The following is a 57,671-nucleotide window of genomic DNA, read 5'->3' as shown; positions in this document are numbered from 1 at the left end:
AGCGGACTTCTTGCTTCAATAGTACGAGAATCAAAAAATAAGCGATGAGTAGGTAAATATTCGTCAATAGTACCACGCGGTAATGCTATAGGACCCGGTGAATCGCCGCAATTGATTAAAGATGAAAGGAATTCTAAAATTTCACAATAACTACCTGACTGCGTTTGACGAACTCCAAGCAATCTTGCTCCGTAACTTCTGAATGTATTAATCACTCTAGTTGACATTTCTTGAAGATTTTCTTTCATCTCTTTCATGTCGTTTTCCCAAGCGGTTTTATTAGATTTTTGTCTCAGCTTCTTTAGAAAATACTCAACTATAGCAACACCGCCAGTATCAGGCTTATATAAAATACTAACATATAATTCATTAAAAAACGACCTAGCCCCAGCATGTTTCTTACGCCATTCTGCACCTAAATAAGTAATAAAATCACTAGGGACTTTTACAGTAGGATCATAAGTAAATTCCGTATCGTCAAATATTACTGCTTTACGTCTTCTAATAGTATGGAAATACATAACGATATTTCCCGAAGCCATATTTTTAAGTAAGGCATTTCTGATATTCTTTTTAATGTCTAGATCTTCATCATCAGCAGTTTCAAAAGAAAATCCATTTATTTTAATAACTTGTAATAAAGAATTATCTTTTGTTAAAATAGTATTACTATCCCAATGACATTTATAAGGAATAAAATGCGAAGTGGGTCTTTCTTGTTTAGACCTTAATTCTTTAGCGGCTCTAGTTCTAAATAATTTCATTACCTCACCTGATTTAACTATTTTGATTTATTTTGTCAGTTATACCTCTTTTTATGTCATTCCCGCGTAGGCAGGAATCCAGATTTTTTGTTGTCATCCCGTGGCTACGACCACGGGATCTTGTATCACAGACTGTGTCCTAAGATACCGCGATCTCAAGGCGCGGTATGACATTAAATGTTACTGGATTCCCGCCTACGCGGGAATGACATAAAACTCAAATATTATATGAATTTGCTCCGTAGTAAAATTTATTAGGACATTGGCTAGTTCTTGACATTTTATTTAAATATAGCTCTATGAATCTCGGTTCTTTAAAACATATAATATAAGCTACCAAATGCAAAGCAGCTGCAATGAATAAAATCATAATGCCGTTATTCCAAATAAATACTATCATCGTCATTATCATATTTAATGCAGCAAACTTAATACTTACTCCAAATATCATCGGCGGTCTAGTTAACCCTACAAATAAAAGATCGGATGCTAATGCTCCTGCCATAAAAAACCTCTATTAATTTATATTAATATCAAACATAGTTGACAATATTGAATGCGGTGCTTCACTATTCACAAAATGTACGTAACCATTATTATTTTCAAGGGCATTAACTGCTATCTTAATTAATGCTTCTTCGATGAAATTATTACTATCATCTAACATTGATTTCAACAAGTTAATATCTCGTATTTTTATATTATACCGAAACGTCTCGGATACCTGTAATATCTCATATGGCAATATTAAATGTTCTGCACTTAATGCAGAAGCAATTGTTGCTAACGTTAAGTTAACATTTAATAAATGCGTTTTCTCCTGATCGTCGCTCGCAAATGGTGCTATCACGGGTATAATATTATTATCTGCAAAATTTAATAAAATTTCTGGATTAATCATAATAGGCTCGCTTAAAAAACCAATATTTATAACATCATGATTGACAATTTTTCGGTAAGATAGTTTTGATTTTTTTGCTTGCAGTAAATTAGCATCCTTACCTGAAATACCAACTGCATAACAACCTATACTACTTAACTTTGTTACTATAAGCTTGTTAACGTAACTGGATAAAATTTCCATAATAATAGGATTATTTAGAGAACTATAGTCGCTTATTTTACTAATTTTTTGACTAAAATTTTCATCCATTTGTGATATTAAAGACGAACTTCGTAAATCAATATGATCATGTACTATATATATTTTAGCACCGCACATCTCAAGCAATCTAACAGATTCAATAAAAGCCGTAAATAATTTATCGTCAATAATAATAGTAGCAGGTAATTTTAGAACTATTGCTTGATTCTTCAACTCACTACTACACTTTATTATATTCTTAATTATAGCAATGTTATTTAATGAAGAAATACTATCTACCTCTTTATTTTTGAGGTTTGATGCATTTTGCCAAACTAGCTTTAAGTTCTCTTGCACCTTCTTTACTCCTATTGCTTACATACATAACATTACATGAGTAGTTTAAAGTTGCAAGAAAATTCTGTGCTTCATCGTGAAGGTTTTTATGATCCGTAACTTTATCGGATTTTGTGAAAATAATTTGAAATTCTTTTTTATTTGCAAGTAATAGATCAGCTACTTTCTTATCATTTTCTTTTATACCCCTTCTTGAATCAATCAATAAGTTAACTAACCTTAAATTATAACTATTTCGTAAATAATAACTAATTAACACTCCCCACTGCTCTTTGACTGATATAGGAACATTAGCAAAACCATAACCGGGAAGATCAACTATAATAAGTTTATCTGCAAGGTTAAAGAAATTGATTTGCCTAGTACGCCCTGGAGTATTAGAAACTTTAGCAAGATTTTTATTATTACATATCGTGTTTATTAGGCTTGATTTGCCGACATTTGATTTACCGACAAAAGCAATTTCCGGTAATGAAAAATTGGGGATTTGATTTATATTCATAGCACCGGCTACAAATTTAGCTTGATGACGAAAAAGCTTACTGCCATCAGTTGATTTTGTAGGTACTATTTTCTGAGTAGTCATAATTTGCTTTCGTATTGAATGTAAGGCATTGCCTGCATGAATGCCTTATCGCAATGACAGGAAAACCAAACCATACAACAACACTGAGTTAGGAATGGCATCAGCAGGCTTCAATAACGCTATAAGTGAGCTAGCATGACATTAAAAAATATGGTAGCGGGGGCTGGATTTGAACCAACGACCTTCAGGTTATGAGCCTGACGAGCTACCGAGCTGCTCCACCCCGCAATAATTGAGAATTGACGATTTATCTGTGTTATATTTTGTTGTTAGTGTCATTCTTGCGTAAATACCGAATAGTCGTAGACTGCACGGCAACCCAGAAAAAATAATAAAAAAATTCTATAAATCAAAATTGTTTACTGGATTGCTTCGTCAATTGCTATGCAATTTCCTCGCAATGACGATTTGTTATCCACAAACAAAGCCTAGCTAGCTTCTTTCTTACTACCGAAAGAAAGACCTGAGAATCTTTTATTGAAATCACTAACACTTTTGTTCGATTGATTTACTACATTTCCGGAATCTTTATTCCATGCCGGATGCTTTCTAAAATCAACATCCATTAAAATTTCACCTGTAGGATGAGTAGACATTGTTTCAAAAACATCACTTCCTACTTTAATCAAAAACTTTTTATATTCTGGATGTATACCGCTTTTCATAATGATTTTGCTGTTTTAGTCTGAATTATTTTTTTCTTAATAGCTCTAGCGTTACTTGATAAAACATTATCATCGGCTTTTAGAATATATGCATCAAAACCCCCGGCTTTTTCCACTGAACTAATACATCTAGCATTAACCGATAATCTATATTCCCCGGCTGTTATATCACTTGTAAACTTAACCGATCTTAGGTTAGGTTCAAAACGTCTTCTAGTTTTACGCTGAGAATGTGATACATTGTTGCCGTATAAAACACCCACACCTGTGAGTTCGCACTTACGAGACATAAGCTAAATACCTTAAAACTTATAAAATATACTTCAAGTAAATGAAGAGTCATATACGAAGATCAACTTCAAAAAGAGCTAAGAGTTCACACGCCGAGGAGCGGAGCGTATACCTTAATACCTGAGCACTGCAGATCTTGTAGAACGACGTAGCCAATTTTGAAATTCATCCAGTATATACAATAGATTAAAGAATATAAAGCAATACTCCCCTAGTGTCAAGAGTAATTATTTTGTAGCTAAGTATTAGCTAATGCTTGATTTTTATTAAATAACAGAGTTTTATATAAAAATATAAATTAATTAAACTATTATAAATCTATGCTTATTAGTGGGAAGCCAGTTCAAGGTAATATCACCGGACTAATTAAAAAATTAGGCGAGTTGCCTTCAAGTTTTCCTGAATATATTAGTAATCTTACTCCAAAACCATTAAGTACAAAGGAGCAAATTGATCATAATCAAGCAGCTTTTTGTATAATGAAGGATTAAAATTATATAGCAAAGATAATCATCTTGTTGCTCTTAAACAACTACAACAAGCTGAACAAATTGCTATAGGTCAAACTGACAGTAATTTTCTTTCCTACTTTCCTATATTAATACTATGATAGGACGTAGCTATCAACAGCTGGGACTGTTTGATAATGCTATTCAACAATTTCAAGATAGCATAGAGAATTCTTTTGAAGCAAAGCAATATTATAATGTCGAAAATTCATACAAAGAATTAGTCACTGCACATCAACCACAAGGAACATTAGCCAAGCTAAAGAATTAATGGCAAGATTAGCTTTAGGAGCTGCTTATAAAACTCAAAACCGTAAAGAAAATTCAATAGCGCAGTATGCATATGCTTACTCATTACAGCAAGGTATAGTTGATTATGAAGCTGTTCGTGTGGAACAGCATAAAGTTGGTTTTTCTGATAAAGAAAAGATAGACACTGATAACATTCAATAATGCGTTGCTGTAATTTTACATGATCCATTAACTAAAAAAACTGCATTAGCCCATGTTGACAGGTTTACTAATGCTGGTTCTTTAACACATGATGTAATAAGCAACTTTCCTCCTAATACTCAATTAGAAGCTTATTTAGTAGGAGGACGTGATAGATCTGCAGTATCAATTGCGGTATCAGATGGTAATATTCGTAAAGTAACACAAGAATTAACTAACCACTTTAACGTAAATATAAAATCTGCAGATATAGAAGACAAGGGAGCCCCATTAGGAATTATATTTGATCCAATAACAGGTAACTGTTCCGGATAGAGAGGATAAAACAACCGCTGCTAGACAAGTACATTTAAGTATAGGAAGTAATACTCCTGTACTTTATAAAGCTTTTGATTTCACTAAAAATAAAAATATACCTAATCGCTCTTTAAATGAAATCCAACAAAAACATATTATTCAGCAATATTTATTAGGATCTAATCAAAATCCTAATTCTATTGACACATGGCAATCTCATCAAATATCAAGACCACTTACTAAAGTAGCAGATGAAATTCAAAAAACTAATCCAAAATTAGTAAAAAATGTAGTAACTAAAAATATTAGTAATCGAGTTCACGAATTGAATCTAAAGGATCAAGAACAAACAAAAATTGTAAATAATTTAATAGCTAAAACTGATTATTTATTATCTAACAATTTAAATCCGTTGGAAAGTGTACGTTCAGAAATTAATAAAACATTAGCACTTACTCATTCTACCTACCAACAAGATAGTAATATTAAAAAATCCTGGATACAAAAAAGTGTACAAAAAATAAAAGATTTGTTCATAAATATTTTTAGTAGTAATAAAACAAAAAATGAACCAAAATTAAACTTAACAAGTGATAAGATATTGAAAAAATATAAGTACTAAGACAAAAATAGCTGCACCTAGCTATACTCTTCCCAATAAAAATATTGCTTTACACAAAAATAATCAACAAAGTAAATAAACTATGCAAATTGAAATTAACTCACAAGAATATAAAATTTTTGATATAAATAATGATTTAGTAATTTATACTAAAGATTTAAATGAAGAGATTGCCTGTAGTTTCTTTTCCGTAAAATTAAATAGCATTAGCTAGAAATATTAATTCACAACAGTTAGAGCAATTAATTACTGACTTTAATCAGAATGAATTGATAGAACAAGATTTAATAAAAGTACGAATAATTGGAGGTAATGATTCGCCTGAATCATCTAAATACTTGGAAGATATTCGTACTACTTATAAATGGTATTGATAATAATACTAATATGATTAATATAATAGGTTTAGATGTATGTAAAAATATACATCCCAATTCTTTTGAATTAGATGGCTATCACGGGGGAGTTAGAGCTTTAGATTAATTGTAGAATATTAAATTGATACTATTAGAAGAGAAAATAGCTGAGATGTGGGGCGTCACTAATAGCAATATTTATCTTTATGGTCCATTTAGTAAAGAAATAAAGATAGGTACGATGTATTTATACGTGAAATAGGCACAAGACAAGCCTAACATAGTACCGATAACGATTATACGGAATTTTGCAGGACTAAAAATTAAAATAACTATTCCAAGAATAATTACTATTTTTATTATATCATCTGTCGTATAAGAGCTAGAATTTATAGCATAAACATTTAGATTTATACCTAGAAATATTATTATACATAATAAGTTCTTAAACATTTTATACCTCTATAGGCCCAGTAGTTAATCCATTTATAAATTGTTTTAAATAAGGATTATCACTATTACGCATTTCATCTTTACTACCGTACCATTTAATTTTTCCTTGATAAATCATAGCTACTTCTTTAGCTATTTTTGCGGCACTAATCATATCATGAGTTATAGTAATCGTAGTTGCCTCTAACTCTTCTTGTATTTTTATAATTAATTCGTTGATAACATTTGCCATGATAGGATCAAGCCCTGTGGTCGGTTCATCAAGCAATAAAATCGACGGTGTACTACAAATAGCCCTAGCAAGGGCTACTCTTTTTTGCATTCCTCCCGATAATTCGGCAGGGTAAAGCTCGAGTATTCTAGGAGATAAACCAACGGCATTAAGCTTTGCACCGGCAAGGTCGTTTTTTTCTTTCTTAGATAATTTTTTAATCTCGAAAGTAATATTATCACGTATATTTAAGGAGTCAAATAATGCTCCGCCTTGGAATAAAAAACCTATACCATCCATAATCTCAAATTTTTGTTTACTTGAGATATCTTGGATTTCTACATTATCAATAAAAATTTTACCTTTATCAGGTTTAATCAATCCTACTATATTTTTAATTAGAACTGATTTGCCACTACCGGAACCACCTAAAATAACTAATGAACTGCCCTTTTTTACATCCAAATCTATTCCGTCTAACACCTTATGATTAGCAAATGATTTATATAATGACCGAATTTTAATTTTAAATTCTTCTACACTCATGCATACTCCAAATAAACAAAAAAACTGTATACTCGTTTAATTTGGAAAAGAGCTAGGCGTTTTATATTTTTTGACCGCAGCGTACATAAACGTACGTGAGGATCAAAAAATATAAAACAACAAAACCAATTTTTCAAATTAAACGAGTATACCTATACTTTAAAAAATAATTCGGTTATTAAATAATTACTGATTAAGATAAGGATAGAAGAATTCACTACTGCCGAGGTAGTTGCTCTTCCAACGCCCTTAGCCCCTTTACCTGAATAATAGCCGCTATAGCAACTTATTATAGAAATAATAAACCCAAAAACTCCCGCTTTAACAAGACCGGAAATTACGTCAATCGGTTCTAAATACTGAAAAGTACTGGTTAAATAAGCTGCACTATTAAAATCAAGTTTATATACCCCTACCAAATAACCGCCCATAACACCAATTATATCCCCGATTAAAACAAGACAAGGCATTGTAATAATAGCTGTTATTACTCTTGGAAAAACTAAATATTTAATAGGATCGGTAGATAAAGTATATAAAGCATCTACCTGCTCCGTTACTCTCATTGTGGCTATTTCGGCGGCGATTGATGCCCCAACTCTTCCCGCTACCATTAGTCCAGCTAAGACAGGTCCAAGCTCTCTAGTCAGCGACAATACTACTACCGTTGCAATAGAGCTTTCAGCTGAGAAACGGGAAAAACCGATATAGCTCTGTAATGCAAGTACCGCCCCTGAGAAAAAAGTCGTCATTGCAACAACCGGAAGCGAGTGAAACCCGATAAATAATAATTGTCTGATGATTACACTCAAATATAAAGGCGGTCTTATGATACTGCTAACGGCAGCAAAGCTAAATAGAGAAAAACTACCTACACTTTGTGCAAACTTTACAGTACGTTTACCGACCGAATTAGCTATATTGAATAACATTTGTATTTTTTCTATTTAATTTAAGTACGCTATGTCATTTCTGCGCAAGCAGGAATCCAGTAACATCTAATGTCATCCCGCGACTTGATCGCGGGATCCAGTCTTTTTTAATTTTTTCTGGATACCGTGGTCAAGCCATGGTATGACACAGATATCTACCCGATATACTTTCTTTTGTATCTACTACCAAGGGTAGTTAATACCTCATACCCGATAGTACCTATAATACTCGCTATTTTATCGGGCGTGCAATAATTTCCGATAATTTCCGCTTCCTGCCCTAGAAAAATCTCGGATGGTGGTAGATCGGTAACATCGATATTTATTAAATCCATCGATACTCGCCCTACTATAGGAACGCTGCGACTGTTAATAAATACTTCGCCTTGATTGCTAAAATTACGACTAAACCCATCGGCATAACCAAGCGGTAACGTTGCAATGACACTATCACGCTTAGTTGTAAAAGTCATATTATAACCGATATGGCTATCTAGTGTCAAATTCTGTAAGTGAATTATAGGAGCTTTTAAGGTTACGGGATTCTTTGTTAAGGGATTAAGACCATATAAGGCTGCCCCTGGTCTTGCTAAATCAAAATGGTAATCCTGTCCTAAAAATATGCCGCCGGAATTAGCAAGACTTGCTTTGACGTTTGGGAAATATTGTAAATAAGCTTTAAATCTGTTTAATTGTTCTAGATTATAAGGATTATCTATTTCCTCGGATATAGCTAGATGGCTTATAATATATTGTAAATCTAGCCCTTTTAACAAATCACGATCATTAATGAGCTGCTCTATCTCATCAGAGCTTAAGCCAAGACGATTAATCCCCGTATTGAAATGTAAATAACAAGGCAATAATCGGTTTTTCAAATTACTAAATTTTTGCCAAATTTCTATTTGTTTTAAGTTATTTAGGACAGGTGTTAAATTATATTCTATCAGCTCTAAAGCATCATGTTCAAAAACACCGTTAAGAACTAAAATATTAACATCTAATCCTAAAGCGTTGCGTAAATTCACTCCTTCTTCACTTGAGGCCACAAAAAAATGCCTACAATTTTCTTCTATTAAAGCTTTAGAAATTTGTACTGCTCCAAGACCGTAACCGTTAGCTTTAACGGCAGCACCGACTAATGAGGTTTTGCAAATATCTTGTAATAAAAGGTAATTATTTTTTATTGTAGATAGATTTATTTCTACAGTACACAAGCTCATAGTATATTTATTAACTCTTTTACGATGATAGACAATACGGGTATTATATGAAATTTTGTAGATGAGTCACTTGTTTCTAGTATCCGTGATAAAAATATTGTCTATTAGACCTCTTGCATAACTTGCTTCTAAAGGTAATTTGTACGTCAATCCAGTACTCGCATCCTCACATACTAAAGTGTACGCTGCGGTGCTGCGTTCCGTGTTTCCTACAAATTCCTCTTTATTAGCTTCGTTCTCCAAGAGGTCTATTATCGAATTTTTAGAACCGGCAGAAAGCACTACATGAGTTATAAAAGCACTAACCGATAAAGCCGAATGTTCTTTTAAAAATCTCGCTGCTTTTACGATTGTTTCTCCACTATCTATAATATCATCAATTAATATGCAATTTTTGCCCTCTACACTACTTGTTATTGATATCATCTCGCAATTATTATTTATATCCCTTTCTTTGTTTATATAAGCTGAATCTATATTTAGTAAATTACTAATTTTTTGAACTCGATTGATACTTCCTTTATCAGGTGTAACTATAACGAAATTGCTATAAGTGCTTAAAAACGGGATATATAAATTTATAGGTTCAAGATTAGAAACAGGAATATTAAAAAATTTCTCTATTGTATCTGAGTGTAAATCAATAGTAATTACATGGTTTACTCCGAGCTTCTCTAAAAAATCTGCTATTAACTTAGCAGGAATTATATTTTGAGAATTTATATTATCTTGCCTTGCATAACCAAAATAAGGCATTACTAAAATTATTCGATTTGTGCTCCCGCTTTTTTTGCTGCATCTACTAGCAAAAACAACTCAATTAAGCGATCATTAAAGGGTTTTGATGTGGATTGTACTATGATTATATCTTCATTATGAACCGATTTTTGAATTTCTACTTTTATTTCGGAATCATTGAAATAGGTAATTTTCGGCGCAATATATTTAATATTTAATGCTATAGCTAAACGCGTTGCAAGTAACCTATTACTAACTGCCTGCTAAGATTTTCATGTGAGTGATTTATGTTGTTTAACGCTATTAGCGAGCGGGCTTTGTTGCGTGGATATCTAATCGTCATTGCGAACAGTCGTAGACTGCGTGGCAATCTCATGCAATAATAACAAACTCCTGAGATTGCTTCGTCAATTGCTACGCAATTTCCTCGCAATGACGACGAGGTGTCTACGCAACAACACCTCCTCACAATGACGATTTAAGATGACAGTGAAATACGACTTTCTAATTTTTGTATTAGTGCCTTAAAGCCTTGATTTTTTAAAGTATCGGTAAACTCGTCTTGTTGAGCTCCAATAAGACTTACACCTTCCGTAATTATATCAGAAACTTTAAAAACGTCTTTTCCGTTTCCTTTCATTTCACGTACAAGATATTCTACTTTAATAGGGTCTTGCTCTTTATTACTAATGATATTCATAGCAACCATAAAATCGGTTGAGCTTAAAGGACGAACTCCTACTATTTTAGGCTGTTTGCCTTTATAATCTTTTATTAAATCAGTATAAGATTTAGTAACATATTTAGAGTAAACTTTGATGAATTCCTGAACCTGCCCACCTGATAAAGTTTTTATCCCATTTCTGCCTAATGTATATTTAGCCATCCAATCAAAATCTAGGTTCTGAGACATTAACTCACGTGCTTTAGCAATTTTTACTCGCTCAGATAACTTACTATCGTTTAATATACTAGAAGCTTCATTTACTAAATTAGTAACGTAACTGTTCAAACCGGCAGGCACTTTTTCATTAGAATAAGCGGAAAACGTCATAACTAATAAAAATAAACCTGTAATAATTTTTTGCATATAATCCTCTTTAATTTCATTAATTCTTGGGTTTAGGACATTTAAAATTTTCAGGATATTGAACCGATGCTTCACGAACACGATGTAATGCTGATCTAATAGCCACATAAGGATCGGTAGAATTCTTCATCACATAATCACTAAACGGTAATACAACATATCGATCGTTTATTTTACTAACTGCTAGTACTCCTAAATCAAAATCATTATGAGTGTAGTACATTAATGGATTAAGAGCATAATTAGTAATTACCGAATCCATCATATCTCTTGCGTTAGTACTACCGATTATCGGCAATACTAAATAAGGACCTGGGGCAACTCCATAATGTGCGAGGGTACTACCGAAAGTTTGACGATCAGACGGCAAACCTACTTTACCTGCCACGTCAAATAAACCGCCTATGCCAAGCGTCGTGTTAATGAGAAACCGCCAAACGCTTTTCATAGTTTTATCGTAATTTAACTGAAGCCCGTAATTTACCGCCGTAAGCGGCGTATCGACATTACTGACGAAACTATTAACGCGTGCTTTTACGTAATCATTCGTGATGTTCTTATAACCTATCGCTAAAGGACGCAATATTATATAATCTAACACAGAATTAAATACAAACACTTTACGGTTAAATTTTTCATATGGATCATAAACTTCCACGCAACCGTTTTCATTGCTTCCACCATTATAGTTATATATTTCATTATCAACATATTCAAGATCAGCTCTTATCGATAATGAACATAAAATAATGGATAATATAATTAATATTCTCATTGATTTATGCTGTTTTCTTACAAACAATAATACTATATTTATTGTTTTCCGCTAGTATTATTTCTTCCGAAGTTAATATAGTAAAATTATTTTTTTGTAAAAAATTATTTATTTCATTCAAGTTAAAAATAAATTCTTTGCGTTTTACTGAAAATTGTGTCTTCGTCGCATTCGGTAAACAAAGGGCAAAATACCCTTGTTTATTAAGAGATGAGTATATTAAATTAAAATATTCTATTAAATTGTTAGTAAACGATAATCCGCAAAAACTAAAAATAATATCAAATTTATTAGAGTTTTGTTTTAAAAATTCATCGATAGCAATATTATATATTTGATCGTAAATTTTAGTGTTCGGGTAATATGTTGCTTGTAACTTATTCATTAAAGCAGAAACTTCTACACCGGTTAAAGTAAAACGTTCCGGAAAACGTTTTTGTATTTCATAACCTACAAGCCCTATATTACTTCCAAGTTCCAAAATAGAGTAATTATCCGGTAAATCAGATATCTGCTTAAGTGCTTCATTAACAAACCTATACGGAAGATGGATATTTTTATCGTTATTAAAAATAGTAGGATAATATTGTGCAGTTAAATCACGATATTTTCCACAAATTTCTTGAGGTATTTCAGTAATATCCTTATAATTTGTCAAAAAATTTATAAATATAGGTTTATATTTTTCATTAGATTTTTCTAAATATTCTATAGCTTGCCTGTAATTATTTTTTAAAAAATAAACCCATCCGAGTTGAGAATATACTTTAGAATCATTAGGATTAAAAAATTTATCGACTAGTTTAAACCTAAGTAATGCATCATTTAAATTACCTCTATATAAATGATCGAGTCCAAGTTGATAATTAGTTTCGGTTAAATGAGAGAATTTATATTTACAATCACTTATATAATTTTTAAATTCTAAAATTTTATTCTTAATAAAATTCGGTACATTTATTATAGTTAAGCAATAATGTTTGATTTTGTCTTTTATTTTACCGAGCATAGTTTAATTACTAAATTAATATTACTTACTATAATAAAGCATATCTTGATAAATTTTTAAATAAAATAATAATTTTACTTGTGAATTAATGGTATTGAAGCTAGGATGTACATGTTATATGTACATCAGTAGGTAGCTCATGAACTCAATTAGCGGCACTTCATTTAGAAAAAACTTAAGCTCTGTACTAAATACCGTAGAAAACGATCATGTCCCTTATCTTATTAAAAGTTAAAAGAAAGAATCATAAGAATATTATTCTTTTAACCGAAGAAGAATATGAATCTACAAAAGAAACATTATATTTATTATCTAATCTGGCTAATGCGAATCGAATAAAAAAATCTATCGAACAAGCAAAAAGCGGAGAGTTTGCTAAAGTTAATTTAGATGATTGAGATTGAGTGTACACTAGAAGCAGCGGAGGATTTAGCGCATTGGAAAAAATACGATATTAAAAAATATGAACGTATTAAACTTCTAATAAAAAATATCCAAGAAGCACCGGTTACAGGTATAGGTAAGCCCGAACCTTTAAAACATATATTATCAGGTTTATGGTCACGTAGAATTAACCACGAACATAGACTAATATATTCGTTAATACTAAACAAATTATAATATATAATTGTAGATTTCATTATAAGAATTAATATTTATTTCTTGAAATTACCGATTTTACTATAGCTTTCATTTAATACGGACTCAAATTATGTCAATTATTTCTACGAGGCTAAGTTCTATAAAACCGTCGCCGACCCTTGCAGTCGTTAAAAAAACTCTTGAACTTAAAAAAGCGGGAGTTGATATTATCACACTCGGTGCCGGTGAGCCTGATTTTGATACGCCTGACAATATTAAGGAAGCGGCGATTAAAGCGATTAAAGACGGCTTTACTAAATATACTAACGTTGAGGGTATGCCTCTTTTAAAGCAAGCAATAAAAGACAAATTCAAACGTGAAAATAATATAGATTACGAACTTGATGAAATAATAGTAAGCACCGGCGGTAAGCAAGTTATATATAATTTGTTTATGGCATCTTTAGACCAAGGGGATGAAGTAATTATTCCAGCACCCTATTGGGTTTCATATCCTGATATGGTTGCACTTAGCACAGGAACACCTGTTTTTGTAAATTGCGGAATTGAAAATAACTTTAAATTAAGTGCAGAAGCTTTAGAACGTTCAATTACGGATAAAACTAAGTGGCTTATTATTAACTCACCTAGTAATCCAACAGGTGCAAGCTATAATTTTGAAGAACTAGAAAATATTGCTAAAGTTTTAAGAAAATATTCACATGTAAACGTAATGTCCGATGATATTTACGAGCATATTACTTTTGATGATTTTAAATTTTATACATTAGCCCAAATAGCACCTGATTTAAAAAAGAGAATATTTACCATAAACGGAGTATCTAAAGCTTATTCTATGACGGGTTGGCGTATAGGCTACGGTGCAGGCTCTAAAGCTTTGATTAAAGCAATGACTATTATTCAGTCGCAAAGTACTTCAAACCCTTGTTCAATAAGTCAAATGGCTGCTATTGAAGCATTAAACGGTCCTCAAGATTATATAAAGCCTAATGCTTTAAATTGTCAAAAAAAGCGTGATCTTGCTTTATCAATTTTGAAAAGAGTAAAATATTTTGAATGCTATAAGCCGGAAGGGGCGTTTTACTTATTTGTTAAATGCGATAAAATATTTGGGCATAAAACTAAATCAGGAACAATTATTGCAAATAGTAATGATTTTGCCGAATATTTACTTGAAGAAGCAAAAGTTGCCGTAGTACCTGGTATCGCTTTCGGCTTAGAGGGATATTTTAGAATCTCTTATGCTACTTCTATGGAAGAGCTAGAAAAAGCTTGTATTAGAATTGAGAGAACAATCGATATCATTCCTGCTTAAGGCTTTGCATGGATACCAAATCGTCATTGCGAGCAGCCATAGGCTGCGTGACAATCTCATCAAATATCCTGAGATTGCTTCGTCACTTACTTTGTAATTTCCTCGTAATGACGGAAAAGTTAAAAAGCCACCTAAACCAACAAAAAAATAATGCGGAAAGTTTTTAAAAAATTTTTAAAAAATAATAAATACGTACTTAGTATAATTACTATTTTACTATATTGGTATTTGCGTTTTGTTTACTTTACTTCAAAGCAGAAATTTATATTTTACGATAACGGCAATAAGGAAAAATTCCTAAACGAACAAGGGGTAATCTTTGCATTTTGGCATAATATGCTTGCCTTAAGTCCGTCTATGTTTATAGGACATAGAAATATCTATGCTTTAATATCACCGCATTTAGACGGAAAAATTTTAAAAGATCTAGTAGGAAAATTCGGTTGCAGAGTGATAGTAGGTTCTACTAATAAAAATCCAATTGGAGCTTTACGTAATATTATAGGTAAGTTATCTCAAGGTGCAAATATAATAGTCACACCGGACGGTCCTAAAGGACCGGTATATAAAGTAAATAGCGGTATTACCGAAATTGCCTATAGATATAACACAAAACTTATTACTATAGTCAGCTCCACTTCTAGATGTTTCAGATTAAAAAGTTGGGATAAATTAATAATACCTCTACCGTTTGGTACCATTAAAATCATAGTTGGCTCGCCTTTAGAACTCACAAATGATAAAATACAAAACCATATAAGCCTTGAAAAACAATTAGCAAGCTTAACAGAAAGTTTAAAGAAATGATGTTATTATATTATGCTTTAAGCTTTATATTATTACCTGTTTATTTTATCATAATTCTTATACGTTTATTAATAGGTAAAGAAGATATAAGACGCATCCAAGAGCGTTTTGCTATTGGCAAACACAGACAAGACGATTCATTAGACTTCGTGCAAACGTCCACTAATAAAGAGGAGTTTAAAGGAGACACTTCACTGCGAACCACAGCGTATACACTAATACGTGAGGATGAAGGATCGACGTATAAATTACCTTTAGAAGCAAGTTATGCACGAAGGCTGATATGGATTAATGCAGCAAGCATTGGCGAGTCTATGGTAGCTTTAACATTAATACATAATATAAGTAAACGCTACCCTGACGTTCGTTTTCTAGTAACTTCTTGGACTAACAGCTCCGCTAAAATATTAACTGCCAAATTACCTAAAATAGCAGTTCACCAATTTTTACCGATAGATAATATTATTTTTACTCGAAAATTTTTAAGAAATTGGCAACCTGATTTAGGCATTTTGATAGAATCGGAATTATGGCCGTGTACTATTAATGAGGGAGCAAAGCAGTGTAAATTACTACTAGTTAATGCTCGTATTTCCGATAAATCGTTTAAAGCTTGGCTAAAAAGAAAAAGCTTTTTTCAGCTTATTCTCAAAAATTGCAGTAAAATTATCGTGCAAAGCGAACGTGACTTACAAAAATTCAATGAACTTGGTGTATCAGATGCAGTGAATTTAGGCAATATTAAATTTGCCAACGCAAAACTTCCGGTTAATCAAGAAGAGTTATCAAAATTAAGCTTACATTTAGACAATAAGCGAGTCGTGCTATTTGCCAGCACTCACCCCGAAGATGAAGAGGTGATTTTGCCTATAATCAAAAACCTAAAAGAGCAGTTTTTAGACTGCTATATTATCTTAATTCCAAGACATCCTGAGCGAGTTAAATCAATTATCGATAATTGTAAGTCACATAATTTATCCGCTACCGCTAAGTCGCAAAATGATTTACCTGTTTTAAGCGATGATCTTTATATAGTTGATAGGTTCGGCGAAATGGGACTATTTTTTTCTGTAGCTACAATTTCTTTTATCGGCGGTTCTTTTAAACAAGGCGGGCATAATATTTTAGAAGCAGCATATTTTTCTAATTGTATTATATTCGGTCCCGATATGAGCAAAAACACTGATATCGCTAAAGGCGTACTGCAAAATAAAGCAGCTATCCAAATCAAAAACGGTGAAGATTTACTAACTAAACTAACATATCTACTCAGGTCTAATAATGCTCTAGAACTTACAGCTTACCGCAAAAATGCTTTAAAATTTGTTAAGGACAACCAAAAAATCCTAGATGAATATTTAAAAGTAATTACGAAGTTTCTTTGATAAAATTTAACTAAAAACTCTTATTCTCCTAAAAGCTCTATAGTAAATTCAGGGTCTACGTGACTGATTTCTATACTTCCGTTATTTTCTAGTATTTTCTTATTCAAATACCTATAATACCTACTACTTATAGGCAAAGAACATAATTCACCTTTACAAACGGTTAAGGCCGGATACCATTGGTTATGAAAAATTATAGGTGGGTTTGGCAACGATAACTTATTTAATTTTCCGTCTCTACCGTAATGTATCTTTAAAAAAGCAGGATCTACTTTAGGCATGTTTGCCCCATCAGAATATTTTAAAATTAGCGAAATATCAAAAGTTTCTCCTGTATCTTCATCAGGGACAATCATGCTTCTAAATTCTTTAATCTTAACTATACGCTTGTTATTTAATCTTAAGGAAGCTTCAATTGTCTCTTCCAACACAATACCGCACTTATAACCGTTTTCGGTTTTAAATTCTTTTTGAACAACTTTACGCTTAGTAGGTTCAGAAAATATAAATCCTTACCGGTGCTGTTAAAAATCACTTCCTGGACCGACGACTTCTATTGTACCGATTGTCACTTTATAAACGTTTGAAAGGGTTTTAGCTCCAATCTTTGCACTATCTACCAGTTTTTTTCCGTATATTTTAGCCTTTTCTCTTTTAGAGGTAGGAGTATTAGGGGGAGTTTTCTCTAAAGGATCTACACGATTAGTTGTCATCGACTGAGTGGGAGTACTCGTATTACCCGAGACGAAGGATGCTTTGTTATATAAGTTATTTTACTTTCGGCATCAGTACCGAGTACTGCTATTTGTCCACTTCCTATCTTATAGGCGTTTTCTATAATTTTACTTCCTGTGACGGTAACTTTTACTGCCCCTTCTACTGCTTTATAACATGCATAACCGGCACATACTATAATAACTTCAAGCAATTCGGCATCATTATCACTATAATTAGCTTGTCTCCTACAATGCTCTTCGGCAGCATAAATTTGTGCAGCATTCCTCTTTTGTCCTTGACATAAAATGCTCTTCATTTAAACTAATAATAACAATTAATGTAAGATTTTCTAAGTAAAAAACCGAAAATTATTTATTAATAGATAGTTGATTGTAGTTAGAGAGATATTATAAATACGAGTTTAGAATAAGCACTTATCCTAAATTCGCCTTTGTTTGCTTTGAAAAGGTGTGAGTGAGTATTCACGAGTTTTTTACTGTCACCTAATTCAATTGACCACGGTATTCATAAAAATAACTAGTATTAGGTGTTTTTATATTTTTACTGGATCCCGTGATCAAGTCGCGGGATGACAACAGGATAGAATTATGTCTGCACAACAACGTATGCTCGCAATGACGATTTGGTATCCACGCGGGAATGACATTGAAGCTATGAAACACGCCCATTAACCTTGCGTAATGGCAGCTACTTCATCGGCAAAGTTTTTTTCTTCGTATTCTATACCTTCACCAAGTTCGTATCTAATAAATTTGGCAATTTTAATTTCTGCACCGAGTTCTTTTTCAGCATTTTTAATTACTTCCGCAACGGTAAGTTTAGGTTCAAATAAGAAATTTTGCTGAAGTAATACAACTTCCGAGAAGAATTTACGTATTCTACCTTCTACCATTTTTGCTATAATATTATCAGGCTTTCCTTCTTCTTTAGATTTTTCAAAAAATACTTTTCTCTCACGCTCTACGAGTGCTTGATCCAAGCTTGAATCATCTATACTTTGCGGGTTATTTCCTGCTACATGAACAGCAATTTGTTTAGCTAAAGCTTCTAGTTTTGCTTTATCTTTTGCGTTAGACGCAAGACCTACTAATACGGCAATTTTTCCTAAATTCGGTATAACTTCATTATGCACGTACGAACCGATTGCTCCTTCAGATATCTCTAATATATCCATACGACGTAATGTTAAATTTTCACCGATTGTAGCGATATTTTCTATAATTTCTTCTTCAACTGATTTACCGCTTTGCATTTTAAATGTTTTTAGCGTGTCTATAGTTTTTGCAATTACTGCAAGATTTGCAATATCCTTAACTAGATCCTGAAACTGCTCATTTCTAGCAACAAAATCCGTTTCGGAATTTACTTCAATTACCACTCCGGTAAGCCCATCAACTTTTGCAGCCGTTAAACCTTCAGAAGCAATGCGTCCGGCTTTCTTTGCAGCAGCAGCTAAACCTTTCTTACGAAGAAAATCAATAGCTTCTTCAAAATTACCGCTGGTTTCTATTAATGCTTTTTTGCAATCCATCATACCTGCACCAGTTTTTTCTCTTAATTCTTTAACTGCTGCAGCACTTATATTTATTTCACTCATACCTTACTTTCTCCTTAATTATTATATTTGGCTTGGGTTGTAGCTCGAAGAACGACCCCGGTGTCACCCCGTGGCTTGCTCCTGGGGTCCATAAAAACAATTTAAAATACTAATATATTATTAGTATTTTAAGCTGGATCCCGCGATCAAGTCGCGGGATGACAATGGGAAATCCGATCCATGCAACAACCATTATGCATTATCAGAATTTTTATTTTCATCGGCATCATTTAATGCTTGCTCAAATTCTGTATTTGTCTCTTCATCAATCTTTTTCGTTTTAGAGAATTTTTTAGCTTGTTTTAATTTAGAAACATTTTTAGAAGTTAACCCCTTATCTGTATGCTCTTGCATAGCACCCATATCAACTCCTGAAGCTTTCATTGATTCTTCAAGTCCTTGTAATGCCGCATCTGCAAATAAACTACAATAAAGTCTTATTGATCTTATAGAATCATCATTACCCGGAATCGGATAATCTACATTATCAGGATTAGAATTAGTATCAACTACTGCAACTATAGGAACATTAAGCTTTACCGCTTCATTAATTGCGATATGCTCTTTATTAGTGTCAATAACTACTAGAAGATCAGGTTTAGAATTAAGATTTCTAATACCGGCAAGAGATAGAAGTAATTTATCTTTCTTACGGCTCATATCGAGTATCTCTTTCTTAGTATAACCCATAAGTGCTTCTTCGTTTTCTAAGGTTTTGTCTAACTTATTTAGCTTTTCTATTGAACCCGCAATAGTTTTCCAGTTAGTTAGCATACCACCAAGCCATCTATGATTTACGTAATACTGCCCGCATTTTTCGGCATATTCCGCTATAATATCGCTTGCCTGTATTTTAGTACTTACAAATAATACTTTACCGTCTTTTTTTACGGTTTCATATATTGCATTCAAAGCAACGCTCATTAAAGCGACACTTTGTCTTAAATCGATTATATGAACATCATCACGTTCACCATATATATAAGATGCCATTTTAGGATTCCAGCGTGAGGTCTTGTGACCGAAATGCACGCCCGCATCTAATAATGCTTTAATGTTAACAGATGGTATTTTTGACATTTTTAAATTCTCCTAATTGTTAGTTTATACCTCCGTAAGATGTCCATTCTAATGAACTAACATATATCTTACGTGTGAATTTTTTGCTTAAGTTTTGGATAATCGTCATTGCAAGCAGCCGTAGACTGCGTGACAATCTCATCAAATATCCTGTGAGATTGCTTCGTCAATTATTACATAATTTCCTCGCAATGACGACTTACAAGCCCATAAATTATATACGCATATTGCGTAATTTACAAGCTTTTATTCTTTTCGCCAAATAGTAGTACCATCAGGTTGATCTTCTAGAATTATTTTTTCCTCTAATAACTGGTTACGAATTTGATCGGCTAATAACCAATTTTTTTGTTTTTTTGCTTCCAAACGCTTATTTACAAGCTCATTTATATAGAGTTCATCCACACCGCTATTAAACCACTCGTGTGGAGTCTTATTCATTAAACCAATAAAATTAGCACAAGTAATAATAGCAGAGGCGTTAAGCTGCCTTTCTTCTTCAGTTTTAGAAATAAAAACACCTTTAGCGTAGTCATTAATGATTTTAACGGCAAGCGGCGTATTCATATCATCAAGTAAGCTTTGCATGAAATCATGAGGTAAATCTATTTTCTGCACATTAATATTTTCTATAGCTCTATACCAATAATCTAAAGTTTTCTTAGCATCTTCTATAGCTTTATCATTATAATCAAGAGGACGCCTATAGTGACTACTTAATAAAAATAACCTTACTACTTCTCCTTGAATTTGTTTATCCATTAAATCCCTTACAGTAATAAAATTACCAAGAGATTTACTCATTTTCTCACCGTTAACCGTTAGAAACCCATTATGTACCCAATATTTAGCATAGGTAGAACTTGGAAAAGCACATCTACTTTGAGCAATCTCATTGGTATGATGCGGAAAGATTAAATCTGCTCCGCCGCCGTGAATATCAAAATTCTCACCTAAATATTTGTAGCTCATGGCTGAACATTCAATATGCCATCCAGGGCGACCAAGTCCCCATGGGCTTTCAAAATTCATATTTGCCGATTCATTTTGCTTTGCCGGTTTCCATAATACAAAATCTTGTGGATTTTTTTTGTTTTACTATTTTCTACATGCACTCCCTCAAACATTTCTTCTAAATTTCGGTTAGATAATTCCGTATAATTTGGCGCTGATAAAACATCAAAATAAACATGATTATCAGCAATATATGCGTGATCTTTTGCTATTAAACGTTCTATTATTGCGATCATTACATCAATATGCTTTGTAGCTTTCGGCTCAATACTAGGTAGCATACAACCTAAATATGCCATATTTTTATGAAACTCTTTCGTAACTTTATCAGTCAACTCATCAATAGTAACACCAAGTAGTGCAGCTCTATCGATAATTTTATCGTCAACATCCGTAATGTTACGTACATATTTTACTGCCTTCTCACCGAATATTTTTATAACTATACGATAAAGTAAATCATATACTACTCCCGACCTACTATTGCCTATATGAGGATTATAATAAACAGTCGGTCCACATACATACATTTTTACGTTAGCTTGATCTTGAGGATTAAAAACCTCTTTAGTACGACTAAGAGTGTTATATAAGTGAAATTGAATTTGCATATTTTATATTTACCAAAAACTGAAGTACATTTCTTTCAAAAGTAGTATTACATACTCTTTTTGAAAAAAGTTTAAAATTCGGAGTATAAATTAGCTTGTGATATATTAAACACATTTTGGCTAAAAAATTCATTGGTTAACAAAAATTAGTAATTAATAGTTCACATAAGTTAACAAAAATTATATAACTCGCCTCGTTTGTATTTAAAAAATAATAACTAATCGAGGTTTGAATGAATTTACAAAATTCCCACTCAAAAAAATATGTTTTAACTTTTTTCATGTCAACATGTTTGTTGACTAGTAGCTTTTTAAGTACAAGTGCTAGAGCGGCAAGCTTTAAAGATTTAGTTAGTAAAACCCCAGCATGGGAAAAGCACAATTCAACACAGCAACAAAATATTTGGAAAGATTTGACTCCAAATGAAAAAATCAAAAAATGGCAAGAAGCAGCTTTAGTTCCTAGTTTTACTCAAGCACAACATGATCTAGGAATAAAGTATAAGGAAACAGATTTATCAAGTTTTTTAGATAATACTAGACATAAAGCAAGACGAGCAAGAGCTGAAATTTTATTATACATCGAAAGAGTAAAACAACAGGATTTTGATACAAAAAAACAAGAATATATTAATCAAGGTGTAGTTCCTACAGATATAGAAGCAGCAACAAATCTTGGAATAAGTTATGACCCTAGCAAAATAGACAATAATGTAGAACACGATCAAAAGGTACGTCGTGCAGAAAAAGACAAACAAGCAGTAATCGAACTATATATCAGCTCAATAAACAGAGATATTAAATACAAACATTATGTTGATAATGATATTATCCCTGAAATGCAAGAAGTAAGGACTGCTCTTAACATGAATAAAGATGATGCACAATCTTTTGTTGCTTCAATAAGAACTGAAATTATGGAAAACGCAAAGGGACAATATATAGCCGATAGCCATATTCCTACAGAAAAAGAGTTAAAAAAGAAGTTTGGTATATCTCGTGATGATAATAGAGACGGCTATATTAAGTCAATAAGACTTAAAGTTATGGAAAACGCAAAGGGACAATATATAGCCGATAGCCATATTCCTACAGAAAAAGAGCTAGAGCAGAAATTTGGTGCTGATAAAGGTGCGGCAACAAACTATATCGCATCAATAGCAACTCAGATGATGCTTGGTAAAAAATCGTACTATATAGATAATAATATTATCCCTAACGCTGACGAATTAATGAATGAATTTAAGATAGGGCCAGTAAAAGCAACTGTTTATATAAACCAAATAAGAGCCGGAATAGAAGCAAACCAGTTGCTAAACAACAATGATACTACTAAACCATCTACCGGACGCTCTCAAAAAAAGAGCGGAAACAAAAACGACCATTGGTATATGTCAAATCAAGGTATAAATAATACAGGAACATCTTCACGGATTTTCACGGGTAGAGAAAAGAAACAACGATATTTTTTTGATCCTATAAGTACTTTTAAAACTTACTTTAATACTAAAGCAAGTAAGGGTAATTTAACGCAGTCTCAACACAATATAAATAGAATAATACAACAAGAAGAAAATATTGAAGAATTTAAAAATCTTATTAAAACAGATCCTATAGCAGCATTAACTCTTCAAGTAGATAGTAGTTATAAACAAGAAGCAGTAACGACTATCTTAAGTGATTTTAATGATGATACTATTCAAAGGGTATTATTTAGCAATGATAAGGGACAATTAGATTTCAGTACCAATATTGACGTTAAAAATAGACCTATTTTACAAGAATTATTAGAAAATAGTTATTCTGAAGAAAAAACTAAATTTGCTGAAAGAATTCAAGACTATGCAACACGAAATATATCTAATAGTAAATTTGAAGAAAAGGCACGATTAGATCTTATCAAACTAGCAGCAAGTAAAGATAAGAGTTCAGTAGAAAACTTTTTAACTCTGCAATTAGAGTTAAAAAACAGAATGCAACCCTATATTGTAAATAGCGTCTATATTTTAACGCCAGAAATAGTAGAAGAAATAAATATAGAACTAAAAAATAAAGGGCTAATAAGAGATAGTTTAACTAAAGACTATATGATTAAACTAGCCAAAGAAGTAAATAACCACACATTAAATTCAGTAATTAAAGTAATATTATCTGATAGTAACATACTCAGCAATGAAACCAATAAAATTTTAGGGTTAGCAGTAGGTAATAATGCAAATAATTTAGAACAAACACAAAGCGGCATTCCTAATCCACCACCTCTACCGCTAAATGGGGGTATTCCAAATCCGCCTCCTCTACCGCTAAACGGAAGCATGCCACCACCACCGCCCTTAAATTCTCAAGGCTTTAGTAGCAACTCTAAACATTTTGATTTAAATCAGTTACAAGCAGAATACCCTCACATACATTCATTATATATTCAGTTTACTCACAATACTACTGTTCAATCAAAAGCACCACTTCAACCTACAGCTTCTAGTGCAACCAGCACAGGCAGAAGCACGCCAGAGACAGCTTATGCCAAACTATATGCAGAATATAGAACTGAGACAGGAGGTACAAAAGCTAATGATTTACAAGATCAGCTTATAAAACGACAAGCTGATCTTACAAATGTTATACGTCAAATATTAACAGAATCATACGCCAACCAAGGAGCTGACGAGAAAACTCTTGTAAATTTATTTAGCATTTCAACCCCTGAAATCGCAGAAAAAGCTAAAGAAGCTTTTAACACCCTTGTTCAAGACCAGTATATAAAAGATATAACCGTAAATGGTAAGAAAACAATAACAAGCGAAGAGATAATTAAAAATCTTTTCAATGAAGACACTGATGATGCAGTAAAACGTATTTTATTATCGTCATGTAAAATATCTGAAGAATTAAAGAGACCTATTAAACTTGAATTCAATAAATCAGAATTGATTAGAGAGTTACAGGGCAAACAAAATCCGTTTGAACAATTAGAATTTGCCTATATTAATGCAAAAAACTTCGATCAAGATATATTTGGCAATAGAGTCGAAGAGTTAATTAACAACCCTAATATATTAACTATAGTACAACAAGCTACTTTTTTAATAACAGAAGATACAAACTTAAGAAAAACAATTAATTCTGATCAAGCACAGGCTAAACTTGATGATTTAAGAACAGCTATTTTAAGCACAATAAAATTTGAAGAATTAATTACAGCAAATTTACCTCAACATGATTTTATTGCTATAGTAAAGGAAAAAGACCCCGAATTATTAAAAGAGTTTTTAAAAGCTACTACTATCAAACTAACAGATAATAATAATTTAGATCAATTAAGATTAGCTTTGCCTTCATTTACAGGCATGAGCAATGAACAAATAAGAATTCTTACTAGTAAATTAAAGATGCCTATAATATTAAAAGCTCTTAAAGAGTGCTCGCAAGAAAAAGCTAAAAAACACATCCATACCGGAAACATGCCACCACCACCACCGCCACTGCCTGATTCACAAGATTTGGAATTAGCTTATCTAACAAGTTTAGGGATTACTAAATTCAATGCAAATACATCTACTTTTAAAACAACTCCAAAAACTTATCACTTTAGCTCCGATATAGCTTTAAGATATAAAGAATTTACTTTATCAGGACAAAAATCAGCAGGATATAAAGCAAAATACTCCGATGCCGATTTATTGAAAAAAGCTATAGTGGAATCAGTAGCATTTGAGCATTCAAAAAATTTATCTAAAGCTCATCAAAATAATAAGTATTTTGAACAAATCCAAGAAGCAGTCGACACTATGCAATCTAGCTTTATAGGTCCTAGAACTGAAATAGGACAAAAAATACATAATATTTATACTTCTAAACTTTTGGAATTAACAAAAGATAAAGAATTTATTAAATATGTTGAAGATAATATTATACTTAACAAAAAATTAACGGAGGCGTTTACTTCCGCTGACTCTGATTTTATAGATTCTAGAACTGAACTAGGACAAAAAATACATAATATTTATATACAGCAATTGACAAAATATCCAGAGGAAGCGGTAAAAGAGGCATTTAATACTGCTCACCCTGATTTTATAGGTCCTAGAACTGAAATAGGACAAAAAATACATAATATTTATAAATCTCAACTTTTAGAGTTAGCAAAAGATAAAGAATTGTTTCTATTTGTTCAACAAGTACTAGTAGAGTCTACTGAACTAGAACAAAAATATGGTAGTGATATTCAATCAGAAAATAGTAAAAATGAAAAGAAAGTAGGGCGTTTAGATAAGAAAAAATTACGATTATTCCCACAAGAAAACAAAGCTACAAATGACGAATCCTCAACAAAGGATGATACACAACCTGAAGATAGCAATAAAAAGTCAGAGCAATCTGATTCAAAAACCGCTTTATCACCGAGATTATTGAGTTCTAACGATAGCAAAAATGATAAATCATCAGATGACAAAAAATCACTTCTAGCATTAAGATCTAGTGATGAAGACGATAAAGGGTATGCAACTGATGAAGAAGAATTAGAAGAAAGCAATAGCACCACTGACGAAGAATTAAAAAAAGATATAGTTTTAGAAAGCGAAGATGAAGCTATTGATGTGTCATTCAAAACTGAAGCAATTACAGAACAAGATGAGGTGACACAGAGACAACAGGTATCTGATGATACTAGTGGAAAAGTAGCAATATTAGTTCAGGCGACTTCAACTCTTCACAAACCTGTTCACTATAATATAAATGATAGATTAACGGTTGCTGCAATAGGGGCCGGTGATGAAGAAACTAGTATAAACAGAGGGGTATGGATTAGCGGCTTATACGGCATCAACAAACAAAGAATTTGGAAAAATATTCCAAAATATCAAAATCGTACAACCGGCATAACCATCGGGACTGATGCTGAATTCATCAATAGTCATGATGTTATAGGAATAGCTTATAGCCGTTTGGAATCCCAAATTAAATATAATAAAAAACTAGGGAAAACAACAGTTAACGGTCATCTTTTAAGCATTTACAGTCTAAAAGAACTAATTAAAGGTTTCTCATTGCAGACTATAACATCTTACGGTCATAATTATATTAAGAATAGATCTAAAAATATTAATAATATAATTGGAAAATATCAAAACAATAATTTAAGTTTTCAAACTGTATTAAATTATAAATATCGTACAAAATACGATTTACATTTTATTCCTAATATCGGTTTTCAATATGATTATTCAAGAGCTAGCAACTATAAAGAGTATAATGTAGATATAGAAAATCTCATGATTCAAAAGAAATCAAATCAATTATTTGAAAGTAGCCTTGGCGGTAAAATAGTGTTTAAGCCTATAGTGACCACAAACAATATAGTATTAACACCAAGTTTGTATGGTAATATTGAGCATCACTTCAATAATAAAAATACAAAAGTTAATGCAAAAGCGACTTTTAAAGGACAAACATTACAAGAAACAATTATTACACTAAAACAACCTAAGCTTGGATATAATATCGGTAGTAATATACTTATGAGTAGAAAAAATATCAATGTTCTACTTGAGTATAATTATTATACGCATAGAAAGTATCAAAGCCATCAAGGACTTATTAAACTAAAAGTCAATTTGTAAATCACCAATAGAAAATTTAAATAAGGATAAGCTTTTCCTAAGAGCTTATCCTTTCTTAATGAATAAACTTACCAAACTCCTGCATAGAATACTGGAGTACTAAATATAGTAAAAAATAGTTTAAATGAATAGCTATTAAGTACAAGATGACCTAATTGGTCAAAAGGAAAAATATTAAATAAGCTCATAATCCCAATTACAATAAAAGTATCGATAAATAAAGAAATTGCCGTGCTAAAATTATTTCTTATCCATAAATAGATATTAATATCAACAAGTTGAGCTATATAACAGGCAAAAGTTGATACTAAAAAAGATATTAGTAGCTTCCAATTTATCCATGAGACTTATTATTAAACTACTATTATATTAAAAATAATAGCAAGCTTTACACAAAAATTGGCTCTTTCTTTACCGTAAAACTCAGCTATTAAATCCGTTAATAAAAAAGTTAACGGATAAAAAATTGCTCCTATAGATAATTCAAGAATATAAAAATTAAAAATATTAAGGTAAACAAATTTTTGCTATATTAAGTTTCCTACTATAATAAGGACTGTAAAAAACGTACATAAAATGATATAAATTTTTTCTTTTATATTAAATTCTATAGACATTTCTAAAATTATTTTAGGTGCAAAAATATTGCTGTACTCTAAATAATATATATTGGGAGTTCTGAAAACTATACTAAATTCTCTGATGTCATGCCATTGATCCATAGGTGTTGTTACATGACTCCTGTTATGTCATTCCCGCAAAAGCAGGAATCCAGTACTTTTATCTGTCACCCCGTGGCTTGACCACGGGGTGACACAGTGGATTTTACCGATCCACGCAACAATACCAAAGGTAGACAATGACAAGTATGAGAGATATTACTAAGATAAAGCTGTAACTATTTAGCTATAGGTAAACTATTTTCTGCTTGATTTTCTTCAATTTCATTAATCTTAGAAACTAAATCAGATTTCTTTTTTGAGGAAAGGTTAGCAAGTACTATTGCATTTATTAAAAATAATGTTGTAAGTATTATAGTGCTTTTAGTAAGAAAATTACCGACTGTTTTAGCACTGACTACTCCCATATTATTACCGCCGCTTATACTACTAATTCCATCCGATCCGCTACGCTGCATCAGAATAACTATAATTAGCAATATTGCAATAGTAATATGTACAAAAAGAAGAATGTCTATCATATAATAAAATAATCGTTACCGTATTTTAAATGTAAATCATACATTAGTTTTATATTATTTGCAACTTAGCTTTATAAAATAAACATAATACTATAATAGTATCTGACAGAAACTAGACTAAAATCAGCATATGAGTTTTTCAAGAAAGGTTAAAAACTCACAAAGCTTAGGATGTGTGGTGGTGCTACTAGGGGGAATCGAACCCCCGACCTCTTCATTACCAATGAAGTGCTCTACCCCTGAGCTATAGTAGCAAGATTATTTCAAACCCTTTTTGCCACATATTTGTCATTAAATCAAGAAAAATTTTAAATTCGTTTACTCTTTACAAAAAAGCTCTTATTCGATCTCTTCATTCGCTCCACTTATATGTACCCCATCATAAGATGCTACTGTAGTTTCATTAGCATACATCCCAAATTCTTTCTGTAAATAATCACTTAAAATCTTTAGTGTTTTTTCTTTGGTTTGGCATGCTAATATCATTTTATTATCTTGTACTAACTTGTGTAATTTGGGTATCTCTTCTGCAGTAACAAGCCTCATTGCCAAACAACCATTTTCTTCTGATTGTAGAAGGTCAGCCGTTACACTCGTAGTAACTCTATGACATGTACCGAATAAGTCTAGATCTATCCTTGAAATTGTTTCGTCACTAGTTACTTCTTTAAAAGTTCTGGAATGATTGATGTATCCTCAGAGATACTGGCAAAGACTAATCCCTTTTCAGTTATTTTATGTTCACAAGCATCGCCATAGTAATAACTCTTAGGTTTAAAGACTACAATTTTGTTATTAAATTCAACTAGGTTTGCAGGTTTTGTAATTTTTTTCATATTTTATCTAAACTTCTATTTTTGTAAAAAGATAAGGCAATCAATGCAAAAATACAGCTTAATATGACATAATAAACTGCTGAGGTTACATGCCCTGTTTTGTGTACTAAATATTCAAAGACAAGAGGCGTAGTACCACCAAAAATACTTGTAGCAGTGTTATATGAAATAGAGAGAGCAGTGTTACGTATATTTGTAGGATACAATTCTGCTTGTAATGCCGGTTCAGGACCGATATAGCTAGCAGCAAGTATAGCAAGTATTAATTGTGAGATAATTACACTTGTGAAGGCCCCATTCTCAAAATTATTAAGTAAAAATGGCGTTGTTACAATAATTATTATCAGATTAATTACAAAAATTTTCCTGCGACCTATAATATCGGATAGATAACCGCTTAATAAAGTTACGGCTATCATAATCACGTAACACACGCTAGCAAGGCTATTTACCTCATTTTCAGTAAAGTTGCGGCTGATTTTTAAAAACGATACCAAGTAAATTGTAGTTAGATAGAATATTATCGAACCGGGAGCGTTGATAAAAATCGAGATTAATATATCAAACCAATAATTGGTAATGACTTTTTTTAACGGTGATTGTAAAATCTTTTTCTGCTCTCTTAGATTTTTAAAATTCGGTGTTTCGTGTGTATTTTTTTTAATATAAAATGCTGCAAAAAGAATAAAAAAACCAAGTAAAAAAGGTATTCTCCAGCCAAAACTATCAAATTGTGAAGCTGTTAGGATATTCTTAACGATATAAGAAACAAAAGAACCAAGCAATAAACCGGAGCATATACTAGACATTGAAATACTACCGGTGAAACCTTGGTGTTTATGGCTAGTATGCTCAATAACAAAAGAAATAGAGCCGGTCAAAACTCCCCCCATTGATAGGCCTTGTAGAATTCGTACACAAATCATTAATATAGTCGCAGTTATACCGATAGTATGGTAAGTTGGTAATATTCCTATTAATACTGTTGGGGCAGACATGCAAAATAACGCACTAGTTAAGGCTACTTTGCGTCCAAATCTATCACCGATAACACCAAAAAATATGCCGCCCAACGGTCTTGCCAAATAACCTATAGCAAATACTAAAAAAACTTGCAGTAAAGAAGTATTAGCATCATCATTTGGAAAAAATTTTGTTCCTATTATGGGTGCAAAATAACCGAATAATACATAATCATACCATTCAAAAGTGTTAGCGATACCGCTTGAAAATACTAGTTTACTGCGATTCATGTTTTCTATTCATAGCTTTTTTTTCGGAATATATTATAAACAAGGTGGTAGGAATTATTATTACTGCTCCATGAAGTGTGCTTTTATCAGGAAATTCGTTAAATATGAAATATGCCGCTATTACCGAAATCACCAGCTCTAAATATCTATAAGGAGCGGTAGCGGTTGCATCTACCATGGAAAAAGCTTTAAGCAGGAAGAATAATATTAAGCTTCCGCTACTACCGAGTACAAACAATAAAGCTAATTCAAAACTACTAGGAGTTAACCAATACTGCGATGCTACAGGTAACGACACTATAGCAGTTACTATTGCCGAATAAAATAGCATGCTAATCATCGATTCTTTTATTACGAATTTTTTATTAATAATATCAAGCATAGCAAATGAAATAGCTGCTAATACAAAATACAAAATTTCTGGGTTAAAATCCTCGGCATGCGGTTTAAGCGTAACAACAAGTCCTATAAATCCTACTACGGTAACTACCCATCTTGGCCAAATAATATTTTCGTTCAGAAAAAATACGGCAAGTATTAAAGTAAATAAAGGAATAGAAAAACTTACGACTGTTGCAGTAGTAACGGGAGCTATGGTAAGACCGTAAGTCCAAGAAGTCATACCGAAAAATAATAATAACCCTCTTAATATATGTACAAAAGGACGACTTGTTTTTAAAGTATTTTTACCATAATAAACAACAAAAGGTAGTAAAACTATGCTACTAAAAAAGAAGCGGAAAAAAGCTACTTCAAAGCTATGTAAACGAGTCCCAAGATATTTAGATATTACATCATTGGCACTACTACTTACTAAACTAAGTAAAAACCAACCTATACCGGTTAAATATGTTTTTAATGCATCATTCATTAATATGCTCCAATAATTTCTATAATTTTACTTAAATGTCTTGACTTTTATCATAAAAGAATTCTATCTTTTATGATAAAATGGTATAAATATATAAACAAAAATTTTATATAATAATACGGTAATCAATTTTAAGCAAGTAAAGGTTATAATTATATGTTAAGAATAGTGAAAAAATTAGGGATAATTTTGTTTGTATCCACCATAAGTATTAATAGTTTTGCTAAAAGCATGTATGATGATGTAGACTCTGCTGCTGACTATGATAGTACACCGTATTACGAAAACGAAGGCAGTTTAGTTTTCAAGATGCGTCTAGGAGGTGTTGTTTCAAGTGCTAAGCAAAAAGGATTACCTACTCCTACCTCTCCTCAACCTGTTTCAGTAGGAGAAGTGGCAAAAAACGGTTATGGAGGTGATGCGTCCACTACTATATTCTTTAATAATTATTTAGCTACTGAATTATCACTTGGCTTTAATGTTTTACGCACTAAATATACATCCCTTGCAGCCGTTGCTCATAATTATGGCGTTGATAATGTTAAACTAGGAAAAAACAAACCTATTTATATGATCCCTGCGACAGTTACCGGACAATTTCATATAGCTCCTTACGGTGGAATAAGACCATATATAGGTATAGGTTATCACGGTTCTTATATGCTTACTCAAGCTACCGGTCTTAAAATTAGAAACGGACACGGTGCCGTAGGACAAATAGGTGTAGATTTTTATGCTAAAGACGATACTTTAATCAATATTGACGTAAGACAATTTTTCTTAAATCCTAAACTTGAGTATAAACCGAATTTAGTAGGTAATAAAACCATAACCTCTAAAGTTAAACTTAATCCTTTAATAGTTTCTATAGGTATAGGATTTACTTTTTAGCCTTGTTGCATGGTTCTTGAAGCGTATTTGTCATCCCGCGACTTGATCGCGGGATCCAGTTTTTTTATTTTTTTTGGATACCGTGGTCAAGCCGCGGTATGACACTAAATAGCTAATAATATAAACATACATTCACCTATGTCCCTACAAATTATCCAGTTATTATACTTAGTTACGGCTGTTTGCTTTATTCTATCACTCAAATTCTTATCCTCACAAAAACAAGCACGTTTAGGCAGTACCATAGGTATTTTGGGGATGGCGATAGCAGTCATCGTTACTTTTTTCCTACCGGATTTTACTCATAAATTACCCATTATAGCAACCATATTATTAGGTGCTGTAATCGGCGGGATTATCGCACTTAAAATCTCCATGACGGCAATGCCTCAATTAGTAGCGGGATTTCACTCTTTTGTCGGTCTTGCTGCGGTATTTGTAGCTTATGCTACAGTACTTGCTCCTGAAAATTTTTCTATAGGAATAGCAGGAAGTTTACCGATTAATGCATTAATAGAAATATCAGTAGGCGTCTCTATCGGTGCTTTAACTTTTAGCGGTTCGATTATAGCTTTTCTAAAACTACAAGGCTTAATGAAAAGTAGCCCGTTAAAATTCTACGGTCAGCAATATATATGCTTATTAACGGCAATAATATTGGTTATTCTAGTAATATCGTTTATTCGTTCAGAGAATATATTTTTATTTAATCTAATAGTCTTTTTATCACTGTTAATCGGAGTATTCCTAATAATACCGGTAGGCGGTGCAGATATGCCTGTTATAGTCTCAATGCTAAATTCTTATTCAGGTTTTGCGGCAGCAGGTATAGGCTTTACGCTTAGCAATAGCCTACTTATTATTACTGGAGCATTAGTCGGTAGTAGCGGCGCTATACTTAGCTATATAATGTGCAAAGCGATGAATCGCTCATTAATTAAGGTTATTTTTGGGGCGCTTTTGCCTGCACCTACTGGAATTAACAAGGATATAGACGACGATAAAATAGCAAAAACAAGCTGCCCTGAAGATGCAGCACATTTACTACTTAATACATCATCAGTGATAATTGTTCCCGGTTACGGTATGGCAGTAGCCCAATCTCAGCATATCATAAAAGAGATGGTTGATATATTAGAACGTTCAGATATTAATGTACGTTTTGCCATACATCCGGTAGCAGGTAGAATGCCGGGGCATATGAATGTTTTACTTGCAGAAGCTAATATAGATTATGAGAAAGTACTTGAGCTTGAAGACATTAATAGAGATTTCGCTACCACTGACGTAGTGCTTGTGATTGGTGCAAATGACGTAACTAATCCTGCTGCTAAAAATGATCCGAACAGTCCAATTTACGGTATGCCGGTACTCGATGTCGAAAAAGCACGCACGATTTTGTTTATTAAACGTTCTATGGCATCAGGATATGCAGGTATAAAAAATACGCTATTTTATCACGATAATACTTTTATGTTATTCGGCGATGCTAAGAAAGTAGTTGAGGAGATAGTTAAGTTTCTAAATGAAGATTGACTTAAATAACTCTATTTGTTATAATTTCTTAAATTAAGCCAAAAAACAATTATCATGAATTCGCAAAAAACATTACCGCTTCTGCCAAAAGCCACGGCTATATGGTTAATTGAAAATACTTCTTTAACTTTTAAACAAATTGCCGATTTTTGCGGTATTCATGAATTTGAAATAAAAGGTATGGCTGACGGTGAAGTAGCACAATCTATAAAAGGTTTAAATCCAATTGCAAACGGTCAGTTAACTTTAGAGGAAATTGAGCGTTGCAGTAAAGATCCTAATGTTAATTTACAAATTTCATATAGCCCTGCTGATGAATTGATGAACAATCAGAAAAAACAACGTGCTAAATACACTCCTATAGCAAGACGTCAAGATAAACCGGATGCTATATATTGGTTATTGTCTAATTATCCAAACATCCAAGACCATCAAATAATTAAATTAATAGGTACTACTAAAATTACTATAGATGCTATTAGAACCCGTAGCCATTGGAATATGAATTCTATTCGTCCTCGTGATCCCGTATTACTGGGGATCTGTAGTCAAATAGACCTGAATAAAATAGTAGAAAGCCTAAAGCCTCCACAAAATCCTACAAAAGAATCATAAAATTATACTAACTGCTATCCTGCGAAAAGCTTGCTTACGTGAATTATTTTTGATTGTTACCCCACCTTGATCAGCGTTATTGCGTGGCTCGTTTATGTCATTCCTGTATAGTCAGAACATTGCTGGATGGACCGGTAAAATCCACTGTGTCACCCCGTGGCTTGACCCACGGGGTCCATAAAAAAATCTAAAATACTATTAATAGTATTTTAAGCTAGATTCCGTGATCAAGCCACGGAATGACAACGGATGCGTTTTTCAATCCACACTGACAATACTTTTCTCACAAACGGATTTTTTTATGGATTAGAAAAGTGATTATTGCCTAATAAATCGTTTATCGCTAGGTAAAGTATAACTTTTATCGGTAGAACGATAGGGACAAATATCAATTCCTCCACGCCTAGCATATACTATATAAATAGAAAGAAAATCAGGACTTATAGCGTTTTTAATATCTGTAAAAATACGCTCAGCACACTGCTCTGCAAATTCATTACAATTTCTAAAAGATATTAAATATTTCAGAAAAGAATCATATTTTAACTTTTTTCCTTTATATTTTATAACGATTGTACCCCAATCCGGTTGACCGGTTACTAGGCAATTTGATTTGAGTAAATTAGAATTAATCTCTTCTTCTACCAAAACATCTTCATACTCAATTAAACTATTATCGGGTGCACCGTAATTATTGCATACTATATCTAAATCATCGATATTTTTACCGCTTGGAACACCAAATTCTACTTTTGTATCTATAGGAAATATACGTCCTGTTACTTTAGCGTGTGTAACATTACTTAGATCCTGCAAGATAATTCTTTCTAGTTCTTTTACTGATTCAACAACAAAGTTATTAAAAGAATTTAGATATAATTTAAATGATTTTGATTCTACTATATTTTCAGAATCCGTCGGTATATAAAAAGTACCTACTCCAACCCATGGCTTACCGTTCTTATTAAGACAAGATAGTTCATATGTATTCCAAACATCTACACCATAAAACGGAAGATTATTACTATTTATTCCAAGTTCGTTTCGATTATTTATACGTGGAATTTTAAATAATAAAGTCACATCATAACTATCTTTATAAGTACTTTTTTTACCAAGTAAAGAAGTAGATAAAGGCATTAATTATGCTCCTTGTGCTAAAATTTCTTTTTGTTGTAACTCATCATATTCTTTTAGCATATAACCACGTCCCCATACTGTGTCGATATAATCTCTACCGCCGGCAGCATCACTTAACTTTTTACGAAGTTTACAAATAAAGACGTCAATAATTTTCATTTCCGGTTCATCAACACTACTATATAAGTGATTTAAGAACATTTCTTTAGTTAAGATAGTTCCTCTTCGGAGTATTAATAGCTCTAAAATAGCATATTCTTTGTTCGTCAAATGTACTTTTTTGCCGTCAACTTCTACACTTCTAGTATCTAGGTTTATGCTAACCTTATCAAACCTAAATACTGATGCTGCATGACCTTTAGAACGTCTAACTATAGCTTTAATTCTAGCAATTAATTCCTCTCTTACAAACGGCTTGGTTAGATAATCATCGGCTCCGGAAGAGAAACCAGTAATCTTTTTATACGTATCCGTTAAGCTAGATAAAATTAAGATTGGGGTTTTTATTTTTGCAGCACGCAATCTTAGTAATATCTCAAAACCATTAATATCCGGTAACATAAGGTCTAAGATTACTAGATCATAACCACCAACTTTACCAAGTCTTAAACCTTCTACACCAACTGAAGCTTTATCGCAAACTATCCCTTCTGAAGCTAAAGTTAGTTCAATTAAGTTAGCCATTTCCGGCTCGCCTTCAATTAACAAAACTCTCATTATTTTTCTCCATAAAATTCAATTTTTATATTGTGCTATAATTTAATTACAGTTAATTATTGTTAACTAAATTATAATTTTTTATCTAGTGCTTTATACATTACATTAATAACATAAGTAAAGAATATTTAATCAAATTGATAAAATTTTTACTATTAAGCTCTATCTGTAGTTTAAAAACCATGGCGTTTAAAATGAAATTTATTAAATAATTAAATGATTTTCTTAGTTTTGATGCTCTGACATTTTCTTATGATATAAGGCACCAAAATCTATAGGATCAATCATTAAAGGCTGGAATCCTGCATCTTGAGTACAGCTAGCTATAATTTTTCTGGCAAATGGAAATATCATTGCCGGACAATGAACGGATAATAAAACCGGATGTTGTTCAGAATCAATATTAATTAAATTAAATACTCCAGCATATTTTAATTCTATCTGAAATAATTTATATTTCTCATTTCTTGCAATTGCCTCAATATTTAACTCTACTTCATAGAAATTTTCTTCCGATAAATTAGTAATATTTATATCTAGAGATAAATCAATTTGAGGGCGTTGATCCAAAGCCGCAAGAGAAGACGGGGCAGAAGGGTTCTCAAGAGATAAATCTTTTATATATTGTGCATTAACGGAAATATGCGGCATTGTCTCATTAGTATCGGTGTTTATTGTACTCATAAAAATCCTTATTAAAAATTTAATATAATTTTCTACATAAAAAAGTTATGTTAGCGGTAAAGTTACGCCTACTTGTTTCATATATTTTCCTTGACGATCGGCATATGAAGTATCACAAATTTGATCACTCTTTAAAAATAAAAACTGACAAGCTCCTTCATTTGCATATATTTTAGCAGGTAATGGAGTAGTATTAGAAAACTCTAAAGTTACATGTCCTTCCCACTCCGGTTCTAACGGAGTCACATTTACTATTATACCGCATCTTGCATAAGTGGACTTGCCGACACAAATAACTAATACATCACGCGGTATTTTAAAATATTCTATAGTTCTGCCAAGGGCAAAGCTATTAGGTGGGATAATACACACATCTACTTCTCTATCAACTAAATTATATTCACTGAAGTTTTTTGGATCAACCGTAGTAGAATTTATATTGGTGAATATTTTAAATTCATTAGATACTCTAGCATCATAGCCGTAAGAAGATAAGCCGTAAGAAATAATCTTTTCTTTATTATGCACTCTTACCTGCTTTTCCGCAAAGGGCCTTATTATACTGTGATTTATAACAGCTTCTTTTATCCACTTATCTGACATTATAGCCATAATCAAAACTTGATTTAATTAATAAACTAATGATTATAACTCATAATTATTTACAATACAAAATTTTTCTTTAAAACTATAAGTCTGAGACTATTGAATAATGATAGTGATAATAATACAACATTATATACTTAAAATTAAATTATTACAAATTAAAATAGTTTTTTATTGTCAATTCTGAAAAGTATTATTATATTATAGTAGTTGATTTATATTTATTAATAACTAAAAATTTATTTTGTATAGTAAATTTTATTTAAGTTTATAGGAGCTTTATTAAAGTGAAAAAATTATTATTAGCTGCAAGTATTATTTGCCTTGCATCGGCTGGTCTTGCTGAAGAAAATCCAACACCTGTTATTTCTAATTCTGATACTGAAATAAAATTAGAAGGATTCTATTTATTTGAAAACGGTTATATAAAACAGGATCATTTAATTTTATTTGATAAAAATGTAACTGATAACAGAAAAAAGCTAGGGTTTTACACGGAAGCAGCGTTTGCGGCCACTATTGCTAAAACTATCAATGATGTAATAGCAGGTGCTAAAATAGTGCTTCAGCCTACTACAAGAGCAAAAACCTCTACAAGTTATAATGGATCACATATATTTATTGAAACTAGTTACGGTAAAGTAGAACTAGGCTCTCCTGCTGATGCAAGCGCTAAGTTACGTATTACCGGTAGTCAAGTAACTGCAGGTACCGGAGGATGGTCTAGATATGCTCTACTTGACGGTCAATATATGCGATATAATGGTTTAAAATCAGATTTTGATACTAATGCTAGCTTTTATCTTGAGTCATACTCTAATTCTTTTGATCAAATCAATGATAAAGCTGAGAGAGCTAGAAGATTGAATTTTTTCACGCCTAAAATGAAAGGCTTCCAAGCCGGAGTTTCTTATACTCCCGATACTGCTAATACAGGCGGTAATAGAGATATAAATAATTTAACGCTTGAAAGCTCAGGCAGAAACGGAGTTAGTGTTTCTAAAACCGGAATAAAGACGGTTAAATTAGAGAATAACGAAACCATGACTATTAATCAGAATATTAGGGATGCTTTTTCTGCCGGCTTAACTTATGAACATGAAATTAGCGAAGATGCAGACTTAAAACTATCTGTCACCGGAGAATACGGTAAACCTGCTCGTCGTCTTATTCATGCTAAAATGGACGGAACTACAATTCAAGTGCTTAATACCTATAAACTTTCTAATTTAAAAGCATATAATCTTGGAGCTGTATTTACTTACGGTAATTTCTCTTGTGGTGCTTCTTACGGTAATTTAGGTAAAAGCTTAACCTCTAAGGAATATTATAAAGTCGGTCGTGATACCTATTATTACAATGGAGCAGTTGCTTATGGACAAGGACCTATAAAAACAAGTCTTGAGTATCTTAAAACTTCAAGATATAAAAACACCGTTGATGCTGTAAGCCTCGCTACTGAATATAAGATCATGCCTGGTTTATTACCATATGCTGAAATTTCTCATTTCCAAGCTAAAGGTAAACCTGTATATTACCCTGAAGCACCTAGTAAAACAACACGAGGTACTGTTGGTCTTATAGGTACAAAACTTAAGTTTTAATTATTTACAAATTAATTGCCATCACTATTATAATTAAGGCTTAGAGTAATCTTATGCCTTGATTATTACATTTTTTTTAATTGAACTATCAATAAACTGTATAGTTCCGTCGTTGTAATAATCTTGTTTTCTCTTCTGTTAAATCTTTAAACCATTCTATTAGCTTACAGTGCTCTAATTCTTGTCAAATTATGCTTAGCTTTTGTACTTCAAGTACCGGCCAAACCTTGAAAAATTTATGCTATACTGCCTTTTGATTAAATAAAATTATATTATTTTACTTTTTTTATTTTTAGATATTGATTTTCTCTGATTACCATATATTGTGATATATGATTTTTATTATTTTAAAACAGGAGTAACACTATGAATCATGCCCAATTTACAAGCTCAGGATATTCCTTTGTAAATGGATTAAAAGCAGTTACAAGATATGCAACCGCTTCTAAATTATTATTTAAAGATGCATATAATTTTGTTTCTAGTTCCAACTTAAAAAATATTTACAATATTACATGCTTTAAATATTCAGAAAGTCTACACAAAAGACAGGGATTTTGAGGCAGCATTGAAGTTTTTTAATATGCAACAGGATAATTCTCTAAAGATATGTAACTCAGAACATCGAAAACCAGCATCAGAGGACAATGAAAATCTTTTCCCTCCTATATTAATATGATGAAAATCTATTATTTTTTGGGAAGCCCATAGGAGGTAATTTACCGGTACTACCTCTTTTGCCTAAAAATGCAACAATGTTTTTCTCAAGTTTTACTTTTCCATTGTTATTCCAACCTAAGCCGTCTTCTTTATTGAATATTTTAATATCTAGAAGCTTAGCATTCTTAAATTTTTGCAGCGTTACACCTTGCCCTTTTTTCATTTCAGGTATTTCATCTATATTAAATACCAGTAATTTACGACTTTCACCGATACAAGCAATACTATCACCGTTTACAGGTAAACAAGCTATACATACATGACCATCCGGTACATTCATAATTTGCTTTCCTGTTTTTGTTTGAGCCATTACTTCATTTGAATTAACTAAAAACCCCTTACCTACACTACTTGCAAGTAATAAAAGCTGATCAGGTTTATAGACTAAAATATTCGTAATATCGTTATTACCTATATCCACAAGTAGCTTTATAGATTCCCCTGTTCCTTTACCTTTGGAAATATTATCGGCAAGCAAAGTAAAAAATCTGCCTTCTGAACTAACTATTAATATTTTATCAGTCGTGTAAGCTTCTAAAATAAATTTTTCTGCATCACCTTCTTTATATTTGATAGTCGATAAATCGGTGTTATGACCTTTTAACGAACGCACCCACCCCATTTTTGAGCAGATAATAGTAATCGGCTCTTTAGTAATGAAAGCCGTTATATCAACTACTTGATTCGTAAGCGTTACTTCCTCAAAGCTTGTACGCCTTGCTCCTATTACCGTATTTAATCCAAATTTCGTTTGTACTGTTTTGATTTCTTTTTTAACTATTTTCCATAGTTCTTGAGGATTATTTAGAATTTCTTCTAATATAGCTTGTTGCTTATGCAAATTACTATGCTCATTAATAATTTCCTGCTCTTCAAGCTTGCGAAGCGAGCGAAGACGGGTATTTAATATCGCTTCTACTTGTATTTCGGTTAGTTTAAACCGCTCCATCATTATCGCTTTTGGCTCATCTTCTTCACGAATAATTTTAATTATCTCATCAAGATTTAGATAAGCTATCCTAAGCCCTTTTAGAATTTCTAAACGATGCTTGATTTTGTTTAAAAGATAAGTTGATCTGCGAGTAACAATATTTTGTCTATGATATAGAAACTCTTGTAAAATCTCTAAAATATTCATTACTCTCGGCACGTTATTACTGCCGATCACATTCATATTTAACTGAATGCGGCTTTCTAAATTCGTTAGCTTGAATAGAGATTCCATAACTATTTGCGGATCACATCCCCGATCTCTCGGCTCTATAACCAACCTTATAATATCTGTTGATTCATCTCTAATATTGCTAACAAGGGGAATTTTTTTATCCTTTAGTAATATTGCTATTTGTTCTATAAGTTTTGATTTCTGAACCTGATAAGGTATCTCGGTTACGACTATCTGATATGTACCGTAACTTAGCTCCTCTTTTTCCCATCTGCTTCTCACTCTAAGACTACCGCGTCCAGTAGTATATGCAGCATTAATAACTTCAGCTTTATCAATAATTATGCCGCCGGTCGGGAAATCAGGACCTTTGACAAAGTTCATTATATCGTTAATTTCAGCTTTCGGATGGTTGATTAAATGTATTAGAGCATCACAAAGCTCATGTAAATTATGCGGCGGTATATTGGTTGCCATACCGACTGCTATCCCTTCAGAACCATTAGCTAGTAAATTCGGAAAACTTGCCGGCATTATTACCGGTTCTAAATCGGAACCATCATAAGTAGGGCGAAAATCTACCGTATCTTTATCGATGTCCTCCATTAATAACGTACATATTTCCGTCATACGTGATTCGGTATAACGCATAGCTGCTGCATTATCACCGTCGATAGAGCCGAAATTACCCTGCCCATCAATTAAAGGATAACGCAACGAAAAATGCTGAGCAAGACGTACCAAGGTATCATACACTGCCACATCACCGTGCGGGTGGTATTTACCTATTACGTCACCGACCACCCTCGCACATTTCTTATAGCCGGAATTCGGCTCAAGCCTTAACTGTAGCATTGCGTATAATAACCTACGATGTACAGGCTTGAGTCCGTCACGTACGTCAGGAAGCGAACGTGACATAATTGTTGATAACGCATAAGCAAGATAACGCTCTGATAATGCATTACCAAAGTCAATATTTTCTATTTTAGCTTCTTTCATAAGTTATTTAGTTTTTATTTATAGTCGTCGTTGTTGCGTGGTTCTCTATGTCATTCCTGCGAAAGCAGGAATCCAGAAAAAAAGTATAAACACAGCAAATTCTTAAAATTAAAAGCTCGATTTATCTCGCTTTATGATGGATTTCTGCTTTCGCAGGAATGACATAAGAGTATACAAATATCACTTCAACACACAACTCTGCTTATTATAAGCTAATTTCTTACAAACCGCTTTAGCTTGACTAAGACTACCATAATCACCGGCTAAGATTAAATAGAAAAATTTGCCGTCGTCATATTTAACTTTTTTGGTTGTGATAACAACATTTTTAAGAATTTTTGGGAATTGCTTTTTTATTCTTTCCCCTTCTTTCATTGCTTCTGCTTCAGATTTTACCGAACCTAGTTGTACTTTATAACTTTCATTATTTTTACAATTTTTAGCATTACTAACCTTATCTTTACTTCCTTTTTCAAGCTTTATTATATTTAAATCCGTTTCATTTTTGGAGTTATTATTTGGCTCTATTAATGCAATAAGGTTAGATATTTCATCAAAAGATTCATCGCTTTGACTTTGGTTGCGAGAATCTATACTCATAGGTTTCTCAGGGTCAGGAAGCAATTTTACGGTTTTAATATTTGTATCTTTAGCAATAAGATTTTCATATATCGTACTATGTACTGCGGCTATTTGGTTATTTTCTATTATAGACGGTTTTATTTTTGTAGGCAGCTCATCAGGATAAATAGTAATTACCGGCTTGCTATTCTGATAATATTGATAACCAAAATAAATAGCGGATATACATAATAAAAACACTAGAAATATTTTAATAAAAATATTATTGATCATATTTAGTAATTTGATAATAGAAAAACGTCATTGCGAGGAAAAATTGTAAGTTTTGACGAAGCACTCTCAGGAGTATTATTTCATGAGATTGCCACGCAGCCTACGGCTGCTCACAATGACGACTCGGTATCCACATGAGCAATCCCTCCTTGCAATGACGATGAAAACCTAACTACATTTTGTTCATTGGTTCTACACCTATCACTTCGAGACCGCTAGCTATAACTTTCTGTATGGCACTTGCAAGAGCAAGGCGTGCTAGAGTTAATTCTTTATTGCTCTCAATTACAAATCTATAATCGCTATTTTCTTTACCGAAATTCCACATAGAATGAAATTTTGAGGCTAAATTTATTAAATAAAATGCGATGCGATGCGGTTCAAAATATTTTGCAGATGCTTCTAATGTTTTTGTCCAGCTAGCCAAAAGTTTTATAATCTCAATTTCTTCTTCAGAGGATAATAAAGATAAATCATACTTACCTGATTCAAAGTTATTATAAGATTCAGGCATTAATTCTCTAGCTTTTGATAAAATAGATATTGTTCTCACATGTGCATATTGTACATAAAAGATAGGATTTTCTCTTGATTGTTCTTTCACTTTTACCAAATCAAAATCAAGTGGCTTATCATTTTGTCTAGTCAACATCATAAATCTTATGATATCTTTCCCCACCTCATGATTTACGTCTTGCACACTAGCAAAGCTCCCAAGACGTTTTGACATTTTAACCGGCACACCGTTTTCAACGAAATTGACCAATTGACAGATTTTAACGTCCACTTTAACCTGCTCCTTACCTAAAGCTTTAACTATTGCCTCAATTCTTTTAACATATCCACTATGATCGGCACCAAGTACATAAATTAAGTGATTCGCTCCCCGCTCTATTTTATCCTTAGCATATGCAAGATCAGAAGCAAAATAAGACCAACTTCCATCAGCTTTTTCTATAGGACGATCTTGACTATCACCGTACTTAGTAGATTTAAATAATTTTTGAACTCTATTATCCCACTCTTCGTGAATTTTACCTTTAGGGGCAGGTAACGTACCTTCATAAATTAGCCCCATACGCTCCAGTAGTTTAACTGTTTCCTCTATCTCACCTTTATCATGCAATGATTGCTCAGAGAAAAATATATCATGTTTAATCCCTAAATCTGCTAAATCTTTTCTATTTAAATCAAGCATTTTTTCTACGGCAAAACTTTTAATTATTTTGAACCTTTCAGCATAGTTCATCGTTAATAATTTATTGCCGTATTCTTTCGCTAAAATTTGCCCAAGCGGAATTAAATACTCTCCCGGATATAACCCGGCAGGGATAGTAATTTGCTCACCTAAAGCCTCTTTATAACGTAATAATACCGTACTAACTAAATCATTTATTTGTGAGCCTGCATCATTAACATAATATTCTTTTGTAACGGAATAACTTACCTTTTGCAAAATCCTTGCTAGCACATCACCATATACCGCACCCCTAGCATGCCCTATATGCATTGGACCGGTGGGATTTGCCGAAACATACTCGATGTTAATATTTCTGCTTTTATCTATATCAATTTCAAAAAACTTTTCTTCATGCTGTAAAATATCCTTTATTGATGCCTGCCAACTATCAGCTTTTATAGTAAAATTAATAAAGCCCGGTCCTGCTATTTCTATACTTGCAATATAAGGTAATGTTATAAGGACTTCTTTAAATTTTAAAGCCACTTCCCGAGGAGCAATACTTTCTTTAGCTGCAATAATCATTGCAATATTACTTGATAAATCACCGTTAAAACTATCTTTCGGTATTTCAATAGTAGCAGTATTTGCTATTTCTTGATTATTATATAATTGCCTGCTTGCCACAATTATATCTTGTTTCAATTGATTAAATATATTCATAATTATTAAATGTTATTAAAATTCAGCGAATAGAATTCTTACAAACGCTCGCTAATAAGGAGGAATTTGTAGGAGACACAGAACGCAGCACCGCAGCGACGCACAAATTACCCTTAGAAACAAGTTATGTAGGAAGTCGAGCAGAGCTGATTATATTCCTGAATGGCAAAACGATCAGTCATCCCTGCTATATAATCAGCAACAACTCTAGCTTTACTATATGTTTCATTAGAGTCTATTAGCATTTTCCAATTAACCGGCAATAAATTAATATCATCCATATAAACCTTAAACAGACCTTGTACGATTTTAGTACATTTAAGGCTGATGGCCGTAATTTTATTACTTTTATAAACTCGCTCATGAAGAAACTTCTTAGTTTCCTTAATATTTTTATTAGTTTTTTCCGTAAAATCCACTATCTGATAATTTAAGTTACGTATCTCATCTATGTTAGTAATTTTTTCTTTATTTAAATTTTCTTTTGTTTGCCATAATAAATCGGTAATTAACTCATGTATTAGCTTACGTACTACCTCATAAATCAGACATGAGGAACTAATATTTTTAAATTTTGACTTGAGTTCAACAACATGTTGATCAATATATTTAAGTTCAGCAAGACTATTAAAATCGATAATTTTAGCACCGATACTATCTTCCAAATCATGCGAAATATAGCTAATATCATCGGCAAGAGCTGCTATTTGAGCCTCTGCTGATGCATAGGTACTAAGTTCTAAATCATTTTGCTTATTATACTCTGCTATATATTCATTTATCTCGCCTAGTATAGGACCGTTATGTTTTACTATTCCTTCTAAAACTTCCCATGTTAAATTTACTCCATTATAAGCCGCATATCTTTTTTCAAGTAATGTTAGTATCTTTAAAGATTGAGCATTATGAGAAAAGCCGTTATACTCTCTCATACATTCATTTAAAGCCCGCTCTCCCGCATGACCGAAAGGCGTATGCCCAAGATCATGAGCAAGTGCTATTGTCTCAGCTAAATCATTTGATAAATTTAAAGTACTAGCAACCGAACGTGCAACAGTCGAAACCTCTAGAGAATGAGTTAGCCTATTTCTGTAATGATCTCCCTCGTGATTAATAAAAACTTGAGTTTTATATTGCAAACGCCTAAATGCATTAGTATGTATAATGCGATCACGATCACGTTCAAACTCGTTTCTATAAGAGGTCGGGATTTCCTTATATAATCTTCCCCTACTTTTAAGAGGATCAGAAGCGTATGAAGCAAGCATCTTTATCCTTTATTTTGAAAGACGTTGTTGTGGTTCTAACTTTTCGTCATTGCGAGAAAATTGCATAGCAATTGACGAAGCAATCTCAGGAGTTTGTGATTATTTCATGAGATTACCACGCAGCCTACGGCTGCTCGCAATGCCGATTGGGTATCCACACAACAAAGCCAACTTGAAAAATATCAAGATATACTATATAATTTATGAGACTTTTACAAGGTAATTTTAAGTGACGATAACAATTACGGATAGAGCTTTTGAACGGGTTTGCGAGTTAGTAAAACTAGAAAAAGATAAGAATTTAGTACTGCGAGTTTCGGTTGATAGCGGCGGTTGCTCAGGACTTATGTATAATTACGAACTAGTCTCAAAAGATAATATAGAGCAAGATGATTATGTCATTACTAAACATAATGCTACAATTATTATTGATCCTATCTCTCAAAAATTTATGCTAGATTGCACTCTTGATTTTATAGAAGAACTAGGCAGTTCATATTTCAACGTTAGTAATCCGCAAGCTAAAGCAAAATGCGGCTGCGGTAATTCTTTCTCGGTGTAAATGCAAGTATTGCGAGTGGGCATTGTTATTAGAATGCCGATGTCATTCCTGCAACAGCAGCAATGACATCGCAACGTCAAACTTTTAATGTTAATCATTAAGTTGCATAGTTGCTCCACCTACCTCAACTTCGTCATTATTATCATAAGGAAGATGCTCTACTTCATTACTATTAACGTTATTATCTTTATCTTCTTCGTTATCTGAAGCATTACTATCTAATGTTAATATAAACATGTTGTTCTTGGACTTGTTGAGAGCTATTAAACTTTGTTTTAATGTTTCAGCTTGAGATTTTCTTAAATTTAGTCCTTGTCCTTTACATTGCTCCGTAGAGAGAATTTTAAGGCCTTGAGATTGTCTTATTAAATCATCGCATACCAAAACTCCGTAGTCCTAAGTATTTCCTTCTTCTTGTTGTTGAGTTTTTAAATCCATTATTTCTGCATCAGAGCAAACCTCGGTAATAAGTTTTACTAAGTCAGGACGATCATTTAACGATCTGCCCAAAGGATCATTATAAGTAAATATTATCTTATTTGTATCATTATCTCATATTTACCCAATGCCTATGTCCTGTATTAATTGGCATTTGTTTACTTCTTGTTGATTATTAGTCAATTGCTCATTTTGATTTTGTTGTACTTCTGGCCACTCCTTGGCTTGCAGCTCCGGCAGTGAAACAAAATCATTTATTATAGTCTGTGTATCACTTAAAAATTTTGTTCCGTCAGCCTCTTTAGTAACTATACTCAGATCTTCCATCTTACCTTTGTCAAGCATTGAGCGTATAAAAGCAGTATTTTCCTCCCATCTCCGTACTATAAACTTTATGAGCTTTTAACAATAATTTTGTTCTTCCTGAGGGCTCTAGCTATACTTGCAGCCTTTAAATATTCAAAAGCAGCTAGCGGTATTAAATTTAATTTAAATAAAAATTCTTCTACGGAATTGTATCATGGTTATAGAGAAAGTTAAAATCTTTCTCAATTTCCAGAGCACTAATATATTCTCTTATTGCTCTAAACCAATCTAATTCCGATTTACTATTTTCATAGATCATACCTAAATAATAATGAGCATTGGCTTTTATTTCATTTATAGATATAATAATATGCTCAGCTTGCAATCCCGTAAGTTTATCAAGCCATTCTAATGCTTCTTTATAATATTTTTTTTGTTCTTTATTAGATTCTACATTATCGGTTACTTGATAAGGTTTTAATTTTATATTATTATTTACTCTGTCAAAAAATCATTTATATTTTTTAAACCTCATTCCTGTTTAGGACTACCAAGCAGTATACTGCCAACTGCTTTTATTTGATTCCATATAATAATTATACCTATAAATTATTTGCATTTATACAAATAAAAACATTTTTGATCTATAAGCTGAATAAATCAATATTAATACTATTTAAAAAAATTCTAAAGTAAATTTACAACAAAGATTTAAAGGCGAATTTGTGAAATTCTAACGATAAGAAAGTTCTATTTTTTATATATTGTAAAAAATTATTACTTCTATTTTAAAATTGAATTAATAGGGGATATTTATATATATTTTGAAAGGTAAAATTTGAAGTTATTTTTCTTTTGTAATTTTATCATATTTTTTTAGTTTGATAAGAATAGACTCTAGATTACCCAACTTCATCATACATGGACCATCGCTTGGAGCGTTATCGGGGTCTTGATGTACTTCCATATACATACCGGCGATACCTACAGAAGTTGCTGCCTTTGCAAGTAACTCTACATATTTTCTTTCTCCGCCGGTACTGCCTCCTAGCCCGCCCGGTTGCTGAACGGAATGTGTGGCATCAAAAACTACAGGTACATTTAACTCTGCCATTATTGCAAGACTACGCATATCAGATACCAAGTTATTATAGCCAAAACATGATCCTCGCTCTGTAAATAATATATCCTTTACTCCAAAAGCTTCTAGTTTTGTTTGTACATTTTTCATATCCCACGGAGCTAGAAACTGTCCTTTTTTTACTTTTACTATTTTACCTGTTTTTGCTGCAGCTTGAAGCAAGTCGGTTTGTCTACATAAAAATGCCGGAATTTGTAAAATATCTGCTACTTCGGCTGTTTCAGTACATTGACTCTCTGAATGAACATCAGTAACAATAGGGCAATCGAATTCAGATTTTACTTTTGATAAAATTTCTAAACCTTTCTCAATACCAACTCCTCTAATCCCATGTACGGAAGTTCTATTAGCTTTATCAAAAGAAGATTTATAAATAAATGGAATCTCAAGCTTGCTAGTTAATTTAACAAGTTTTTCTGCCATAAACAACGCATGATCTTTTCCTTCAATCTGACAAGGCCCTGTAATTAGAACAAACGGTAAATCATTTCCTATTTTGATATTGTTAAGTTTTACTACTTTTTGCATAATTCTTAAATTTAATTAATTGAACGAGGCACGGATTAGTGTTTCTCTGTTATATCAGGTACTGATTCATTTTCTATTAAGTCATTATTAATTATTAGTGTATAATATTTTTCTTTTATTGTCGTTAAATCATAACTACCATGATAATAACCTTCTAGGTTAATAATTTTTTTTAAATAAAAATTTACCTGCTCTGTTTCTAACGGTTCATCTATATTTTTTACAATAGATGACTTAATATTAATTAAATACGCTTTTATTTTTTTTAATTCTTTAATAATTATAAAAATATCATGCGGTTTTGTTACCAATATTCCTACAAACAAAATTAATAATATTTGCGTTAAAGACATATTTATATTAATTTCTTATGTTTATATTTTGGATTTAAAATACTTTCCCCGTTAGTACTTAGCATATATTCATGATAATCTTGATAATTTCCTTCAAACCATGTAGCATTATTTTCTTTATCATATGATATAATATGAGTGGTTATTCTATCTAAAAACCATCTATCATGACTAATCACTAATACACAACCTGTAAAATCTAAAATAGCATCTTCAAGTGCTCTTAACGTATCAATATCTAAATCATTAGACGGCTCATCTAATAATATAACATTTGCTCCTTCTTTTAGTAATTTTGCCAAATGTACTCTGTTACGTTCTCCACCTGAAAGTTGTCCAACTTTTTTTTGTTGATCACCGCCTCTAAAATTAAAAGCTGCACAATAAGCTCTACTTTTAATTATTCTATTACCAAGTTGTAATTCATCTAGACCTTCTGAAATTTCTTCCCATATAGTCTTATTATCATCTAAATGATCCCGTGATTGATCGACATAACCTAATTTTACCGTTTGACCAATTTTAATAGAACCACTATCTGGCATTATTTTACCTGTAATAATATTAAATAAAGTAGACTTACCTGCTCCATTCGGTCCAATAATTCCTACAATAGCTCCACGTGGAACTTTAAAACTAAAATCTGATAATAATATTTTATTATTAAATTTTTTAGCTATATGTTCTGCTTCAATAACAAGATCACCTAAACGAGGTCCGTTAGGTATAATTATTTGAGTAGGATCAGTTTTTTGTTCTTGTTGTTTATTTAATAACTCTTGATATGCTGTAATACGTGCTTTATTTTTTGATTGTCTAGCTTTTGGAGTTTGACGAATCCATTCAAGTTCACGATTCAATTGTTTTTTTCTATCATCGTCTTCTTTACTTTCTAAAGCTAATTTTTTTTGCTTCTGCTCAAGCCAAGAACTATAATTTGATTCCCACGGTATACAATTTCCACGATCTATTTCTAATATCCATTCTGTAACATTATCTAAAAAATAACGATCATGGGTAATTACTATTACAGTACCTTCATAATGCTTTAAATAATCCTCAAGCCAAGAAACTGATTCTGCATCCAAATGATTTGTAGGTTCATCAAGTAACAACATATCAGGTTTCTCTAAAAGCAATTTACATAAAGCCACTCTTCTTTTTTCTCCACCAGAAATTTTTGTAATATCTGCTTCTTTTGGTGGGCAACGTAAAGCAAGCATTGCGATCTCTATTTCACGTTCTAGATTCCATCCATCACAATTATCTATTTTTTCTTGCAATTCTGCTTGTTTATCAAAAAGCTTTTGCATTTCTTCATCAGTGATTTCAGCAGCAAATTTGTTACTTATATAATTAAATTCATCAATAAGTTTTTTCTTTTCATGAAGACCTTCTATGATATTATCAAAAACATTTTTACTAGCATCAAGATACGGTTCTTGAGGTAAATATCCTACTTTTATACCAATTTTAGCTGTTGCTTTACCTTCAAACTCTTTATCAATACCTGCCATTATTTTTAATAAAGTCGATTTGCCTGCTCCATTTGGACCTATTATACCGATTTTAGCTTTTGGTAAAAATGATAAATTTGTTTCTTTTAAAATTCGTTTACCATTTATAATTTTGCTTAAACCAACCATTTCATAAACATATTGATATGACATAAATTACTTATTTCCTTATATTATTATTTTACACCGATATATATATTTACTACTGTATTGTATGAATTTATTGCTCTATGATCATATAATTCAAAATTAGACATTGTAATTTCTATCATTGTTTTTCTCGTTTAGATATTTATTTTAAGAAATAAAATGCTGTATATATACTTTAATTTTAGCAGCCTGAGGATTGTGTATACTTTTATACTTATAATTTTTCGAAGCTTATTGATAATTTTTCCATATACATTTTAATTTAATTTTAACAATATCAAGTCTAATTCTTCCAAATCTTTATAATGAAATATTAATTTTCCGCCTAATGGATAATTTTCTATTGTTATTTTTATACCAAATTTTTCTGATAAAGCTTTCACTAATAATTCTAGATCATTATCCGTAGAGTTGTACTTTAAAAAACGCTTTCCTATTTTATTATTATTGTTCGGGGATTTTGTATACTCATTTTTATACCATTGTCTTACTAGTTCTTCTGTTTGACGTACATTTAAATCATTATTTATAATATAATCGGCTATTACTTCTGCATGTTCATGATTTATTAAACACCGAGCTTGACCCATACTTAGTATATTTTCATTTACTTTATCTTGAATAGACTGCGGCAAATTATTAAGCCTTAATAAATTAGCTATATGACTACGACTTTTACCAAGCCTTTCAGCTAATTTTTCTGCCGTATAATTAAAATTGTCTATTAAATATTTAAAGCCACGAGCTTCTTCCATCACTGTTAAATCAGTTCTTTGTATGTTCTCAATTAATGCTATTTCCATACTCTCTCTAGCATCTAAATTTTTTATAATTACCGGTATCTCTAAAACTTTTGCTAATTTACATGCACGCCAGCGTCGCTCTCCTGCTATAATTTGGAAATTATTATCAACAATAATAGGCTGTAATAAACCATTATTCAATATAGAATCTGCTAATTCTTTTATTTTATCATATTCAAAGTTTTTTCTAGGCTGATTCTCGTTTGGTCTTATTTTATCAATATTTATTATTTGTACTATTTCTGATTCTATAGAAATAACTTCTTCTCCAAGTAATGAAGATAATCCTCTTCCTAGTCCTTTATTTTTCACCATATCTTTCTAAGATTTCTTTTGTAAGTTCTATATATGCAACTGCTCCCGAACATTTATAATCATATATAATAGCCGGTTTTCCATATGAAGGAGCTTCAGATAGTTTAATATTTCTTGGAATAACGGTTTTAAATACTAATTCTCCTAAGCATTTTCTAACATCATCTTCTACTTGTTCAGTTAAACGATTACGCCTATCATACATTGTAAATAATATACCTGCAATCTTTATCTTAGGATTTAATTTTTTCTCTACAATTTCAATTGTTTTTAACAAATGACTTAATCCTTCTAAAGAATAAAAATCACATTGCATTGGAATCAGTACTTCATCGCTTGCAACTAAAGCGTTTACCGTTAATAAATTTAATGAAGGAGGGCAATCAATAATTATATAATCATATAATATTTTTATTTCTGCCAATAGCTTCATTAAAATATATTCTCGGTCCTTTAATTTTGTTAAGTCTAATTCAGCCGCAGATAGATTAGTGTTTGAAGTAATTATTTCTAAATTTGGTATATTTGTAGAAATTATTGCATCTTGCAATTCTATTAAATTTGTTAATACTTGGTATATAGTATTTTTGCGTTGTTGCTGACTAATTCCAAAACCTGTACTACTATTCCCTTGAGGATCAAGATCTATAACTAAAATTTTTTTATTTACAGCAGCAAAAGCTGTAGCTAAATTTACAGTAGTTGTAGTTTTAGCTACCCCTCCTTTTTGATTAACAATAGCAATTACTTTCATATCATTTTTGTTAAATTACTAACTTCTAGAATTTTCCCTTCTTCACAAGTAATACTTTGATGTATTAAATAACCAAATAACCATCTCTCTTTAGCTTCTACTATTTCAGTTAAATAATTTTTTCCTTTTAATAGCAAAAATTTTTCTCGTACTGAAATATTTTTTATGCAATTAAATATTGTATTTAAGTTAGAGAAAGCTCTACAAGTTAATATACTACAATCTATTTCTACTTTTTCTATTCTTTGATTGATTATTTGTATGTTATTATTTGATATCTTTGATGCTTTTTCTAAAAATATACATTTACGTAAATCAGCTTCTATTAAACTTACTTGCGCTACCCCCGCTATAGATAATACTATACCAGGCAAACCGGAACCGCTTCCTATATCAACCAAATGTATTTCTTTATTATCAATATATTGTATTAATTGTAATGAGTCTAATATATGACGTTGCCAAAAATTATGTATAGTATTATCCGATACAAGATTGATTGATTTATTCCATTTTTTAACTAACTTTTGAAAAATTTCTAACTTTTCAATTATTTCACGTGGAACTTCCATCACTATATTTAGTTTTTAAATAAATTATAATAGCCGTAATTGCTGCAGGTGTAATCCCTGGAATTCGACGTGCTACACCAATAGTAGTAGGTTTATGGGAAGAAAGTTTTTCCTGTATCTCTAATGATATACTTGGTATTTTAAAATAGTCAATATTTTTAGGTATGAACTGCGCCTCTTCACTTTGAAATAAATTAATATCTGCGTGTTGTCTAGTTAAATATGAAGCATATTTTGCTTCAATATAGAGTAATTGCAAAATGTTATTATTTTGTGTTTCTTTAAGCATAGGAAAAATTTTAATAGCTTGTTCAACATTAAAATTAGGTATTTTAAATAAGTCTAATACTGTTTTATATGTACCATCCTGTGCAACCTGTATACCCATTTTAGCAAGTTTACTAGTAGTTAAAGACAAGGTATTTAATAATGATTTTATTTTTTCTATATCTTCACATTTTTTTGTGAATATTTTTTTACGTTTTTCTGATACGACTCCAATGTTCATCCCTAATTCCGTTAAACGTAAATCAGAGTTATCTGCTCTTAAAGATAATCTATATTCTGAGCGAGAAGTAAACATACGATAAGGTTCTATAGTACCAAATGTTGTTAAATCGTCAATCATTACTCCAATATAACTGTTTGCTCTTGTTAACATAAACGGTGCTTGATCTTTTACTGCTAAAGCAGCATTTATACCGGCTATTATACCTTGCCCTGCGGCTTCCTCATATCCTGTAGTACCATTAATTTGCCCGGCCAAATACAATCCAGCTATTTTTTTTGTCTCTAGCGTAACACTTATTTCACGTGGATCAACATAATCATATTCTATAGCATAACCTGGACGTAAAACCTTTACATTTTCTAATCCTGGTATTGTTTTGATTAATTTATGTTGCACATCTTCAGGCAAAGAAGTAGAAATACCGTTTGGATAAATCGTATAATCATCTAACCCTTCAGGTTCCAAAAATATACGATGTTCTGATTTTGTACTAAATCTGACTATTTTATCTTCAATAGAAGGACAATATCGCGGTCCTATTCCTTCTATTTGCCCTGAATACATTGCGGATTTATCAAGATTCTCACGTATAATATCATGAGTTTCTGAGGTTGTTTTTGTGATAAAACAATTTATCTGAGAAACATTAACAATATTTGTTAATTCAGAAAAAGGACGAGGAATTTTATCGCCGGGTTGTAAAATTGTTTTACTATAATCAATAGTACGTCCATCAATGCGAGGCGGTGTACCTGTTTTTAAACGAGCCAGTTTAAAACCTATTTGTTTTAATGTATTTGACAATCCATACGAAGGCTCTTCATCTACTCTACCGGCAGGAATTTTTTTTTGTCCAATATGAATAAGACCTGATAGAAAAGTACCTGTAGTTAATATAATTTTTTGACAAAGAATTTTGCTACCGTTATTTAAAATAACCGCTTCAATTTTAGAAGATTTAATTTCTATATCTTCCACTTTTCCATATAATATATCTAGATTAGGATAATTTGTTAATATTTGATACATTGCTTTTTTATAAAGCTTTCGATCAGCTTGAGCTCTAGGTCCCCAAACTGCTGGTCCTCTAGTCTCATTCAGCATTTTATAATGTATACCGGCTTGGTCTATAACATAACCCATTAACCCATCAAGTGCATCGATTTCTTTAACTAATGTGCCTTTTGCAATGCCACCGATTGCTGGATTGCAAGACATTTCGCCTAAATTTTCCGGTTTTAACGTAATTAAGAGAGTAGGCACTCCAAGACGTGCAGAAGCAGCGGCTGCTTCTACGCCTGCATGTCCACCGCCTATAACTATTACGTCATATTTTAGCATTAATTATTCTATAATTTCAGATTTATTAAAGAAAAATTCTATTTCTCTTTTCGCACTATTTTCACTATCTGAACCATGAATACTATTAGCCTCAATTGATTCGCCTAAATCTTTTCTAATAGTGCCTGCTTCAGCTTCAGCAGGATTAGTTGCACCCATAACGGTGCGGTTTAAAGTTATAGCATCCTCCCCCTTAAGCACTTGAAGTACTACCGCTCCTGAAGTAATATATTCAACTAAGCTATTAAAAAACGGTCTTGCTCTATGCTCATCATAAAAACATGCAGCTTCATATTTAGTTAAAAATTTCATTTTCTGAGCCACTATTTTTAAACCGGCATTTTCTAAGTAAGTATTAACTTGCCCTATTTTATTCCTTTTGATAGCATCAGGCTTAATCATTGAAAAAGTATATTGTATTGTCATTTTGTAACCTATTTATTATAATTATTAAATGTATTTTTTAGCTGAACGATTCCATATTAAAGCAAATAATCCTCCTCCTAAAAGAGCAGAAATACTGAAAAATATAAATACCCCATTCCAACCATAATTATCGCTAATCCATCCTACGCCGACTCCCGCAATAGCCGCTCCTAAATAACCAAATAACCCTGATAATCCATTAGCCGTACCGACAGCCTGACGAGTACTAAAGTCAGCAGCTGCTATACCTACAAGGAGCTGAGGTCCTGAAACAAAAAAGCCTATTAAAGAAAGAATTACTATACTTAATAATTCACTGTGAATAGGAAGTTTCCAAAACAAGACTAACAATAAGCTAAGCAATACCATACATATGGATGCAACAGGACCTCGACGACCTTGAAATAGTTTATCAGATAAAACACCTGCTATTAATGCCCCTGGGATACCTATCATTTCATATAAACCGATTTGTAAGCCTGCATTTGCAAGACTTATATTACGTAAATCTTTTAAAAATGTTGGAGCCCAATAAATTACTCCGGAACGTATTATATAAACAAACATGTTTGCTAAACAAACATACCATATTAGCTTATTACAAAAGACCATTTTAAGTAATTGTGGAGTTAATAGCTTCTCATAATCTCCTATAGCTTCAAGCGGATATTCTTTATATTCCTCTACGGTAGATAAACCTACTTCTTTTGGAGAATTACGAAGCCTATTATATAAAAAAAGCGATACTACACAAGCAACTACACCTGGAACAAAAAAGGCAGCTCTCCAATCAAATTTATCGATTAAATAACCACAGCTTATCATAGCAAGGGCACCACCTATTTGATTAGAAGTTGCACCCATAGCCCATTTAGTTCCAAGTTCTTTTGAAGCGAACCAGTGAGTAAGCATCTTTGTTGCAGGAGGCCAGCCCATAGATTGAAACCAGTTACTGGCTATCCATAAAATTCCTATAAGCCATAAAGAATCTGAAAAACCTATTAGCATAGTAATGATCCCGACAAATAAAAGACCCAAAACCATAAATATCCGAGCATTAACTTTATCGCTAATAAACCCGTTACACGCTTTACTAACTCCATACATAATAGATGAAGCAGTTAATATCCAGCCAATTTGTGTTTTAGTAACCCCAAAATATTCTCTTATAGCAGGAGTTGCTATATTAAAATTCTGACGACAAAAATAAAAAGTTGCGTAACCTATAATAATAGAATACAAAATCCTTACTCGCCAACTATTATATTTTTTTACATATGGCGATCTTGGAGTTTTAATTTTGGATCTTGTATTTGTCATATTATAAACTCTCCGACTATAAAAAAAAGCAAGTT

At 32.0% G+C, this 57,671-nt stretch carries 60 protein-coding genes, 2 tRNA genes and 6 pseudogenes (1 of these 68 running past the window's edge); 16 read left to right on the top strand and 52 right to left on the bottom strand.

The features are described 5' to 3' along the window. From WSW_RS0107200 to rpmB, 7 genes are all read right to left on the bottom strand, one after another. A protein-coding gene (locus WSW_RS0107200) for a VirB4 family type IV secretion/conjugal transfer ATPase (RefSeq protein ID WP_016917606.1) crosses the window boundary here: on the bottom strand, positions 1–764 show its 5' end (the start). Its footprint begins 1,654 nt before the window's first position; the window shows 764 of its 2,418 coding nt (coding positions 1–764); its start codon is at positions 762–764; its stop codon lies off the left edge, out of view. A gap of 217 nt (positions 765–981) precedes the next feature. Beyond that, positions 982–1,269, bottom strand: a complete 288-nt coding sequence (locus WSW_RS0107195) for a type IV secretion system protein VirB3 (RefSeq protein WP_010976817.1) — start codon at positions 1,267–1,269, stop codon at positions 982–984. Between the two features lie 12 nt (positions 1,270–1,281). Next, on the bottom strand, positions 1,282–2,205 hold the full coding sequence (locus WSW_RS0107190; protein WP_016917605.1) for an amino acid kinase family protein: 924 nt from the start codon (positions 2,203–2,205) through the stop codon (positions 1,282–1,284). Beyond that, entirely contained in the window at positions 2,153–2,791 is a 639-nt protein-coding gene (gene yihA / locus WSW_RS0107185; RefSeq protein ID WP_016917604.1) for a ribosome biogenesis GTP-binding protein YihA/YsxC, read from the bottom strand. Before yihA ends, WSW_RS0107190 begins: the two co-directional genes overlap by 53 nt. A 151-nt stretch (positions 2,792–2,942) precedes the next feature. Beyond that, positions 2,943–3,019: transfer RNA gene (locus tag WSW_RS0107180), tRNA-Met, on the bottom strand. A 200-nt stretch (positions 3,020–3,219) separates the two neighbouring features. Beyond that, a complete protein-coding gene (rpmE, locus tag WSW_RS0107175) occupies positions 3,220–3,456 on the bottom strand; it encodes a 50S ribosomal protein L31 (protein WP_004996719.1) in 237 nt (78 codons plus the stop codon). Next, a complete protein-coding gene (gene rpmB / locus WSW_RS0107170; protein WP_004996729.1) occupies positions 3,453–3,746 on the bottom strand; it encodes a 50S ribosomal protein L28 in 294 nt (97 codons plus the stop codon). The genes rpmE and rpmB overlap by 4 nt, the downstream gene beginning before the upstream one ends. Before the next feature lie 321 nt (positions 3,747–4,067). Between rpmB and WSW_RS1000000112200 the strand changes: the two genes are divergently transcribed. The 5 genes and pseudogenes from WSW_RS1000000112200 to WSW_RS1000000109765 all read left to right on the top strand — a co-directional run bounded on the left by WSW_RS1000000112200 (position 4,068) and on the right by WSW_RS1000000109765 (position 6,111). Continuing rightward, entirely contained in the window at positions 4,068–4,238 is a 171-nt protein-coding gene (locus WSW_RS1000000112200; protein ID WP_016917603.1) for a hypothetical protein, read from the top strand. Between the two features lie 288 nt (positions 4,239–4,526). Then, positions 4,527–5,024, top strand: a pseudogene (locus WSW_RS1000000113400) (hypothetical protein). A gap of 307 nt (positions 5,025–5,331) precedes the next feature. Continuing rightward, the gene (locus WSW_RS0107145) at positions 5,332–5,628 is read left to right on the top strand and encodes a hypothetical protein (RefSeq protein ID WP_010976811.1); all 297 of its coding nucleotides are present in this window, start codon (positions 5,332–5,334) and stop codon (positions 5,626–5,628) included. Between the two features lie 82 nt (positions 5,629–5,710). Then, on the top strand, positions 5,711–5,842 hold the full coding sequence (locus WSW_RS1000000113705) for a hypothetical protein (RefSeq protein WP_016917600.1): 132 nt from the start codon (positions 5,711–5,713) through the stop codon (positions 5,840–5,842). 55 nt (positions 5,843–5,897) lie between these two features. Beyond that, positions 5,898–6,111: pseudogene (locus WSW_RS1000000109765) on the top strand (hypothetical protein). 77 nt (positions 6,112–6,188) lie between these two features. Here WSW_RS1000000109765 and WSW_RS0107130 read toward each other — a convergent pair. From WSW_RS0107130 to WSW_RS0107095, 10 genes and pseudogenes are all read right to left on the bottom strand, one after another. Further along, positions 6,189–6,437 (bottom strand): DUF5510 family protein, encoded by a 249-nt coding sequence (locus tag WSW_RS0107130; RefSeq protein WP_004996738.1) that lies wholly within the window; start codon positions 6,435–6,437, stop codon positions 6,189–6,191. A 1-nt stretch (position 6,438) separates the two neighbouring features. After that, on the bottom strand, positions 6,439–7,194 hold the full coding sequence (locus WSW_RS0107125; protein ID WP_016917598.1) for an ABC transporter ATP-binding protein: 756 nt from the start codon (positions 7,192–7,194) through the stop codon (positions 6,439–6,441). Positions 7,195–7,346: 152 nt separating this feature from the next. After that, positions 7,347–8,126: an MlaE family ABC transporter permease gene (locus WSW_RS0107120; protein ID WP_016917597.1), complete on the bottom strand. Its 780-nt coding sequence runs from the start codon at positions 8,124–8,126 to the stop codon at positions 7,347–7,349. A 155-nt stretch (positions 8,127–8,281) separates the two neighbouring features. Next, entirely contained in the window at positions 8,282–9,349 is a 1,068-nt protein-coding gene (locus tag WSW_RS0107115) for an alanine racemase (protein ID WP_016917596.1), read from the bottom strand. Positions 9,350–9,415: 66 nt separating this feature from the next. After that, positions 9,416–9,631 carry a palindromic element RPE1 domain-containing protein gene (locus WSW_RS1000000113395; RefSeq protein WP_238528579.1) on the bottom strand — a complete coding sequence of 72 codons (216 nt, stop codon included), beginning with the start codon at positions 9,629–9,631 and terminating at the stop codon, positions 9,416–9,418. Positions 9,632–9,661: 30 nt separating this feature from the next. Continuing rightward, positions 9,662–10,105, bottom strand: a pseudogene (gene prs / locus WSW_RS1000000113390) (ribose-phosphate diphosphokinase); the annotation flags it as partial. Positions 10,106–10,113: 8 nt separating this feature from the next. Next, complete coding sequence (locus tag WSW_RS1000000113700) at positions 10,114–10,290, bottom strand: ribose-phosphate pyrophosphokinase-like domain-containing protein (protein WP_274378120.1); 177 nt, start codon at positions 10,288–10,290, stop codon at positions 10,114–10,116. A 275-nt stretch (positions 10,291–10,565) separates the two neighbouring features. Next, on the bottom strand, positions 10,566–11,177 hold the full coding sequence (locus WSW_RS0107105) for an MlaC/ttg2D family ABC transporter substrate-binding protein (protein ID WP_016917594.1): 612 nt from the start codon (positions 11,175–11,177) through the stop codon (positions 10,566–10,568). Positions 11,178–11,196: 19 nt separating this feature from the next. Further along, positions 11,197–11,952 (bottom strand): MlaA family lipoprotein, encoded by a 756-nt coding sequence (locus WSW_RS0107100; protein ID WP_012719380.1) that lies wholly within the window; start codon positions 11,950–11,952, stop codon positions 11,197–11,199. Positions 11,953–11,956: 4 nt separating this feature from the next. Continuing rightward, positions 11,957–12,961, bottom strand: coding sequence for a methyltransferase domain-containing protein (locus tag WSW_RS0107095; protein WP_016917592.1), 1,005 nt, complete (start codon positions 12,959–12,961; stop codon positions 11,957–11,959). 209 nt (positions 12,962–13,170) lie between these two features. Between WSW_RS0107095 and WSW_RS1000000109755 the strand changes: the two genes are divergently transcribed. From WSW_RS1000000109755 to waaA, 5 genes are all read left to right on the top strand, one after another. Next, the gene (locus tag WSW_RS1000000109755; RefSeq protein WP_016917591.1) at positions 13,171–13,359 is read left to right on the top strand and encodes a type II toxin-antitoxin system Phd/YefM family antitoxin; all 189 of its coding nucleotides are present in this window, start codon (positions 13,171–13,173) and stop codon (positions 13,357–13,359) included. Further along, on the top strand, positions 13,352–13,582 hold the full coding sequence (locus WSW_RS1000000109750; protein ID WP_016917590.1) for a Txe/YoeB family addiction module toxin: 231 nt from the start codon (positions 13,352–13,354) through the stop codon (positions 13,580–13,582). Before WSW_RS1000000109755 ends, WSW_RS1000000109750 begins: the two co-directional genes overlap by 8 nt. Positions 13,583–13,673: 91 nt before the next feature. Then, the gene (locus WSW_RS0107080; protein WP_016917589.1) at positions 13,674–14,879 is read left to right on the top strand and encodes a pyridoxal phosphate-dependent aminotransferase; all 1,206 of its coding nucleotides are present in this window, start codon (positions 13,674–13,676) and stop codon (positions 14,877–14,879) included. Between the two features lie 150 nt (positions 14,880–15,029). Then, entirely contained in the window at positions 15,030–15,686 is a 657-nt protein-coding gene (locus WSW_RS0107075) for a lysophospholipid acyltransferase family protein (RefSeq protein ID WP_016917588.1), read from the top strand. After that, positions 15,683–17,071, top strand: coding sequence for a lipid IV(A) 3-deoxy-D-manno-octulosonic acid transferase (waaA, locus tag WSW_RS0107070; RefSeq protein WP_016917587.1), 1,389 nt, complete (start codon positions 15,683–15,685; stop codon positions 17,069–17,071). The genes WSW_RS0107075 and waaA overlap by 4 nt, the downstream gene beginning before the upstream one ends. Before the next feature lie 20 nt (positions 17,072–17,091). On the opposite strand, the gene WSW_RS0107065 is transcribed toward waaA, so the two are convergent. The 6 genes and pseudogenes from WSW_RS0107065 to cysS all read right to left on the bottom strand — a co-directional run bounded on the left by WSW_RS0107065 (position 17,092) and on the right by cysS (position 22,111). Next, positions 17,092–17,502, bottom strand: coding sequence for a Sca4 family protein (locus WSW_RS0107065; RefSeq protein WP_032850310.1), 411 nt, complete (start codon positions 17,500–17,502; stop codon positions 17,092–17,094). A 93-nt stretch (positions 17,503–17,595) separates the two neighbouring features. Further along, positions 17,596–17,784 carry a hypothetical protein gene (locus tag WSW_RS1000000113385; RefSeq protein WP_238528577.1) on the bottom strand — a complete coding sequence of 63 codons (189 nt, stop codon included), beginning with the start codon at positions 17,782–17,784 and terminating at the stop codon, positions 17,596–17,598. Continuing rightward, positions 17,781–18,104, bottom strand: a complete 324-nt coding sequence (locus tag WSW_RS1000000113380; RefSeq protein ID WP_238528575.1) for a hypothetical protein — start codon at positions 18,102–18,104, stop codon at positions 17,781–17,783. Before WSW_RS1000000113380 ends, WSW_RS1000000113385 begins: the two co-directional genes overlap by 4 nt. A 372-nt stretch (positions 18,105–18,476) precedes the next feature. Beyond that, on the bottom strand, positions 18,477–19,406 hold the full coding sequence (tsf, locus tag WSW_RS0107055; RefSeq protein ID WP_016917585.1) for a translation elongation factor Ts: 930 nt from the start codon (positions 19,404–19,406) through the stop codon (positions 18,477–18,479). 192 nt (positions 19,407–19,598) lie between these two features. Further along, positions 19,599–20,486 (bottom strand): 30S ribosomal protein S2, encoded by an 888-nt coding sequence (gene rpsB / locus WSW_RS0107050; protein WP_016917584.1) that lies wholly within the window; start codon positions 20,484–20,486, stop codon positions 19,599–19,601. Positions 20,487–20,732: 246 nt separating this feature from the next. Beyond that, positions 20,733–22,111 (bottom strand): annotated as a pseudogene (gene cysS, locus WSW_RS1000000109740) (cysteine--tRNA ligase). Positions 22,112–22,344: 233 nt separating this feature from the next. Here cysS and WSW_RS0107040 point away from each other — a divergent pair. Then, the gene (locus WSW_RS0107040; protein WP_193427816.1) at positions 22,345–27,732 is read left to right on the top strand and encodes an autotransporter domain-containing protein; all 5,388 of its coding nucleotides are present in this window, start codon (positions 22,345–22,347) and stop codon (positions 27,730–27,732) included. 68 nt (positions 27,733–27,800) lie between these two features. Here WSW_RS0107040 and WSW_RS1000000109735 read toward each other — a convergent pair. The 8 genes and pseudogenes from WSW_RS1000000109735 to WSW_RS0107005 form a co-directional block, all read right to left on the bottom strand. Further along, positions 27,801–28,163: pseudogene (locus WSW_RS1000000109735) on the bottom strand (VUT family protein). Between the two features lie 96 nt (positions 28,164–28,259). Then, a complete protein-coding gene (locus WSW_RS1000000113375; RefSeq protein ID WP_016917582.1) occupies positions 28,260–28,454 on the bottom strand; it encodes a hypothetical protein in 195 nt (64 codons plus the stop codon). A gap of 176 nt (positions 28,455–28,630) precedes the next feature. Beyond that, positions 28,631–28,933 carry a preprotein translocase subunit SecG gene (gene secG / locus WSW_RS0107030; protein WP_004996773.1) on the bottom strand — a complete coding sequence of 101 codons (303 nt, stop codon included), beginning with the start codon at positions 28,931–28,933 and terminating at the stop codon, positions 28,631–28,633. 179 nt (positions 28,934–29,112) lie between these two features. After that, positions 29,113–29,187, bottom strand: a tRNA-Thr gene (locus WSW_RS0107025). An 85-nt stretch (positions 29,188–29,272) separates the two neighbouring features. Further along, positions 29,273–29,485 (bottom strand): hypothetical protein, encoded by a 213-nt coding sequence (locus tag WSW_RS0107020; protein ID WP_029375039.1) that lies wholly within the window; start codon positions 29,483–29,485, stop codon positions 29,273–29,275. 107 nt (positions 29,486–29,592) lie between these two features. Continuing rightward, entirely contained in the window at positions 29,593–29,769 is a 177-nt protein-coding gene (locus tag WSW_RS1000000112195) for a hypothetical protein (RefSeq protein ID WP_014419691.1), read from the bottom strand. Beyond that, the gene (locus WSW_RS0107010; protein ID WP_029375038.1) at positions 29,766–31,022 is read right to left on the bottom strand and encodes an MFS transporter; all 1,257 of its coding nucleotides are present in this window, start codon (positions 31,020–31,022) and stop codon (positions 29,766–29,768) included. The genes WSW_RS1000000112195 and WSW_RS0107010 overlap by 4 nt, the downstream gene beginning before the upstream one ends. Then, complete coding sequence (locus WSW_RS0107005; protein ID WP_004996775.1) at positions 31,009–31,893, bottom strand: DMT family transporter; 885 nt, start codon at positions 31,891–31,893, stop codon at positions 31,009–31,011. The genes WSW_RS0107010 and WSW_RS0107005 overlap by 14 nt, the downstream gene beginning before the upstream one ends. 156 nt (positions 31,894–32,049) lie before the next feature. Here WSW_RS0107005 and WSW_RS0107000 point away from each other — a divergent pair, with 156 nt between their 5' ends. The 3 genes from WSW_RS0107000 (at position 32,050) to WSW_RS0106990 (ending at position 34,935) form a co-directional block, all read left to right on the top strand. Next, positions 32,050–32,784, top strand: a complete 735-nt coding sequence (locus tag WSW_RS0107000; RefSeq protein ID WP_016917580.1) for an OmpW family outer membrane protein — start codon at positions 32,050–32,052, stop codon at positions 32,782–32,784. A 138-nt stretch (positions 32,785–32,922) separates the two neighbouring features. Next, positions 32,923–34,320 (top strand): NAD(P)(+) transhydrogenase (Re/Si-specific) subunit beta, encoded by a 1,398-nt coding sequence (locus WSW_RS0106995; protein WP_016917579.1) that lies wholly within the window; start codon positions 32,923–32,925, stop codon positions 34,318–34,320. A 54-nt stretch (positions 34,321–34,374) separates the two neighbouring features. After that, positions 34,375–34,935, top strand: a complete 561-nt coding sequence (locus tag WSW_RS0106990) for a cell cycle transcriptional regulator TrcR (RefSeq protein ID WP_016917578.1) — start codon at positions 34,375–34,377, stop codon at positions 34,933–34,935. Positions 34,936–35,253: 318 nt separating this feature from the next. Here WSW_RS0106990 and queF read toward each other — a convergent pair whose 3' ends face one another. The 4 genes from queF to dcd all read right to left on the bottom strand — a co-directional run bounded on the left by queF (position 35,254) and on the right by dcd (position 38,088). After that, the gene (gene queF / locus WSW_RS0106985) at positions 35,254–36,075 is read right to left on the bottom strand and encodes an NADPH-dependent 7-cyano-7-deazaguanine reductase QueF (RefSeq protein ID WP_016917577.1); all 822 of its coding nucleotides are present in this window, start codon (positions 36,073–36,075) and stop codon (positions 35,254–35,256) included. Positions 36,076–36,078: 3 nt separating this feature from the next. Continuing rightward, positions 36,079–36,792 carry a response regulator transcription factor CtrA gene (gene ctrA, locus WSW_RS0106980; protein WP_016917576.1) on the bottom strand — a complete coding sequence of 238 codons (714 nt, stop codon included), beginning with the start codon at positions 36,790–36,792 and terminating at the stop codon, positions 36,079–36,081. A 225-nt stretch (positions 36,793–37,017) separates the two neighbouring features. After that, a complete protein-coding gene (gene secB, locus WSW_RS0106975; RefSeq protein WP_004996787.1) occupies positions 37,018–37,476 on the bottom strand; it encodes a protein-export chaperone SecB in 459 nt (152 codons plus the stop codon). Positions 37,477–37,521: 45 nt separating this feature from the next. After that, complete coding sequence (gene dcd / locus WSW_RS0106970; protein WP_016917575.1) at positions 37,522–38,088, bottom strand: dCTP deaminase; 567 nt, start codon at positions 38,086–38,088, stop codon at positions 37,522–37,524. Positions 38,089–38,369: 281 nt separating this feature from the next. Between dcd and WSW_RS0106965 the strand changes: the two genes are divergently transcribed. Beyond that, positions 38,370–39,686: a porin gene (locus WSW_RS0106965; protein ID WP_016917574.1), complete on the top strand. Its 1,317-nt coding sequence runs from the start codon at positions 38,370–38,372 to the stop codon at positions 39,684–39,686. Between the two features lie 670 nt (positions 39,687–40,356). Here WSW_RS0106965 and parC read toward each other — a convergent pair. From parC to WSW_RS0106940, 4 genes are all read right to left on the bottom strand, one after another. After that, complete coding sequence (parC, locus tag WSW_RS0106955; protein ID WP_016917572.1) at positions 40,357–42,573, bottom strand: DNA topoisomerase IV subunit A; 2,217 nt, start codon at positions 42,571–42,573, stop codon at positions 40,357–40,359. Positions 42,574–42,753: 180 nt separating this feature from the next. Next, entirely contained in the window at positions 42,754–43,428 is a 675-nt protein-coding gene (locus tag WSW_RS0106950; RefSeq protein ID WP_016917571.1) for an SPOR domain-containing protein, read from the bottom strand. Positions 43,429–43,600: 172 nt separating this feature from the next. Then, entirely contained in the window at positions 43,601–45,331 is a 1,731-nt protein-coding gene (gene argS, locus WSW_RS0106945) for an arginine--tRNA ligase (protein WP_014273140.1), read from the bottom strand. A gap of 113 nt (positions 45,332–45,444) precedes the next feature. Further along, a complete protein-coding gene (locus WSW_RS0106940) occupies positions 45,445–46,599 on the bottom strand; it encodes a deoxyguanosinetriphosphate triphosphohydrolase (protein ID WP_016917570.1) in 1,155 nt (384 codons plus the stop codon). Between the two features lie 229 nt (positions 46,600–46,828). Between WSW_RS0106940 and WSW_RS0106935 the strand changes: the two genes are divergently transcribed. Beyond that, a complete protein-coding gene (locus tag WSW_RS0106935; RefSeq protein WP_012150318.1) occupies positions 46,829–47,161 on the top strand; it encodes an iron-sulfur cluster assembly accessory protein in 333 nt (110 codons plus the stop codon). A gap of 90 nt (positions 47,162–47,251) precedes the next feature. Here the strand turns inward: WSW_RS0106935 and WSW_RS1000000113370 are convergent, their stop codons facing one another. The 13 genes and pseudogenes from WSW_RS1000000113370 to WSW_RS0106870 all read right to left on the bottom strand — a co-directional run bounded on the left by WSW_RS1000000113370 (position 47,252) and on the right by WSW_RS0106870 (position 57,636). Further along, complete coding sequence (locus WSW_RS1000000113370) at positions 47,252–47,398, bottom strand: hypothetical protein (protein ID WP_238528574.1); 147 nt, start codon at positions 47,396–47,398, stop codon at positions 47,252–47,254. A 159-nt stretch (positions 47,399–47,557) separates the two neighbouring features. Next, complete coding sequence (locus tag WSW_RS1000000114165) at positions 47,558–47,671, bottom strand: hypothetical protein (RefSeq protein ID WP_016769836.1); 114 nt, start codon at positions 47,669–47,671, stop codon at positions 47,558–47,560. A gap of 48 nt (positions 47,672–47,719) precedes the next feature. Continuing rightward, positions 47,720–48,117, bottom strand: a pseudogene (locus WSW_RS1000000114030) (hypothetical protein); the annotation flags it as partial. Further along, positions 48,105–48,290, bottom strand: a complete 186-nt coding sequence (locus tag WSW_RS01000000108775; RefSeq protein ID WP_016917567.1) for a hypothetical protein — start codon at positions 48,288–48,290, stop codon at positions 48,105–48,107. The pseudogene WSW_RS1000000114030 and the gene WSW_RS01000000108775, both read right to left, overlap by 13 nt. Positions 48,291–48,749: 459 nt before the next feature. Further along, positions 48,750–49,574 carry a 3-deoxy-8-phosphooctulonate synthase gene (kdsA, locus tag WSW_RS0106910; RefSeq protein ID WP_016917566.1) on the bottom strand — a complete coding sequence of 275 codons (825 nt, stop codon included), beginning with the start codon at positions 49,572–49,574 and terminating at the stop codon, positions 48,750–48,752. Between the two features lie 35 nt (positions 49,575–49,609). Beyond that, positions 49,610–49,927: a DUF2672 domain-containing protein gene (locus tag WSW_RS0106905; protein ID WP_004996813.1), complete on the bottom strand. Its 318-nt coding sequence runs from the start codon at positions 49,925–49,927 to the stop codon at positions 49,610–49,612. A gap of 2 nt (positions 49,928–49,929) precedes the next feature. Next, positions 49,930–51,597, bottom strand: a complete 1,668-nt coding sequence (gene ettA, locus WSW_RS0106900; protein WP_016917565.1) for an energy-dependent translational throttle protein EttA — start codon at positions 51,595–51,597, stop codon at positions 49,930–49,932. Positions 51,598–51,851: 254 nt separating this feature from the next. Further along, entirely contained in the window at positions 51,852–52,712 is an 861-nt protein-coding gene (locus tag WSW_RS0106895; protein WP_016917564.1) for a ParB/RepB/Spo0J family partition protein, read from the bottom strand. Next, positions 52,699–53,466 (bottom strand): ParA family protein, encoded by a 768-nt coding sequence (locus WSW_RS0106890; protein WP_016917563.1) that lies wholly within the window; start codon positions 53,464–53,466, stop codon positions 52,699–52,701. Before WSW_RS0106890 ends, WSW_RS0106895 begins: the two co-directional genes overlap by 14 nt. After that, positions 53,463–54,038: a 16S rRNA (guanine(527)-N(7))-methyltransferase RsmG gene (rsmG, locus tag WSW_RS0106885; RefSeq protein ID WP_004996817.1), complete on the bottom strand. Its 576-nt coding sequence runs from the start codon at positions 54,036–54,038 to the stop codon at positions 53,463–53,465. Before rsmG ends, WSW_RS0106890 begins: the two co-directional genes overlap by 4 nt. Next, positions 54,022–55,890 carry a tRNA uridine-5-carboxymethylaminomethyl(34) synthesis enzyme MnmG gene (gene mnmG, locus WSW_RS0106880; protein WP_004996819.1) on the bottom strand — a complete coding sequence of 623 codons (1,869 nt, stop codon included), beginning with the start codon at positions 55,888–55,890 and terminating at the stop codon, positions 54,022–54,024. The genes rsmG and mnmG overlap by 17 nt, the downstream gene beginning before the upstream one ends. Before the next feature lie 3 nt (positions 55,891–55,893). Continuing rightward, positions 55,894–56,316, bottom strand: a complete 423-nt coding sequence (gene ndk / locus WSW_RS0106875; protein ID WP_010976767.1) for a nucleoside-diphosphate kinase — start codon at positions 56,314–56,316, stop codon at positions 55,894–55,896. 24 nt (positions 56,317–56,340) lie between these two features. Next, on the bottom strand, positions 56,341–57,636 hold the full coding sequence (locus WSW_RS0106870) for an MFS transporter (protein ID WP_010976766.1): 1,296 nt from the start codon (positions 57,634–57,636) through the stop codon (positions 56,341–56,343). Positions 57,637–57,671: the final 35 nt, after the last annotated feature.

The sequence above is a fragment of the Rickettsia honei RB genome, assembly GCF_000263055.1.
Lineage (GTDB): Bacteria > Pseudomonadota > Alphaproteobacteria > Rickettsiales > Rickettsiaceae > Rickettsia > Rickettsia rickettsii.
Note: the sequence above shows the minus strand (reverse complement) of the source record. Positions and strands in the feature narration are given on the sequence as shown.

What these genes read in the sequence shown, in the direction of transcription:
- WSW_RS0107195 (WP_010976817.1), bottom strand. Translation starts at nt 1,269, where the DNA reads ATGGCAGGAGCATTAGCATCCGATCTTTTATTTGTAGGGTTAACTAGA.
- yihA (WP_016917604.1), bottom strand. Translation starts at nt 2,791, where the DNA reads ATGACTACTCAGAAAATAGTACCTACAAAATCAACTGATGGCAGTAAG.
- rpmE (WP_004996719.1), bottom strand. Translation starts at nt 3,456, where the DNA reads ATGAAAAGCGGTATACATCCAGAATATAAAAAGTTTTTGATTAAAGTA.
- rpmB (WP_004996729.1), bottom strand. Translation starts at nt 3,746, where the DNA reads ATGTCTCGTAAGTGCGAACTCACAGGTGTGGGTGTTTTATACGGCAAC.
- WSW_RS1000000112200 (WP_016917603.1), top strand. Translation starts at nt 4,068, where the DNA reads ATGCTTATTAGTGGGAAGCCAGTTCAAGGTAATATCACCGGACTAATT.
- WSW_RS1000000113705 (WP_016917600.1), top strand. Translation starts at nt 5,711, where the DNA reads ATGCAAATTGAAATTAACTCACAAGAATATAAAATTTTTGATATAAAT.
- WSW_RS0107130 (WP_004996738.1), bottom strand. Translation starts at nt 6,437, where the DNA reads ATGTTTAAGAACTTATTATGTATAATAATATTTCTAGGTATAAATCTA.
- WSW_RS0107125 (WP_016917598.1), bottom strand. Translation starts at nt 7,194, where the DNA reads ATGAGTGTAGAAGAATTTAAAATTAAAATTCGGTCATTATATAAATCA.
- WSW_RS0107120 (WP_016917597.1), bottom strand. Translation starts at nt 8,126, where the DNA reads ATGTTATTCAATATAGCTAATTCGGTCGGTAAACGTACTGTAAAGTTT.
- WSW_RS0107115 (WP_016917596.1), bottom strand. Translation starts at nt 9,349, where the DNA reads ATGAGCTTGTGTACTGTAGAAATAAATCTATCTACAATAAAAAATAAT.
- WSW_RS0107105 (WP_016917594.1), bottom strand. Translation starts at nt 11,177, where the DNA reads ATGCAAAAAATTATTACAGGTTTATTTTTATTAGTTATGACGTTTTCC.
- WSW_RS0107100 (WP_012719380.1), bottom strand. Translation starts at nt 11,952, where the DNA reads ATGAGAATATTAATTATATTATCCATTATTTTATGTTCATTATCGATA.
- WSW_RS0107095 (WP_016917592.1), bottom strand. Translation starts at nt 12,961, where the DNA reads ATGCTCGGTAAAATAAAAGACAAAATCAAACATTATTGCTTAACTATA.
- WSW_RS1000000109755 (WP_016917591.1), top strand. Translation starts at nt 13,171, where the DNA reads ATGTCCCTTATCTTATTAAAAGTTAAAAGAAAGAATCATAAGAATATT.
- WSW_RS1000000109750 (WP_016917590.1), top strand. Translation starts at nt 13,352, where the DNA reads ATGATTGAGATTGAGTGTACACTAGAAGCAGCGGAGGATTTAGCGCAT.
- WSW_RS0107080 (WP_016917589.1), top strand. Translation starts at nt 13,674, where the DNA reads ATGTCAATTATTTCTACGAGGCTAAGTTCTATAAAACCGTCGCCGACC.
- WSW_RS0107075 (WP_016917588.1), top strand. Translation starts at nt 15,030, where the DNA reads ATGCGGAAAGTTTTTAAAAAATTTTTAAAAAATAATAAATACGTACTT.
- waaA (WP_016917587.1), top strand. Translation starts at nt 15,683, where the DNA reads ATGATGTTATTATATTATGCTTTAAGCTTTATATTATTACCTGTTTAT.
- WSW_RS1000000113385 (WP_238528577.1), bottom strand. Translation starts at nt 17,784, where the DNA reads ATGACAACTAATCGTGTAGATCCTTTAGAGAAAACTCCCCCTAATACT.
- WSW_RS1000000113380 (WP_238528575.1), bottom strand. Translation starts at nt 18,104, where the DNA reads ATGAAGAGCATTTTATGTCAAGGACAAAAGAGGAATGCTGCACAAATT.
- tsf (WP_016917585.1), bottom strand. Translation starts at nt 19,406, where the DNA reads ATGAGTGAAATAAATATAAGTGCTGCAGCAGTTAAAGAATTAAGAGAA.
- rpsB (WP_016917584.1), bottom strand. Translation starts at nt 20,486, where the DNA reads ATGTCAAAAATACCATCTGTTAACATTAAAGCATTATTAGATGCGGGC.
- WSW_RS0107040 (WP_193427816.1), top strand. Translation starts at nt 22,345, where the DNA reads ATGAATTTACAAAATTCCCACTCAAAAAAATATGTTTTAACTTTTTTC.
- WSW_RS1000000113375 (WP_016917582.1), bottom strand. Translation starts at nt 28,454, where the DNA reads ATGGATCAATGGCATGACATCAGAGAATTTAGTATAGTTTTCAGAACT.
- secG (WP_004996773.1), bottom strand. Translation starts at nt 28,933, where the DNA reads ATGATAGACATTCTTCTTTTTGTACATATTACTATTGCAATATTGCTA.
- WSW_RS1000000112195 (WP_014419691.1), bottom strand. Translation starts at nt 29,769, where the DNA reads ATGAAAAAAATTACAAAACCTGCAAACCTAGTTGAATTTAATAACAAA.
- WSW_RS0107010 (WP_029375038.1), bottom strand. Translation starts at nt 31,022, where the DNA reads ATGAATCGCAGTAAACTAGTATTTTCAAGCGGTATCGCTAACACTTTT.
- WSW_RS0107005 (WP_004996775.1), bottom strand. Translation starts at nt 31,893, where the DNA reads ATGAATGATGCATTAAAAACATATTTAACCGGTATAGGTTGGTTTTTA.
- WSW_RS0107000 (WP_016917580.1), top strand. Translation starts at nt 32,050, where the DNA reads ATGTTAAGAATAGTGAAAAAATTAGGGATAATTTTGTTTGTATCCACC.
- WSW_RS0106995 (WP_016917579.1), top strand. Translation starts at nt 32,923, where the DNA reads ATGTCCCTACAAATTATCCAGTTATTATACTTAGTTACGGCTGTTTGC.
- WSW_RS0106990 (WP_016917578.1), top strand. Translation starts at nt 34,375, where the DNA reads ATGAATTCGCAAAAAACATTACCGCTTCTGCCAAAAGCCACGGCTATA.
- queF (WP_016917577.1), bottom strand. Translation starts at nt 36,075, where the DNA reads ATGCCTTTATCTACTTCTTTACTTGGTAAAAAAAGTACTTATAAAGAT.
- ctrA (WP_016917576.1), bottom strand. Translation starts at nt 36,792, where the DNA reads ATGAGAGTTTTGTTAATTGAAGGCGAGCCGGAAATGGCTAACTTAATT.
- secB (WP_004996787.1), bottom strand. Translation starts at nt 37,476, where the DNA reads ATGAGTACAATAAACACCGATACTAATGAGACAATGCCGCATATTTCC.
- dcd (WP_016917575.1), bottom strand. Translation starts at nt 38,088, where the DNA reads ATGGCTATAATGTCAGATAAGTGGATAAAAGAAGCTGTTATAAATCAC.
- parC (WP_016917572.1), bottom strand. Translation starts at nt 42,573, where the DNA reads ATGAAAGAAGCTAAAATAGAAAATATTGACTTTGGTAATGCATTATCA.
- WSW_RS0106950 (WP_016917571.1), bottom strand. Translation starts at nt 43,428, where the DNA reads ATGATCAATAATATTTTTATTAAAATATTTCTAGTGTTTTTATTATGT.
- argS (WP_014273140.1), bottom strand. Translation starts at nt 45,331, where the DNA reads ATGAATATATTTAATCAATTGAAACAAGATATAATTGTGGCAAGCAGG.
- WSW_RS0106940 (WP_016917570.1), bottom strand. Translation starts at nt 46,599, where the DNA reads ATGCTTGCTTCATACGCTTCTGATCCTCTTAAAAGTAGGGGAAGATTA.
- WSW_RS1000000113370 (WP_238528574.1), bottom strand. Translation starts at nt 47,398, where the DNA reads ATGTTTATATTAACATTAGATAGTAATGCTTCAGATAACGAAGAAGAT.
- kdsA (WP_016917566.1), bottom strand. Translation starts at nt 49,574, where the DNA reads ATGCAAAAAGTAGTAAAACTTAACAATATCAAAATAGGAAATGATTTA.
- WSW_RS0106905 (WP_004996813.1), bottom strand. Translation starts at nt 49,927, where the DNA reads ATGTCTTTAACGCAAATATTATTAATTTTGTTTGTAGGAATATTGGTA.
- ettA (WP_016917565.1), bottom strand. Translation starts at nt 51,597, where the DNA reads ATGTCATATCAATATGTTTATGAAATGGTTGGTTTAAGCAAAATTATA.
- WSW_RS0106895 (WP_016917564.1), bottom strand. Translation starts at nt 52,712, where the DNA reads ATGGTGAAAAATAAAGGACTAGGAAGAGGATTATCTTCATTACTTGGA.
- WSW_RS0106890 (WP_016917563.1), bottom strand. Translation starts at nt 53,466, where the DNA reads ATGAAAGTAATTGCTATTGTTAATCAAAAAGGAGGGGTAGCTAAAACT.
- rsmG (WP_004996817.1), bottom strand. Translation starts at nt 54,038, where the DNA reads ATGGAAGTTCCACGTGAAATAATTGAAAAGTTAGAAATTTTTCAAAAG.
- mnmG (WP_004996819.1), bottom strand. Translation starts at nt 55,890, where the DNA reads ATGCTAAAATATGACGTAATAGTTATAGGCGGTGGACATGCAGGCGTA.
- ndk (WP_010976767.1), bottom strand. Translation starts at nt 56,316, where the DNA reads ATGACAATACAATATACTTTTTCAATGATTAAGCCTGATGCTATCAAA.
- WSW_RS0106870 (WP_010976766.1), bottom strand. Translation starts at nt 57,636, where the DNA reads ATGACAAATACAAGATCCAAAATTAAAACTCCAAGATCGCCATATGTA.